The 56546-nt window shown below is 64.7% G+C and carries 52 protein-coding genes, 1 tRNA gene, 1 pseudogene and 1 riboswitch (2 of these 55 cut by a window edge); of the genes and pseudogenes, 32 read left to right on the top strand and 22 right to left on the bottom strand.

Annotated elements, in window-relative coordinates; all coding sequences use genetic code 11:
• A protein-coding gene (locus tag RAD10_RS04765) for an adenylate/guanylate cyclase domain-containing protein (protein ID WP_461616511.1) crosses the window boundary here: on the bottom strand, window positions 1-22 show its beginning. The gene continues 1073 nt to the left of window position 1, outside the view; only the first 22 of its 1095 coding nucleotides appear in the window; the start codon lies at window positions 20-22; its stop codon lies off the left edge, out of view.
• 101 nt (window positions 23-123) lie between these two features.
• Between RAD10_RS04765 and RAD10_RS04760 the strand changes: the two genes are divergently transcribed.
• On the top strand, window positions 124-579 hold the full coding sequence (locus RAD10_RS04760) for an SRPBCC family protein (protein WP_028139325.1): 456 nt from the start codon (window positions 124-126) through the stop codon (window positions 577-579).
• Between the two features lie 111 nt (window positions 580-690).
• On the opposite strand, the gene RAD10_RS04755 is transcribed toward RAD10_RS04760, so the two are convergent.
• Complete coding sequence (locus tag RAD10_RS04755) at window positions 691-1860, bottom strand: DNA topoisomerase IB (protein WP_461616510.1); 1170 nt, start codon at window positions 1858-1860, stop codon at window positions 691-693.
• A gap of 402 nt (window positions 1861-2262) precedes the next feature.
• Between RAD10_RS04755 and acs the strand changes: the two genes are divergently transcribed.
• On the top strand, window positions 2263-4209 hold the full coding sequence (gene acs, locus RAD10_RS04750) for an acetate--CoA ligase (RefSeq protein WP_461616509.1): 1947 nt from the start codon (window positions 2263-2265) through the stop codon (window positions 4207-4209).
• A gap of 436 nt (window positions 4210-4645) precedes the next feature.
• A complete protein-coding gene (locus RAD10_RS04745) occupies window positions 4646-5161 on the top strand; it encodes a L,D-transpeptidase (protein ID WP_461616508.1) in 516 nt (171 codons plus the stop codon).
• 56 nt (window positions 5162-5217) lie between these two features.
• On the opposite strand, the gene RAD10_RS04740 is transcribed toward RAD10_RS04745, so the two are convergent.
• On the bottom strand, window positions 5218-5808 hold the full coding sequence (locus RAD10_RS04740) for a thermonuclease family protein (RefSeq protein WP_461616507.1): 591 nt from the start codon (window positions 5806-5808) through the stop codon (window positions 5218-5220).
• Between the two features lie 43 nt (window positions 5809-5851).
• Window positions 5852-6052 carry a DUF1674 domain-containing protein gene (locus RAD10_RS04735; RefSeq protein WP_461616506.1) on the bottom strand — a complete coding sequence of 67 codons (201 nt, stop codon included), beginning with the start codon at window positions 6050-6052 and terminating at the stop codon, window positions 5852-5854.
• 189 nt (window positions 6053-6241) lie between these two features.
• Between RAD10_RS04735 and RAD10_RS04730 the strand changes: the two genes are divergently transcribed.
• The 3 genes from RAD10_RS04730 (at window position 6242) to purH (ending at window position 11222) form a co-directional block, all read left to right on the top strand.
• Entirely contained in the window at window positions 6242-7588 is a 1347-nt protein-coding gene (locus RAD10_RS04730) for an RsmB/NOP family class I SAM-dependent RNA methyltransferase (protein WP_461616505.1), read from the top strand.
• 157 nt (window positions 7589-7745) lie between these two features.
• Entirely contained in the window at window positions 7746-9464 is a 1719-nt protein-coding gene (locus RAD10_RS04725) for a heparinase II/III family protein (RefSeq protein WP_461616504.1), read from the top strand.
• Between the two features lie 58 nt (window positions 9465-9522).
• A riboswitch (ZMP/ZTP riboswitch) is annotated at window positions 9523-9604 on the top strand.
• Window positions 9605-9629: 25 nt separating this feature from the next.
• Entirely contained in the window at window positions 9630-11222 is a 1593-nt protein-coding gene (gene purH / locus RAD10_RS04720; RefSeq protein WP_461616503.1) for a bifunctional phosphoribosylaminoimidazolecarboxamide formyltransferase/IMP cyclohydrolase, read from the top strand.
• Window positions 11223-11431: 209 nt separating this feature from the next.
• Here purH and RAD10_RS04715 read toward each other — a convergent pair whose 3' ends face one another.
• Complete coding sequence (locus RAD10_RS04715; protein WP_461616502.1) at window positions 11432-12817, bottom strand: MFS transporter; 1386 nt, start codon at window positions 12815-12817, stop codon at window positions 11432-11434.
• Window positions 12818-12917: 100 nt separating this feature from the next.
• Between RAD10_RS04715 and ggt the strand changes: the two genes are divergently transcribed.
• Together ggt and RAD10_RS04705 are read left to right on the top strand one after the other, a co-directional pair.
• A complete protein-coding gene (gene ggt, locus RAD10_RS04710) occupies window positions 12918-14669 on the top strand; it encodes a gamma-glutamyltransferase (RefSeq protein WP_461616501.1) in 1752 nt (583 codons plus the stop codon).
• Window positions 14669-14905: pseudogene (locus RAD10_RS04705) on the top strand (MFS transporter); the annotation flags it as partial. The gene ggt and the pseudogene RAD10_RS04705, both read left to right, overlap by 1 nt.
• A gap of 125 nt (window positions 14906-15030) precedes the next feature.
• Here RAD10_RS04705 and RAD10_RS04700 read toward each other — a convergent pair.
• Complete coding sequence (locus RAD10_RS04700; protein ID WP_461616500.1) at window positions 15031-15696, bottom strand: glutathione S-transferase family protein; 666 nt, start codon at window positions 15694-15696, stop codon at window positions 15031-15033.
• 166 nt (window positions 15697-15862) lie between these two features.
• Here RAD10_RS04700 and RAD10_RS04695 point away from each other — a divergent pair, with 166 nt between their 5' ends.
• The 4 genes from RAD10_RS04695 to panE all read left to right on the top strand — a co-directional run bounded on the left by RAD10_RS04695 (window position 15863) and on the right by panE (window position 19628).
• Entirely contained in the window at window positions 15863-16459 is a 597-nt protein-coding gene (locus RAD10_RS04695) for a DUF2239 family protein (RefSeq protein WP_461616499.1), read from the top strand.
• 86 nt (window positions 16460-16545) lie between these two features.
• A complete protein-coding gene (locus tag RAD10_RS04690) occupies window positions 16546-17895 on the top strand; it encodes an MATE family efflux transporter (protein WP_461616498.1) in 1350 nt (449 codons plus the stop codon).
• Window positions 17896-17997: 102 nt separating this feature from the next.
• Window positions 17998-18606, top strand: coding sequence for a 2-hydroxychromene-2-carboxylate isomerase (locus tag RAD10_RS04685; RefSeq protein WP_461616497.1), 609 nt, complete (start codon window positions 17998-18000; stop codon window positions 18604-18606).
• A 98-nt stretch (window positions 18607-18704) separates the two neighbouring features.
• Window positions 18705-19628 carry a 2-dehydropantoate 2-reductase gene (gene panE, locus RAD10_RS04680; protein ID WP_461616496.1) on the top strand — a complete coding sequence of 308 codons (924 nt, stop codon included), beginning with the start codon at window positions 18705-18707 and terminating at the stop codon, window positions 19626-19628.
• Window positions 19629-19710: 82 nt separating this feature from the next.
• Here panE and RAD10_RS04675 read toward each other — a convergent pair whose 3' ends face one another.
• The 4 genes from RAD10_RS04675 to RAD10_RS04660 form a co-directional block, all read right to left on the bottom strand.
• Window positions 19711-20304 carry a c-type cytochrome gene (locus RAD10_RS04675; protein WP_461616495.1) on the bottom strand — a complete coding sequence of 198 codons (594 nt, stop codon included), beginning with the start codon at window positions 20302-20304 and terminating at the stop codon, window positions 19711-19713.
• 207 nt (window positions 20305-20511) lie between these two features.
• Complete coding sequence (locus RAD10_RS04670) at window positions 20512-21792, bottom strand: PQQ-dependent sugar dehydrogenase (protein ID WP_461616494.1); 1281 nt, start codon at window positions 21790-21792, stop codon at window positions 20512-20514.
• Between the two features lie 367 nt (window positions 21793-22159).
• The gene (locus RAD10_RS04665) at window positions 22160-23146 is read right to left on the bottom strand and encodes an NAD-dependent epimerase/dehydratase family protein (protein WP_461616493.1); all 987 of its coding nucleotides are present in this window, start codon (window positions 23144-23146) and stop codon (window positions 22160-22162) included.
• Window positions 23147-23222: 76 nt separating this feature from the next.
• A tRNA-Gly gene (locus RAD10_RS04660) sits at window positions 23223-23297 on the bottom strand.
• Between the two features lie 274 nt (window positions 23298-23571).
• Here RAD10_RS04660 and trxA point away from each other — a divergent pair.
• Together trxA and RAD10_RS04650 are read left to right on the top strand one after the other, a co-directional pair.
• A complete protein-coding gene (gene trxA / locus RAD10_RS04655; protein WP_165637721.1) occupies window positions 23572-24495 on the top strand; it encodes a thioredoxin in 924 nt (307 codons plus the stop codon).
• A 35-nt stretch (window positions 24496-24530) separates the two neighbouring features.
• The gene (locus tag RAD10_RS04650) at window positions 24531-25208 is read left to right on the top strand and encodes an LON peptidase substrate-binding domain-containing protein (RefSeq protein ID WP_461616492.1); all 678 of its coding nucleotides are present in this window, start codon (window positions 24531-24533) and stop codon (window positions 25206-25208) included.
• 12 nt (window positions 25209-25220) lie between these two features.
• On the opposite strand, the gene RAD10_RS04645 is transcribed toward RAD10_RS04650, so the two are convergent.
• The 4 genes from RAD10_RS04645 to RAD10_RS04630 all read right to left on the bottom strand — a co-directional run bounded on the left by RAD10_RS04645 (window position 25221) and on the right by RAD10_RS04630 (window position 29420).
• Window positions 25221-27734, bottom strand: coding sequence for an EAL domain-containing protein (locus tag RAD10_RS04645; protein WP_461616491.1), 2514 nt, complete (start codon window positions 27732-27734; stop codon window positions 25221-25223).
• 222 nt (window positions 27735-27956) lie between these two features.
• Window positions 27957-28550 carry a cytochrome b/b6 domain-containing protein gene (locus tag RAD10_RS04640; protein ID WP_461616490.1) on the bottom strand — a complete coding sequence of 198 codons (594 nt, stop codon included), beginning with the start codon at window positions 28548-28550 and terminating at the stop codon, window positions 27957-27959.
• Between the two features lie 48 nt (window positions 28551-28598).
• Window positions 28599-28877, bottom strand: coding sequence for a PepSY domain-containing protein (locus tag RAD10_RS04635; RefSeq protein ID WP_018323571.1), 279 nt, complete (start codon window positions 28875-28877; stop codon window positions 28599-28601).
• A gap of 192 nt (window positions 28878-29069) precedes the next feature.
• Window positions 29070-29420, bottom strand: a complete 351-nt coding sequence (locus RAD10_RS04630; protein WP_461616489.1) for a hypothetical protein — start codon at window positions 29418-29420, stop codon at window positions 29070-29072.
• A gap of 105 nt (window positions 29421-29525) precedes the next feature.
• Between RAD10_RS04630 and RAD10_RS04625 the strand changes: the two genes are divergently transcribed.
• Together RAD10_RS04625 and RAD10_RS04620 are read left to right on the top strand one after the other, a co-directional pair.
• On the top strand, window positions 29526-30056 hold the full coding sequence (locus tag RAD10_RS04625; RefSeq protein ID WP_461616488.1) for a TetR/AcrR family transcriptional regulator: 531 nt from the start codon (window positions 29526-29528) through the stop codon (window positions 30054-30056).
• 125 nt (window positions 30057-30181) lie between these two features.
• The gene (locus RAD10_RS04620) at window positions 30182-30379 is read left to right on the top strand and encodes a Trm112 family protein (protein ID WP_028139353.1); all 198 of its coding nucleotides are present in this window, start codon (window positions 30182-30184) and stop codon (window positions 30377-30379) included.
• A 66-nt stretch (window positions 30380-30445) separates the two neighbouring features.
• On the opposite strand, the gene RAD10_RS04615 is transcribed toward RAD10_RS04620, so the two are convergent.
• Window positions 30446-31666, bottom strand: a complete 1221-nt coding sequence (locus tag RAD10_RS04615) for a ubiquinone biosynthesis hydroxylase (RefSeq protein WP_461616487.1) — start codon at window positions 31664-31666, stop codon at window positions 30446-30448.
• 138 nt (window positions 31667-31804) lie between these two features.
• Here RAD10_RS04615 and tesB point away from each other — a divergent pair, with 138 nt between their 5' ends.
• Window positions 31805-32668 carry an acyl-CoA thioesterase II gene (gene tesB, locus RAD10_RS04610; RefSeq protein ID WP_461616486.1) on the top strand — a complete coding sequence of 288 codons (864 nt, stop codon included), beginning with the start codon at window positions 31805-31807 and terminating at the stop codon, window positions 32666-32668.
• 35 nt (window positions 32669-32703) lie between these two features.
• Here the strand turns inward: tesB and RAD10_RS04605 are convergent, their stop codons facing one another.
• Complete coding sequence (locus RAD10_RS04605; protein ID WP_461616485.1) at window positions 32704-33600, bottom strand: DUF4339 domain-containing protein; 897 nt, start codon at window positions 33598-33600, stop codon at window positions 32704-32706.
• Between the two features lie 236 nt (window positions 33601-33836).
• Here RAD10_RS04605 and RAD10_RS04600 point away from each other — a divergent pair, with 236 nt between their 5' ends.
• The 9 genes from RAD10_RS04600 (at window position 33837) to xth (ending at window position 44205) form a co-directional block, all read left to right on the top strand.
• Complete coding sequence (locus RAD10_RS04600) at window positions 33837-34175, top strand: P-II family nitrogen regulator (RefSeq protein WP_018323564.1); 339 nt, start codon at window positions 33837-33839, stop codon at window positions 34173-34175.
• Between the two features lie 129 nt (window positions 34176-34304).
• Window positions 34305-35606, top strand: a complete 1302-nt coding sequence (locus tag RAD10_RS04595) for an ammonium transporter (RefSeq protein WP_461616484.1) — start codon at window positions 34305-34307, stop codon at window positions 35604-35606.
• A gap of 310 nt (window positions 35607-35916) precedes the next feature.
• Complete coding sequence (locus RAD10_RS04590; protein ID WP_008142813.1) at window positions 35917-36255, top strand: P-II family nitrogen regulator; 339 nt, start codon at window positions 35917-35919, stop codon at window positions 36253-36255.
• A 38-nt stretch (window positions 36256-36293) separates the two neighbouring features.
• Complete coding sequence (locus RAD10_RS04585; protein ID WP_461616483.1) at window positions 36294-37742, top strand: ammonium transporter; 1449 nt, start codon at window positions 36294-36296, stop codon at window positions 37740-37742.
• A gap of 219 nt (window positions 37743-37961) precedes the next feature.
• Entirely contained in the window at window positions 37962-38366 is a 405-nt protein-coding gene (locus RAD10_RS04580; protein WP_461616482.1) for a GFA family protein, read from the top strand.
• Between the two features lie 261 nt (window positions 38367-38627).
• On the top strand, window positions 38628-39842 hold the full coding sequence (locus RAD10_RS04575) for an aminotransferase class I/II-fold pyridoxal phosphate-dependent enzyme (protein ID WP_461616481.1): 1215 nt from the start codon (window positions 38628-38630) through the stop codon (window positions 39840-39842).
• A gap of 9 nt (window positions 39843-39851) precedes the next feature.
• Window positions 39852-42329, top strand: a complete 2478-nt coding sequence (locus RAD10_RS04570; protein WP_461616480.1) for a DNA translocase FtsK — start codon at window positions 39852-39854, stop codon at window positions 42327-42329.
• Between the two features lie 151 nt (window positions 42330-42480).
• Window positions 42481-43236, top strand: a complete 756-nt coding sequence (locus RAD10_RS04565; protein WP_461616479.1) for an outer membrane lipoprotein carrier protein LolA — start codon at window positions 42481-42483, stop codon at window positions 43234-43236.
• A 153-nt stretch (window positions 43237-43389) separates the two neighbouring features.
• Window positions 43390-44205, top strand: coding sequence for an exodeoxyribonuclease III (gene xth / locus RAD10_RS04560; protein ID WP_461616478.1), 816 nt, complete (start codon window positions 43390-43392; stop codon window positions 44203-44205).
• Window positions 44206-44250: 45 nt separating this feature from the next.
• On the opposite strand, the gene RAD10_RS04555 is transcribed toward xth, so the two are convergent.
• Complete coding sequence (locus tag RAD10_RS04555) at window positions 44251-44694, bottom strand: cyclic nucleotide-binding domain-containing protein (RefSeq protein WP_461616477.1); 444 nt, start codon at window positions 44692-44694, stop codon at window positions 44251-44253.
• Between the two features lie 58 nt (window positions 44695-44752).
• Window positions 44753-45439, bottom strand: a complete 687-nt coding sequence (locus RAD10_RS04550; RefSeq protein WP_007598630.1) for a response regulator transcription factor — start codon at window positions 45437-45439, stop codon at window positions 44753-44755.
• Between the two features lie 179 nt (window positions 45440-45618).
• Here RAD10_RS04550 and RAD10_RS04545 point away from each other — a divergent pair, with 179 nt between their 5' ends.
• Together RAD10_RS04545 and RAD10_RS04540 are read left to right on the top strand one after the other, a co-directional pair.
• Window positions 45619-46212, top strand: a complete 594-nt coding sequence (locus RAD10_RS04545) for a L,D-transpeptidase family protein (RefSeq protein ID WP_461616476.1) — start codon at window positions 45619-45621, stop codon at window positions 46210-46212.
• Window positions 46213-46218: 6 nt separating this feature from the next.
• Window positions 46219-47004 (top strand): 2-keto-4-pentenoate hydratase, encoded by a 786-nt coding sequence (locus RAD10_RS04540; protein WP_461616475.1) that lies wholly within the window; start codon window positions 46219-46221, stop codon window positions 47002-47004.
• A 79-nt stretch (window positions 47005-47083) separates the two neighbouring features.
• Here RAD10_RS04540 and RAD10_RS04535 read toward each other — a convergent pair whose 3' ends face one another.
• On the bottom strand, window positions 47084-47773 hold the full coding sequence (locus RAD10_RS04535) for a YggS family pyridoxal phosphate-dependent enzyme (protein WP_028139366.1): 690 nt from the start codon (window positions 47771-47773) through the stop codon (window positions 47084-47086).
• A gap of 108 nt (window positions 47774-47881) precedes the next feature.
• Here RAD10_RS04535 and RAD10_RS04530 point away from each other — a divergent pair, with 108 nt between their 5' ends.
• On the top strand, window positions 47882-49579 hold the full coding sequence (locus RAD10_RS04530; protein ID WP_461616474.1) for a diguanylate cyclase domain-containing protein: 1698 nt from the start codon (window positions 47882-47884) through the stop codon (window positions 49577-49579).
• Between the two features lie 45 nt (window positions 49580-49624).
• Here the strand turns inward: RAD10_RS04530 and RAD10_RS04525 are convergent, their stop codons facing one another.
• Window positions 49625-50671 carry a GGDEF domain-containing protein gene (locus tag RAD10_RS04525; protein WP_461616587.1) on the bottom strand — a complete coding sequence of 349 codons (1047 nt, stop codon included), beginning with the start codon at window positions 50669-50671 and terminating at the stop codon, window positions 49625-49627.
• Window positions 50672-50862: 191 nt separating this feature from the next.
• Between RAD10_RS04525 and leuS the strand changes: the two genes are divergently transcribed.
• The 3 genes from leuS (at window position 50863) to holA (ending at window position 55186) form a co-directional block, all read left to right on the top strand.
• On the top strand, window positions 50863-53487 hold the full coding sequence (leuS, locus tag RAD10_RS04520; RefSeq protein WP_461616473.1) for a leucine--tRNA ligase: 2625 nt from the start codon (window positions 50863-50865) through the stop codon (window positions 53485-53487).
• Window positions 53474-54025, top strand: coding sequence for an LPS assembly lipoprotein LptE (lptE, locus tag RAD10_RS04515; protein WP_018323549.1), 552 nt, complete (start codon window positions 53474-53476; stop codon window positions 54023-54025). Before leuS ends, lptE begins: the two co-directional genes overlap by 14 nt.
• Window positions 54026-54157: 132 nt before the next feature.
• Complete coding sequence (gene holA, locus RAD10_RS04510) at window positions 54158-55186, top strand: DNA polymerase III subunit delta (RefSeq protein WP_461616472.1); 1029 nt, start codon at window positions 54158-54160, stop codon at window positions 55184-55186.
• Between the two features lie 149 nt (window positions 55187-55335).
• Here holA and RAD10_RS04505 read toward each other — a convergent pair whose 3' ends face one another.
• A complete protein-coding gene (locus RAD10_RS04505; protein ID WP_461616471.1) occupies window positions 55336-56223 on the bottom strand; it encodes a ParB/RepB/Spo0J family partition protein in 888 nt (295 codons plus the stop codon).
• Between the two features lie 148 nt (window positions 56224-56371).
• A protein-coding gene (locus tag RAD10_RS04500; protein WP_461616470.1) for a ParA family protein crosses the window boundary here: on the bottom strand, window positions 56372-56546 show its end. It continues 692 nt past the right edge of the window; 175 of the gene's 867 nt are visible here — the last part of the coding sequence; its start codon lies off the right edge, out of view; it ends in the stop codon at window positions 56372-56374.

Genomic DNA, 56546 nt, shown 5'->3' with positions numbered 1-56546 from the left:
CGAGGGTCGGGGAGAGCTGCATGGCTCGATCATGGCGAAGGCAGGCGGCCTTTGTCACGGGCAATCCTTGACGCGCCGCTTTGGCGCCGCCATGTGCCAATGGCAGCGAAGGGATGATCGCCGATGACCGAACCGTTCATAGTGCGACGCGAGACCCAGATCGCCGCACCGCGCGCCACCGTTTTCGCCTATCTGACCGACCCCGAGAAAATCCTGAGCTGGATGGGCTCCGATGCGACCACGGAGCCGCATCCCGGCGGGCTTTATCTGCTCAAGGGCATCGGCCCCCGCAGCGGCGTCGCCCGCGGCGCCTTCCGCGAGGTCGTGCCGGTGCATCGTCTGGCCTACACGTTCGGATGGGAAGGCGGCCAGGAAGTACCGCCCGGCTCGAGCCTGATCGAGATCGACCTGATCGAGCGCGACGGCGGCACGCTACTGCGCATGACCCATAGCGGCCTCCCGAGCGAAGCGCAGGCCGCCGCGCACGCGACGGGGTGGGCGCATTATATGGAACGGCTCACGACCGCAGCCGCAGGCGGCGATCCCGGTCCCGACAACGGCGTCTCGCCCAAGTCGTAGCTCTCGTAGGGTGGGCAAAGCGCAGCGTGCCCACCATTCTATGCGATTAGCGAGAGGTGGTGGGCACGGCGCTTCGCGCCTTTGCCCACCCTACGGCAGCGCGACGCGGCGCTACACCGCGGCGGTCGCCACCACCTGCGCCAGAAGCTGCTCGCGCCGCGCCTGCGAGCGCTGGCCCTTCATGGTCGCGGCGAAGCGCTCGAGGATGCCGTCCTCGAACGCGGTGACGATGGTGTCGTGGACGTAGCTCTTGCGGCAGATCGCCGGCGTGTTGGAGAGCTTGTCGGCCGCGGCGCGGATCGCGTCCAGCACCTGCTTCTTGCGGCCGCGCTGGCTGGTCGCCGGCGTGATCCGCGACAGGGATTCCACGACGACGGCAGAGGCCATCAGCGTACGGAAATCCTTCAGCGAGATCTTGATGCCGGCGATCTCGCGCAAGAACGCGTTCACCTGCGTGGTGTTGACCGCGCGCACGATGCCGTAGGCATCGCGATACTGGAACATGCGCTTGCCGGGGACGCCCTGCAAAATGCCGATGGCGCGCACCAGCTTGGCCGCGTCGCACTCCTTGCGCACCGCCTTGCCGCCCTTCGCCTTGAAGGTCAGCACGAAGCAATCGTCCTCCAGCGTGACGTTGGACTTCAGCAGCGTGGTCGCACCGCGGGTGCCGTTGAGACGGGCATAGGATTCATTGCCGGGGCGGATCGCGGTGCGCGCGATCAGCTCGATCACGGCCGAGAGCGCGAATTCACGCGTCGGCTCGTCGCCCGACAGGAACGCCGAGACCTTGCGCCGGATCTTTGGCAGCGCGCCGACGAGCTTTTCTAGGCGATGCGCCTTGCGGTGCTCGCGGACCTTCTCCCAATCGGCGTGGTAGCGATATTGCAGCCGGCCCGCGGCATCGCGTCCCACGGCCTGGAGATGCGAGCTCGGATCGGACGAATAGCGCACCTCGCGATAGGCCGGCGGCACCGCCATGGCGTGCAGCCGGCGGATGGTGCGGGCGTCGCGGATATGAGCACCGTTGGGACGGACGAAGGAATAGCCTTTGCCGCGCCGGATGCGGCGGATGGTCAGCTCGTTCTGGTCACCGAGCCGCAGGCCGAGCTCCTTGGCGAGCGCCTCGACCGTCGCCGCGGGCGCCGTGTCGAACGCCTTTTTCGGGCTCGGACGCCTGAAAGGGCCCGGTTTCGGCCATTGTCCGAGGGCTTTGGCCAGCGCAATGGCCGCAGGATCGGCTGAAGCGGGCCGTATCGTCCCGAGATTCTGCTGATCCATCATAGCCTTATGCCTTAGCCCTGTCTGTTACCGGTCAATGCCGCTGTTCTGATTTTTGTTCCGAAGGGTCTCTTTGGACCCGGGTTGGCCATTTAGGGTGTTCCGAACCGTATTGCGAGTCCCGAATCAGTGAGAGGTGGTTTCTAAATACCTCTGCTGATGCATGAGGGCTCTGCGCCGGCCCGTTCCGCGGATCTCGGTAAAGACCCCCGAAAGCCGCCCGCCGGCTTGTTTCAGATCTGCGACAGTCGCAGCAGGTGGCCTTGATCCTCCGCATGGCCGGCCGCCCGCCGAAGGTCCAGCTTGTGCTCCTTGTCGGGCCCGGTTAGCCCGACGCATAATCAGTCAATGATCAAGTCGGCTCGCCGGTCGCCAGCGTTCGGCCTGCCGTATGTGGAGGGAAGCATGTCCGAGAAGATCTACGACGTCCCGGCGGAGTGGGCGAAGCGCGCCTGGGTCGACCAGGCCAAGTACAAGGAAATGTACGCGCGCTCGATCTCGGACCCGAACGCCTTCTGGGCGGAGCAGGCCAAGCGCATCGACTGGATGCACGCGCCGACGAAAATCGAGAATGTCTCCTTCGCCCCCGGCAACATCTCGATCAAATGGTTCGAGGACGGCATCCTCAACGTCGCCTACAACTGCATCGACCGCCATCTCGCCAAGCGCGGCAACCAGACCGCGATCATCTGGGAAGGCGACGATCCCTCGCAGTCCAAGCACATCACCTACAAGGAGCTGCACGACGAGGTCTGCCGGATGGCCAACATCCTGCGCACCCGCAACGTCAAGAAGGGCGACCGCGTCACCATCTACCTGCCGATGATTCCGGAAGCGGCCTATGCGATGCTCGCCTGCGCGCGCATCGGCGCGATCCACTCCGTGGTGTTCGCGGGCTTCTCGCCGGACAGCCTCGCCCAGCGCATCAATGACTGCCAGTCCAAGGTGATCATCACCGCGGACGAGGGCCTGCGCGGCGGCAAGAAGGTGCCGCTGAAGGCCAATGTCGACGCCGCGCTCGCCAAGGCCGACGGCGTCGACTGGGTCGTCGTGGCCAAGCGCACCGGCGGCAAGATCGACATGAACCCGACGCGCGACCTCTGGTATCACGAAGCGGCGGCAATGGTGACGACGGAATGCCCGGTCGAGCACATGCACGCCGAGGACCCGCTCTTCATCCTCTACACCTCAGGCTCGACCGGCCAGCCCAAGGGCGTGCTTCACACCTCCGCCGGCTATCTCGTGTTCGCCTCGATGACGCATCAATACGTCTTCGACTATCACGACGGCGACATCTACTGGTGCACCGCCGACGTCGGCTGGGTCACCGGCCACAGCTACATTCTCTATGGGCCGCTCGCCAATGGCGCGACCACGCTGATGTTCGAAGGCGTGCCCAATTACCCGGATAATTCGCGATTCTGGAACGTCATCGACAAGCACAAGGTCAACATCTTCTACACCGCACCGACCGCGATCCGCGCGCTGATGCAGTCGGGCGACGAGCCGGTGAAGAAGACATCGCGCGCCTCGCTCCGCCTGCTCGGCTCGGTCGGCGAGCCCATCAATCCGGAAGCGTGGGAGTGGTATCACCGCGTCGTCGGCGACGACCGCTGCCCGATCGTCGACACCTGGTGGCAGACCGAGACCGGCGGCATCCTGATCACGCCGCTGCCGGGCGCGACCAAGCTCAAGCCGGGCTCGGCGACGCAGCCGTTCTTCGGCGTGGTGCCTGAGATCGTCGATGCCGACGGCAAGGTGCTGGACGGCGAGACCTCGGGCAATCTCTGCCTGACGCGGTCCTGGCCCGGCCAGATGCGCACGGTCTACGGCGATCACGCCCGCTTCGAGCAGACCTATTTCTCGACCTACAAGGGCAAGTACTTCACCGGCGACGGCTGCCGCCGCGATGCCGACGGCTATTACTGGATCACCGGCCGCGTCGATGACGTCATCAACGTCTCCGGCCATCGCATGGGCACCGCGGAGGTCGAGAGCGCGCTGGTCGCACATGAGAAGGTGTCAGAGGCCGCGGTCGTCGGCTTCCCGCACGACATCAAGGGCCAGGGCATCTACGCCTATGTCACCTTGATGGCCGGCGTGCAGCCGACCGAGGACCTGCGCAAGGAGCTCGTCACCTGGGTGCGCAAGGAGATCGGCCCGATCGCATCCCCGGATCAAATCCAGTTCGCGCCGGGTCTGCCTAAGACCCGCTCGGGCAAGATCATGCGCCGCATCCTGCGCAAGATCGCCGAGGACGAACCGGGCAGCCTGGGCGATACCTCGACCCTGGCCGATCCCGCCGTGGTCGATGATCTCGTCAAGAACCGGCAGAACCGGAAGCCGGCGTAAACGAGCTCTCGTGCCCCGGACGCAGCGCAGCGCGCACTTCGCGGTGCGCTGCTGAGCCGGGGCCCATCGAGCCGCGCACGAAGAGAAGAACTGGGTCCCGGCTCTGCGGAGCAGCGCTCCGCGCTGCGCCTTGTCCGGGACACGAGACTGCCTTTCGCACCGAGGCCCCGAAATAACAGCCGTTCACAGCCTCACGGACTTGTCAGGGCGTGTGCCGGTGCGGCCGCATCTTTCCCGCCGAGTGTTGTTTTCAGGTCATTTACTTTATTTCGAACATTTCCTTTGTTCCCCCTGCTGGCTGGCCCTTGGCGGCCGTGCGTGGAAACCAACCGGTTAACAGGCGCGGTTAAGAATGTCCCCTGACAAGGACGTGGCAAGCTGGCGATTGCCGGTTCCGCGTAATTTTGGATGATCCGTTCGGGCTAGGGGAAATTCGATGTCGATAAGGATTGCTGTGGCGCTCGCCGCCACCATCGGGGCAGGGGTCTTGATGTCGACCGCGGCGCAGGCCCGGCCGGAAATGGTTGGGGCGCATGTGGCCGACTATTCGCCGGGCACGATCGTGGTCAAAACCAGCGAGCGGCGGCTCTATCTCATCCTCGATAACGGCCACGCCGTGCGCTACCCGGTCGGCGTCGGCAAGTCGGGGAAGCAGTGGGCCGGCACCACCCGCATCGACGGCAAGTACCGCAATCCGGCCTGGTCTCCGCCCGCCGAGGTGAAGCGCGACAAGCCGAGCATCCCTGACGTCATTCCCGGCGGCTCGCCGCGCAACCCGATGGGCGTCGCGGCGATGACGCTGGCCGGCGGCGAATACGCCATCCATGGCACCAACGTGCCGGGCTCGATCGGCGGCTTCGTCTCCTATGGCTGCATCCGCATGCTCAACGACGACATCACCGATCTCTACGGCCGCGTCTCGGTCGGCACGACGGTGGTCGTGACGCGCTGATTGCCGGGATCAAGGCAAGACAAGAAAAGGCCGCGTCCCTGGACGCGGCCTTTTTGTTACCAGAAGCGCCAGCTGCGCGCGCACCAGCCGTCGCGATGGCCGCCATTGTAGCTTCGCGCAAAGCCGCCGGCGAGCAATGCCGCCGAAACGCTCGCAGTCCGCCGGGTCGCGACGTCGGCGAGAACGCGGCCGTATTTGTCGGGGCCGAGATTGGTGATCGTCACGCCGCCCTGGCCGAGCAGATCGCGCAATGCGCGGGCCGCGGCTTCCGCCTTGTCCTGCTCCTCCCGGCAGGACGCTTTCATCTCGGGCGCGTCGATGCCGCGCAACCGAACCCGCACGACGAGATAACGGCCGCCGCGCTGACGAACGCGCGCGAGAAAGGTGTCGCCGTCGATGGTGCGAATGACGTCGACCGGCTCGCGAACATCGGGATGGCCCGCCTGCTCGAGAACGATCTCGGCGTTCCGCGTGCGGTCGCCATCGGCGGCAGGAACAAGCCAGCCCATTCCATGGCGGAAGGTGAGCACAACGGCCAGCGCGATGCCCACCACGAACATCCACGGCAATAATCCGGAGAAGCGCCGGCCGAACGGCGAGCCGCTGTATGACGTCCGATATGGATGGCTGGGGTCAAAGCGCGACATCGCGCGACGCTATGGCTGAGTCGGCCGAGCCTGCAAGAGCGACTCAGAAGTCGGAAGCAATGCCCTTGCGCTCCCAGTCGCCGTAACGGGTGGGCTCAGGCCCCTTTGGTCCCTGCAACTCCTTGGGCGCGGCTTCCGCATGCGCCTTCGTCGCGGCCTGCCGGCGCGCCTCGGCTTCGGCCAGCGCGCGCTTGGCTGCCGGCGTGAGCTGCTTGCGGTCGGAAACGGGAGACAGGTCACTCATCGCCAGGCTTTCTAGCGCAGGACGAGCCGCAACGCGATGTCCAATAACGCATTCCTGAAATCGGCCCGGAAGGGCTGAAAAAGCCGGAAGCGATTCTTACATTTGGCATATTCGCGTGCCAGAGATTGGGTTCTCAAGGCATGCGCCCATTGCGGCGGAACTGCCGCTCGCTCAGAACCTTGCTTCCGCATGCCATCTCAACGTTTCGCCCCTCCGTCCGAAGTGCCCGGTCTCGCGGCGCGACGGATTGCCGCCGACATCGTCGACGGCGTGCTGCACAAGCACCGTACGCTCGACGACCAACTCGACGGCAGCGGCGCCCATCCCGGACTGAAGACGCTGGCCGACCGCGACCGCGCGCTGATGCGGCGCCTGGTCGCCACGGTGCTGCGCCGGCTCGGCACGCTCGGCCATGTGCTGTCCCGCCTGCTCGACAAGGGCATCCCCTCCGATGCGCCGCGCGCGCAGAGCGCGCTCCTGATCGGCGCGGCGCAGATCCTCTGGATGGACGTACCGGATCACGCGGCCGTCGACCTCTCCGTTCGCCTGGTGCAATCCGACCGGCGCGCCGCGCGCTATGCCGGCCTCGTCAATGCCGTGCTGCGCCGCTGCGCGCGCGAGGGCACGGCGCTGGTCGAGGAGGTTGCCGCGCAATCGCTGGATCTGCCGCCATGGCTGCTCGCGCGCTGGAGCGCGCACTATGGCGAAGCGACCGCGAGGGAGATGGCACTGGCACTCGGCCACGAGCCTTCGCTCGATCTCACGGTGAAGTCCGATGCCGCGCAATGGGCGAGCCGCCTGCACGGCGAGACGCTTCCGACCGGAACGGTGCGGATGCTGCTGCACGGCTCGGTGACCATGCTGCCCGGCTTCGCCGAGGGACAATGGTGGGTGCAGGACGCCGCCGCCGCGCTGCCGGCCCTGCTGTTCGGCGACGTCAAGGGCAAGTCCATTGCCGATCTCTGCGCCGCCCCCGGCGGCAAGACCGCGCAACTGGCGCATGCCGGCGCGCAGGTCACGGCGATCGACCGCTCGCCGGCCCGGGTGACGCGACTGCGTGAAAATCTGGCGCGGCTGTCGCTCCAGGCCGAGACCGTCGTCGCTGACGCCGTGGAATGGGCCGGCCCCGCCGATGGCTTCGACGGTATTTTGATCGATGCGCCCTGCACCTCAACCGGCACGATCCGCCGTCATCCCGACGTGGCGTGGCTGCGGCAGGAATCCGATGTCACCGCCATGACTGTGCTCCAGCAGCGGCTGCTGCGAAAATCGGTATCGTTGCTCAAGCCGGGCGGCACGCTGGTCTACTGTACCTGCTCGCTGGAACTCGAAGAGGGCGAGCAGGCCGTGGCGACGCTGCTGGCGAGCGAGCCTGCGCTTCGCCGCGTCCCGATCGAGGCCGCGGAGGTCGCGGGCCTCGACGAAATCATCACAGGGGACGGCGATCTGCGCACCCTGCCCAGCCATCTGCCGAACGCCGATCCAAAGCTCGGCGGGCTCGACGGATTTTTCGCGACCCGGCTCGTTAAATCCTGATTTTGCACCGGATTTTGCGACCGCGACGCTGATTCGCACACGTTCAAGGTGGTGTCAGACGTCCGATTTTGGGATTAATAGGGATTCGTCGGAATCCTCTCCCCCTTCAAGGCAAAGCGTGTCGGTCGCTCAACGCAGACGTATCTCGACGCTGGTCATGAACCGCTTCGCGCGGAACATGCTCGCGCGCGCGAGCGGCGGTTCCGTTGCGCTGTCGCGGGTCTGGCCCGGCCGCACCGATCGGCTGATCATCGCGCCGCACGATCTGCGCACCGCGGATGCGACTCGCGCCGCCGAAATCTATGCCGGCCGCTTCGTCTTCGCCGGCAAAATCGTCAATTGCCACGGCCGTTCGATCTTCGATCTCGAGCCGCCGTCGGAGGATTGGGAGGTCGCGCTGCTCGGCTTCGGCTGGCTGCGCCATTTGCGCGCCGCCGACACTGCGCTGACACGGGCGAATGCGCGCGCGCTGATCGAGGACTGGATCGCCAACCCCGCCAACAAGCGCCGCCCGGTCGCGCGACGTGCCGACGTGCTGGCCCGGCGCGTGATCTCGCTGCTGTCGCAGGCGCCGTTGGTGCTCAACGAGACCGACAACAAGTTCTACCGCCGTTACCTGCGCGCCCTCGCGCGCGAGATCCGCTTCCTGCGCTACACCATGGTCAACATTCCCGACGGGGTGCCGAAGCTCCAGGTGCTGATGGCGCTGTGCTATGCGGCCTTGTGCCTTGCCAACCAGGCGGGCCAAATCCGCAGCGCATCGAAGAAGCTGTCGGACGAATTGCAGCGGCAGATCCTGCCCGACGGCGGACACATCTCGCGCAATCCGGGGGCGCTGATTGAGCTCCTGATCGACCTGCTGCCGCTGCGGCAGACGTTTGCTGCGCGCAACATCGCGCCGCCACCGGCGCTGCTCAACGCGATCGACCGCATGATGCCGATGCTGCGCTTCTTCCGCCACGGCGACGGAAATTTCGCGCTGTTCAACGGCATGAGCGCGACATCGTCCGACCTGCTCGCAACGCTGCTCGCCTATGACGACACCCACGGCGCGCCGATGGCGAACATGCCGCATACCGGCTTTCAGCGCCTCGATGCCGGCCAGACCACTGTGATCATCGACACCGGCCCGCCGCCGCCAGCCGGCGTCAGCCACGACGCCCATGCAGGCTGCCTGTCGTTCGAACTGTCTTCCGGCATCAGCCGCATCGTCACCAATTGCGGCATGCCGACCACAGGCCGCGACAATTGGCGGCCGTTCGCCCGTGGCACCGCGGCGCATTCGACGCTGACCTATCACGACACCTCCTCGTGCCAGTTCGTCGAGATGTCGGCGATGAAGCGGCTCCTGCACGGCTCGCCTGTTACCAGCGGGCCCGTCGAGGTCGAGAGCTATCGCGAGATCGTGCAGAACGGCACGCTGCTCACGACCTCGCATGACGGCTATCTTTCCAAGTTCGGCGCGATCCACCGCCGCGTGCTGATGATCGCCAATGACGGCGCGCGCATCGACGGCGAGGACACGCTGTCGCCGCCGCAGGGCGGACGCTTCAAGGGCGCAGACGCTGACTTTGCGCTGCGCTTCCATCTGCATCCGGCAGTGAAGGCGAGCCGGCTGTCGGATGCGCGCGGCGTCATGCTGGTGCTGCCGAACCGCGACGTCTGGACCTTCGAGGCGCTCGACGACAAGGTCGACCTCGAGGACAGCGTGTTCCTGGCCGGCAATGACGGGCCGCGCCGCACCGCCCAGATCGTGATCCGGCAGGACGCGCGGCAGGCGCCCTCGATCCGCTGGAGCTTTATCCGCTCCACGGCATCGCCGACCGTCACCAATGCCCGCCGCAACGCCCGGCGCGAACCGGAACTTCCGCTGTAAACGCGCGGATTCGGCCCCATCTGATCGTTGTGAAGCACGCCGAAAACTGCTATCGAGCCCTCGCTCGCGCGACTGGCGACCTTGGATGGAGCACCATCGGGAAGCGCGGGACATAGAAGCCGCGCGCCTGGGCATAGACACTCCTTAAGACAGAGGATCTTGCTCATGACTGACCATCCCCGCCGCGTCACCCGCGCGCTTCTTTCCGTCTCCGACAAAACCGGCCTGATCGAATTCGCAAAGGCGCTCGCCGCCCATGATGTCGAGCTGGTCTCGACCGGCGGCACTGCGAAAGCGATCGCCGCGGCCGGCCTCAAGGTGAAGGACGTCTCCGACCTCACCGGCTTCCCCGAGATGATGGACGGCCGCGTCAAGACCTTGCATCCGAAGGTGCATGGCGGCCTGCTCGCGATCCGCGACAATAAGGAGCACGCGGACGCGATGAAGGCGCACGGCATCGCGCCGATCGATCTTCTCGTCGTCAATCTCTATCCGTTCGAGGCGACCGTCGACAAAGGCGCCGGCTTCGAGGATTGCATCGAGAACATCGACATTGGCGGCCCCGCGATGATCCGCGCCGCCGCCAAGAACCATGACGACGTCGCCGTCGTGGTCGAGGCAGATGACTACAAGGCGGTGCTCGACGAGCTTGCCGCCAACAAGGGCGCGACCACGCTGAAACTGCGCCGGCGGCTTGCCGCGAAGGCCTATGCGCGCACCGGCGCCTACGACGCCGCGATCTCGAACTGGTTCAATCGCCAGCTCGAGATTGACGCGCCCGACTTCCGCGCCTTCGGCGGCAAGTTGATCCAGTCGCTGCGCTACGGCGAGAACCCGCACCAGATCGCGGCGTTCTACGCGACGCCCGACAAGCGCCCGGGCGTCTCCACCGCGCGACAGCTCCAGGGCAAGGAGCTCTCCTACAACAACATCAACGACACCGATGCGGCCTATGAATGCATCGGCGAGTTCGACGCCAAGCGCACCGCGGCCTGCGTCATCGTCAAGCACGCCAACCCCTGCGGCGTCGCGGAGGGATCAAACCTCGTCGACGCCTATCGCAAGGCGCTGGCCTGCGATTCCACCTCGGCCTTCGGCGGCATCATCGCGATGAATCGTCCGCTGGACGCAGATACGGCCCGCGAGATCACAAAGATCTTCACCGAGGTGATCATCGCGCCCGACGCCACCGAGGAGGCGATCGCCATCATCGGCGGCAAGAAGAACCTGCGGCTGCTGCTCGCCGGCAGCCTGCCCGATCCGCGCGCGCCCGGCCTCACCGCCAAGACGGTCGCCGGCGGCCTGCTGGTGCAGAGCCGCGACAACGCCGTGGTCGACGACATGACCTTCAAGATCGTGACCAAGCGCGCGCCGACCGACGCTGAAATGCGCGACCTCAAGTTTGCATTCCGGGTCGCAAAACACGTCAAGTCGAACACGATCATCTACGCCAAGGATCTCGCCACCGTCGGCATCGGCGCCGGCCAGATGAGCCGCGTCGATTCAGCCCGCATCGCCGCGCGCAAGGCGCAGGATGCGGCGAACGAGCTGAAGCTCGCCGAGCCGCTGACCAAGGGCTCGGTGGTGGCGTCGGATGCGTTCTTCCCCTTCGCCGACGGCATGCTCGCATGCATCGAGGCCGGCGCCACCGCTGTAGTGCAGCCCGGCGGCTCGATGCGCGACGACGAGGTGATCAAAGCCGCCGACGAGCACGGCATCGCCATGGTGTTCACGGGCACGCGGCATTTCCGGCACTGAGCCGCGGTTGTCGTCCCGGACAAGCGCAGCTCCGGGCAACGCGTAGCGTTGTCGAGAGCAGAGCGCCGATCCGGGACCTCCGCGCGAGCGCTTGCGCTCGTCGCGATTACCACAGGGAGAAGCTTGGTCCGCGGTATTGGCCGCGTCGCGCCAACGAGAGATCACGCGGTATGGGTCCCTGCGTTCGCAGGGACGACGGCGAGAGTTAGCTAGTCTTTCACCCGCATCAACAGCCCCAGCCCCGCGACGAAGAACACCACCAGCACGGCCATGCCGGCCTTCTGGCTTGCAGTCACCGCCGTGATCATGCCGATCAGCAACGGTCCGATGAAGGACGTCACCTTCCCCGTCAGCGCGAACAGGCCGAAATACTGCGCGATGCGGTCCTTCGGTGCGAGGTGGATCAGCAGCGTGCGTGAGGCCGCCTGGAGTGGACCACCGGCCGCGCCAATGAGGCAGCCCAGCACGAGATAGGCGCGCTCGGCCGCGCTCGAGAACAAGGGAGCGTCTGCTTGCGGCGGCGCGACCTTGATGAACAAAACACTGTCCTTGTCGACCAGGAGAATTGCCGCCACGGACAACAGCAGCACGAGCAAGCTGCCGGCGATGACGCGCTTCGGCCCGAGACGATCATCCAGCTTGCCGCCGAACCACGCGCCAAATGCGCCGGCAATCGCGAGCATGATGCCGAAGGTGCCGATCTGGATGGTGTGCCAGCCGAAGGTGCCCGCGGCATAGATGCCGCCAAAGGCGAACAGCGACACCAGACCATCCGTGTAGATCATATTGGCGAGCAGAAATGCCGCCAGCGATCTCTGTTGCGGCAAGCCTCTGATCGATTGCCTCAGCTCCCACAGCCCCTCGCGCAACGCCTGGCGCACCGGGCGCTTCGCCGGATAATCCGGCGTGAACAGGAACAGCGGCGTCACGAAGACGATGAACCACAGCCCGGTCAGCGGGCCCACGATGCGATCGCCCTGATGGCTGACCGGATCGAGCCCGAACAGCGGCGTGAAGCCCAGCAATGTGCGGCCGGTCTGCGGGTTGGCCGCGAGGAAGCCGAGCACGATGATCAGGCTGACGATCCCGCCGACATAGCCGGTGGCCCAGCCGGTGCCGGAGAGCCGTCCGATGCGCTCCGGCGGCACCAGCGTCGGCATCATCGCGTTGTTGAAGAGGGTGGCGAATTCCGCGCCGACGCTGGCGAGCGCGACTGCGGTGAGCAGGGGCGGAATGATGGAGGGATCGCCGGGCTTGCCGATCCACAGCGTGCAGGATGCCGCCACCAGCAGCGCACCGAATCCCGCGATCCACGGCTTCCGGCGGCCCGAGGCGTCCGCGATGGCCCCCAGCACCGGCGACATCAACGCGATCGCAAGGCCCGCGGCCGCCATCGCAAATCCCCACAGCGATTGGCCGGTGGCGGGGTTCGGCGCAATGCTGGTGGCGAAATAGGGCGCGAACACGAAGGTCGTGATCAGCGTGAAATAAGGCTGCGCGGCCCAGTCGAAGAAAATCCAGCTGACGACGGCGGCGCGCCGCGGATAGGTCCGCGCCACGCCGGCCATGCGCACATCCGGGGCGATCGTCGTCATCACGCAGTCCTCATCACGAACAGTTTTGCCTCTATTGGGGCAAACCGTATAGCATTGCAGCGAGGCATGTGAACTGGTTCGAAGCCACGGCGGAAGCTTGATGATGTCGTCATATTCGACAAGGCGGACATTTTTCGCCTTCATAGCCGCCCTGGCGTTTGGTCTGTCACCGGCAGCCGCCCAGGATGCGCGACGGGCCTATGTCCCAGCCGCGCCTGACACGGTACGCGCCGTCGCCGCCGAGCACGGCATGGTCGTCGCGCAGGAGAAGATATCTGCGCAGATCGGTGCCGATATCCTGCGGAGCGGCGGCAATGCGGTCGATGCCGCGGTCGCGACCGGCTTTGCAATGGCCGTGACCTATCCGCGTGCCGGCAATATCGGCGGCGGCGGCTTCATGGTGATCCATTCCGCGGACCGCAACGAAGACATCACGATCGATTACCGCGAGACGGCTCCGGCGGCGACCACGCCGCAAATCTTCCTCGGCGCCGACGGCAAGCCCGATATTGCGAAGTCACGGGATTCCGCGCTCGGCGTCGGCGTGCCCGGCACGGTCGCGGGCCTCGCTTTGGCATTGGAGAAATACGGCTCGGGGCAATTCACGCTGGCGCAATTGCTTGCGCCCGCGATCGCGCTCGCCCGCGACGGCTTCGCCGTCGGCGACGATATGGCCGACACGCTGCCTACCTGGCACCGGCGGCTGGCACGCTGGCCCTCCTCGGCGAAAATCTTCTCGCGGCCCGATGGCGCGCCGCTGGGCGAAGGCGACAGGCTGGTGCAGGGCGATCTCGCTGAAACGCTGTCGGCGGTCGCCGCACAGGGGCCACGCGGCTTCTATGAGGGGCCGGTCGCGGAAAAGCTCGCCAAGGCCGTGACGGACGCCGGCGGCATCATGACGCCCGCCGATTTGAAGGCCTATCAGGCCGTGATCCGCGCGCCGGTGCGCGGCACCTATCGCGGCTATGACATCGTGTCGATGCCGCTGCCTTCGTCGGGCGGTGTCGTGCTGGTGGAGACGCTCAACATCCTCGAGGGCTTTCAGCTCGCCGATCTGAAGCAGGGATCGCCGGCATCGCTGCATCTTCTGATCGAGGCGATGAAGCGCGCCTATGCGGATCGCGCGCGCTATCTCGGCGATCCCGCCTTCGTCAACGCACCGATCGAGACGCTCGTCGGGAAGGACTACGCCGCCAAGCTGCGCGCCGGCATCTCCGCCGAACGCGCCACGCCGTCGAAGGAGCTCGTTTCCGCGGCTCCCTCGCCGCGTGAGGGCAGCAACACCACGCATTTCTCCGTCGTCGATTCCAGCGGCAACGCCGTCAGCAACACCTATACGCTGAACTTCAGTTACGGCGTCGGCCTCGTTGCCGACGGCACCGGCGTGCTGCTCAACAACGAGCTCGACGATTTCACCGCCGCAATCGGCGCCTCCAATGCCTACGGTCTCATCGGCTTCGAGGCCAATCTGCCGGGCCCCGGCAAGCGGCCGTTGTCCTCGATGTCACCGACCATCGTGTTGAAGGACGGCAAGCCGGTGTTGGTGACGGGCTCGCCCGGCGGCAGCCGCATCATTTCGAGCGTGCTGCAGGTCATCGTCAACGTGCTCGACTACAAGATGGATGTTGCGGCCGCCGTCGCAGCGCCACGGCTGCATCATCAATGGTTGCCCGATGAAGTCCGTGTCGAGAGCGGCTTTCCCAGCGATGTTCTGGGTAAGCTGAAGGCGATGGGCCACGTCATCGTCGAGCCGATGGGGCAGACGTCGGTCAATTCGATTGTCGTGACACCCAACGGACCGCTCGGCGCGCCCGATCCGCGCACGCGCGGCGCAGAAGCTGCGGGGCAGTAATCGGCGCGTTCCTGACCGAGCTCTATCCGACGTGGCTGCGCGGTTCCGGCCAGGGCTTTTGCTACAATTTCGGCCGCGGGAACGGCGCGCTGTTTCCGTTCCTCGTCGGCGCGCTATCGGCGACGACGTCGCTTGCGAATGCGATCGCGATGTTCGCGGTGGTGGCTTATGCGGTGTTCTTCATCGCCGCGTTTGCACTGCCGGAGACGCGCGGACGCGTGCTCCATGCGGATTGATTTGAATGTCATCCCGGGGCACGCGAAGCGTGAACCCGGGATCTCGCGCCACAATCTCGAGATTCTCAGGTGCGCAATTGCGCACCATAGTTCGCCCTTCGGGCGCCCCGGAATGACGGGACTAACTACCGCCCCACCTGGTACGGCCCGCCCTTTTCCAGCGCTCGGGCATATGCCGGCCGCGCGTGGATGCGCTCGAGAAACGCCATCGCCTTGGGATGGCCCTGCTCGAGCCCGCCGCGCGCTTGCGCCGCTTCCAGCGGAAAGCTCATCTGGATGTCGGCTGCGGTGAACTCGTTGCCGGCGAACCACTCGCTCTTGCCGAGCTCGCCTTCCCAGTAATCCATGTGCTGCTTGAGCTGCGGATTGACCAGCGTGGTGAGCGCCTGGTTCGAGACCTTGCGCACCAGCGGACGAAGCAGCGCGGGCGCACGCTTCGGCATCAGCGTGAACAGGAGCTTCAGCAGCAGCGGCTGCATCGCGGACCCTTCGGCATAATGCAGCCAATAGGTGAAGCGCAGCCGCTCCGGCGTGTTCGGCGGCGGGATCAGCCGGCCGTTGCCGTAGGTCGCGATGAGATATTCGATGATCGCGCCGGACTCGGCGATGGCGTTGCCGTTGTCGGTGATGACGGGCGACTTGCCGAGCGGATGAATGGCGCGCAGCTCCTTCGGCGCGCGCATGTCCGGCTGGCGCTGATAGCGCACGATCTCATAGGGCACGCCCAACTCTTCGAGCAGCCACAGCACGCGCTGCGAACGGGAATTGTTGAGGTGGTGAACGGTCAGCATCGGCGAGGTCCCCAAGGCAAGGCGTGGTGGCTAGACATGGTCGGTCTATGGCGCCGTTCGTGCCAGCCCGGGATCACAATGTCGAGCCATCGGTGCGGATATTTTCACCCGGGTATATTGACGGCAACAATTTACCCGGATATTAAATGGCCCCAACGTCGTCAAAATGGCAATGATTCCAATGCAGAAGATTTTTACCGCCTTCCAGGGGCAGCGCCGACTGGTGTCGGGGCCGGCAGGCGAGGTCGCGCTGGTCGTCAAGCGGGTGGCGCAACGGCCGGACGAGCCCATCATCATCTTCGAAGACGGCACGGGCCGATCAATCGACTTCGATCTGCGCGGCGGGGATCGCGAGGTGCTGGCGCGGTTGGCGAAGCTCGTGTCGCCGCCGGTCGAGGAGAGCACGCCACCGAGCGAGCCGCGCGGGCGCGGGCGGCCGAAGCTCGGCGTGGTCGCGCGCGAGGTGACGCTGCTGCCGCGGCACTGGGAGTGGCTCGGCACGCAGCCGGGCGGCGCCTCGGTCGCGCTGCGCAAGCTCGTCGATGAGGCCAGGCGCGCAAGCGGCGACAAGGACCGCGAGCGGCAGGCGCGCGAGGCGGCCTATCACTTCATGTCGACCATGGCGGGCAACCTGCCGCAGTTCGAGGAAGCCTCGCGCGCGCTGTTTGCCGATGACCGGCGACGCTTCACCGGGCTGATCGCGGACTGGCCTGTCGATATCCGCGACCACATCGTCAAGCTCGCCTACAGCGACCGCGCTTAAGGCGCGCGCCCTCTCACGTTCCCATCGACGGCCGAGCCGCGCATTGCGCGGCAACGGCTTCGCACGCCCTGATGAAAGGCCAATCCATGTCTGCCCCCAAGCCGCTCTGGACAACATTCCTCCGCTTCCTCACACCCCTGATGCTGAGCAACGCGCTGCAATCGCTGTTCGGCACCGTCAGCAACGTCTATCTCGGCCAGATGATCGGCATCGACGCGCTCGCGGCGGCCTCAGCGTTCTTCCCGGTGATGTTCTTCCTGTTCGCCTTCGTCATGGGGCTGAGCACCGGCGCGACCGTGCTGATCGGCCAGGCCTTTGGCGCAGGCGAGCACGGCCGGATCAAGAGCGTCGTAGGCACGACGCTCGCGGTCGGCCTTCTGCTTTCAATCTCAGTGGCGCTGACCGGCGGGCTCTTCAGCCGTCCGCTGATGATGGCGCTCGCCACGCCCGCGGACATTCTCGACCAGGCCAGCGCCTATGCGCGCATCATGCTGCTGACGATGCCGCTCGGCTTCGTCTTCCTGCTCATGACGGCGATGATTCGCGGCGTCGGCGATGCGCTGACGCCGCTGCTGGCGCTGGCGTTGTCGACCGCGATCGGGCTGATCCTGACGCCGATGTTGATCCGTGGGTCGTTCGGACTGCCGGCGGCCGGCATCACCAGTCCGGCATGGGCGGCTGCGATCTCGAACGCGCTCACGCTGATCGTGCTGGCATTCTATCTGCTGCGGAAGAAGCACGCGCTCGCGCCGGATGCGGCGCTGCTGGGTCACCTGCGGCTCAACGGCGCCATGCTCGGAAAAATCCTCGGCATCGGATTGCCGAGCGCTATCGGCATGGTGGTGATGGCGATCGCAGAGCTGGCTCTGCTCGGCCTCGTCAACCGCTTCGGATCGGAGGCCACTGCGGCCTATGGCGCCGTCAACCAGGTGATGGGCTACACCCAGTTCACGGCGATATCGATTTCGATCGCGGTCTCGATCCTCGGCGCGCAGGCCGTCGGCAGCAGCGACAGAGCCCGGCTCGTCGGCATCGTGCGGACCGGGCTCGCTTTCAACCTCGTTCTGACCGGCGGGCTCGTGGCACTGATCTATCTCGCGCCGCGCGCGATCCTCGGCATCTTCATCACCGATGCCGCCGTGCTCGATCTGGCGAAAGGCCTGCTCAATATCGCCCTGTGGAGCTCGGTGCCGTTTGGCCTCGCCACAGTGTTCTCAGGTGCCATGCGTGCGGCCGGGGTCGCGTTGACGCCGATGCTGCTGTCGATCTTCGCGATCATCGCGATCGAGCTGCCGGCCGCGGTGATCCTGAGCCACACGATCGGCCTTCCGGGCGTGTGGGCCGCCTATCCCATCGTGTTCTGCGCCATGTTCGCCTTGCAGATGGGCTATTACCTCATGGTCTGGCGCAAGCGGGCGATCCGGCGGCTGGTCTGATTCCCAGAGTATTATGCTCATCATTAAACGGTGGACCCGCAGGGCACGCTGCGTCACAATACGGGAAAAGCTAGATCAAAAAATTAGGTCACGGAGTACGATTTGACCCGCACAGCCCCGCAATTCCTGTTCGATTTCGGCAGCCCGAATGCCTATCTCAGCCACCTCGCGATCCCCGCGATCGAGCAGCGCATCGGCGTCAAGTTCGAATATGTGCCGATCCTGCTCGGTGGCATCTTCAAGTCGACCAACAACAAGTCGCCGGCCGAGACGCTCGCGGGCATCAAGAACAAGCGTGAATTCCATCAGGTCGAGACCGAGCGCTTCATCAAGCGCTTCCATGTCCAGCCCTATGTCTGGAATCCGCATTTCCCCATCAACACGCTGAACCTGATGCGCACGGCGATTGCCGCACAGCTCGAGGGCGTATTCGAAAAATACGTCGAGGCGGCCTTTCACCACATGTGGCGCGAGCCGAAGAAGATGGACGATCCCGAGATCGCGGCGAAGGCGCTGGCCTCATCCGGGCTCGACGCCCAGAAGCTGTTCGCCCGCAGCCAGGAACCCGAGGTGAAGGGCAGGCTGATCAAGAACACCGAGGAAGCGGTCGCCCGCGGCGCGTTCGGCTCGCCGACCTTCTTCGTCGGCAACGAGATGTTCTTCGGCAAGGAGCAGCTGCGCGAGGTCGAGGAGATGGTGTCAGGAAAGTGAAGCGCGCGAATGGCGAGTAGCGAATAGCGAGTGGAAATCGTGCTCACTATTCGCTACTCACTATTCGCCATTCGCCAAGAAAAGAACGGAGCTCTCCCATGCGTATCCTCGTGGTCGGCGCCGGCGCCATCGGCGGCTATTTTGGTGGCAGGCTGTTGCAGGCCGGCCGCGACGTCACCTTCCTGGTCCGGCCGCGCCGCGCCGGCGAGCTCGCAAGCGCCGGCCTCATCATCAAGAGCCCGAATGGCGATGTGACCTTGAAGAATCCGCCGACCGTGCAAGCCGACGCTCTCAAGGACAAGTTCGACGTCGTGCTCTTGAGCTGCAAGGCGTTCGATCTCGACGACGCCATCAAATCGTTTGCGCCGGCGGTCGGACCTGATACGGCGATCATCCCGATGTTGAACGGCATGAAGCATCTCGATATCCTCGATGCCAAATTCGGCAAGGAGCGCGTGCTCGGCGGTCTCTGCGCCATCGCCGCGACCTTGAACGAGCAGCGCGAGGTGGTGCAGCTCCAACCGATGCAGTCGCTGAACTACGGCGAGCGCGACGGCAAGCTTTCAGATCGCGTCAAGGCGATCGACGAGGCCTTCAAGAGCGGCATCACCGGCGCCGCGGCCAGCCAGAACATCATGCAGGACATGTGGGAGAAGTGGGTGTTCCTGTCCTCGCTCGCGGCCTCCACCAGCCTGATGCGCACCTCTGTCGGCAACATCCTCGCCGCGCCCGGCGGCCGCGACTTCCTGCTCGGCATGCTGGACGAGACCAGCGCGATCGCCACCGCGTCGGGCTATACGCCGGGCGGGCCGTTCTTCGAGCGGGTGAAGGGCAACCTCACCGCCGAGGGCTCGCCGATGACGGCCTCGATGTTCCGCGACATCAAGGCCGGCCTGCCGGTCGAAGCCGATCATGTCATCGGTGATCTCATCGCACGCGCCGATGCCGCCAAGGTGCCGGTGCCCAAGCTGCGCATCGCCTACACGCATTTGAAGGCGTATGAGAAGCAGCGGGCGGGGTAGGCAGCCTCGTGTTCCACTGTCGTCACGGACAAGCGCAGCGCAGATCCGGGACGACAGCGGAGCTTGTGGCAACGGCTCCGCACTATTTCAAATGCGCGAGATAGTGCGAGACGGCGGTGATTTCCTCGTCGCTCATGTGATAGGCGACATCGGCCATTGCGGCGACGCCGCCGCCGACGCGCTGGCCCGCTTTGTAGTCGCGCAACGCCTTGACCAGATATTCCTCGCGCTGGCCAGCCAGTCGCGCCACCCCCTTGGTGCCGGCGAAGCTGTCCGTATGGCATGAGGCGCAGCGGCGGCCGGCGGCAACTTGCGCGCCCTTTTTCGACAGGTCCGGGTCGCTGTCCTCCGGTCCCTTCGGCGGCGTCAGTTGCGAGAAATAAGCGCCGAGATTGCGGATGTCCTCATTGGTGATCTCCTCGACGATCGGCTGCATCTGGTCGTTCTTGCGCGAGCCCGCGCGGAAAAACACGAGCTGCCACTGGATGAACTGATCAGGCTGGCCAGCCAGCGAGGGGATATTCTCCGTCTGCGAAATGCCGTTCTCGCCGTGACAGCCGGAGCAGACGGCAGCCTTCTCCTTGATCGCGGCATTGTCCGCAGCCTGAGCCGGGGCGAATGCGAGCGCTGCAAGCGAAAGCGCGCCGATGGCGTACGAAGAAAACTGGCGGCGCATCGAGGGAATTCCGATCTATCTGGATCATTCCGGGGCGTGCGGAGCACGAGCTAAGATGCGCAATTGCGCATCGGAGAATCCATAACCCCGATTCGTGGTTATGAGTTCCGGACTTGCGCTGGCGCGCAATCAGGAACGACAACGTGGCTCTGAAATGAAAGAGGCTGCGGCACCGTCCGGCCACCGCAGCCTCTTATCGTGTGCGCGCTACTTCTTGCTGTAGCTGATGCGGTAGATCGCGCCGGCCCAGTCGTCGGCGACGAGGATCGATCCGTCCTTCGCGAGGATGATGTCGTCAGGACGGCCGAGATAGCCCTGGTCGCCCTCGATCCAGCCGGAGGCGAACACCTCCTGCTTGGGATTCTTGCCATCAGGCCCGACAATCACGCGCATGATGCGGCCGCCCTGGTACTTGTGGCGATTCCAGGAGCCGTGCTCGGCGATCAGGATGTTGTTCTTGTACTCGGCGGGGAACTGGTCGCCGGTATAGAACTTCATGCCGAGCGGAGCGACATGCGCGCCGAGGTTCAGCACGGGCGGCGTGAACTCGGAGCACTTGTGGCCCATCGCGAACTTGTCGTCCGGCAGATTGCCCTGGTGGCAGTAGGGATAGCCGAAATGCTCGCCCATTTTGTTGATCATGTTCAGCTTGTCTGAGGGCAGATCGTCGCTGATCCAGTCGCGGGCATTCTCGGTGAACCAGAATTTGCCGGTGCGCGGATCGACGTCGCCGCCGACCGAGTTGCGGACACCGAGCGCGTAGATCTCGGCGTTGCCGGTCTTGGGATCGACGCGCCGGATCTGCGAGACGCTGGTCGGTGGGATGCCGACGTTGAAGGGCGGTCCGAACGGAATGTAGAACCAGCCTTCCTTGTCGACCGCGATGTACTTCCAGCCATGCGCGGCATAGGACGGCATGTCGTCATAGACGACCTTGCCGTCGCCGAGCTTGTCGAGATTGGCCTCCGCATTGTCGTAGCGGATCAGCTTGTCGACCGCGATGACGTAGAGCGCGCCGTCCTTGAAGGCGAGACCGGTGGGCATGTTCAGGCCCTTGAGGACGGTCTTGACCTCCTTCTTCCCGTTGTTGTCCTTGATGGCATAGACGTTGCCGAGGCCGAACGAGCCGACGAACAGCGTGCCCTTGTCACCCCAGGCCATCTGCCGCGCGGCCAGCACGCCGGAGGCGTAGACCTCGATCTTGAAGCCTGCCGGCAGCTTGATCTTCTTGACGATGTTGGCGAGCTCGGCATCGGAAGCGCCGGTCGGCGGACCCGACGGCGGCGCGAGGCCCTTCTGCGCCTCGGTCTCGTCGCCGAGGAACCAGTCATCGGGCGGATGGGTCCAGAACTCCTTGGTGCCGGATTCGTATTTCTTCAGCGCCCGGTTCTTGTCCTGCTGCTGCGCATTGCCAGCGTTGGTCCCCGCGAGAAAGGCAACCGCTGCAAGCGCCAGAACGGATTGAAAGACGGATCGATGGAACTTCATCGCGTCACTCCCCTAAGGCAGCCGTCAGGGCTGCGCATTATTTTATTTTGCTAGTCGAGAGGCGAAGTTTTAGGTCCGTCGGGACGACAGACGCAAAAAGGTTAGCACATCTGCGAACGGTGAGAAGCCGGCCGCGTGGGCCGCCGTTACGCTCCGGAAAAATTGAGACGGAATGTCAACGAACGAACGCCGCTCTCGCTGCAGCGCGGAATCAATTGGAGCGCCGATCGTTTCGCCGGCGGCAGGAGGGGGTGGTTATACAAAAACGCGAAAACAACCCCATGCACAGTAGAACGGCTCAAGCGGCTCGCTCCCGGCGAGACCGGACAGACATCTGACGCGTCGAGCAAAATAGCAAATCCGGCGCCTACGAGGCGACCGGGTAGGGCCCGTCGTCGAACACCGTGTCATGATAGCCCTTCGAGCCGATCTCGCGTGCCAGCGGGCTGCGGAAATCGCGCTCAGTGCGCAGGCTGTCCAACACATGCGCGAAGTCGAATTCCGGCCGCCAGCCCAGCTCGCGCCGCGCGCGCTGGTTGACATAGACGCGGTCGATCTCGGGGAGGAGGTTCCAGCCTCGCGCCGCATACAGCAGCGCGCAATCCGAATAGAGCTCGCGCACGACACCGGCGGCATCGCGCGCGAGCGCAGTGAGATGGCGCGGCTCGAACGGGCTGGTGGCGGAGACGATGTAGCGGGCGAAGCCGATCTTCGGGGCCCGTTCGGCGGCGAGCAGATGCGCGCTCACGGCGTCCGCGATGTCCAGCCGGCGATAGAGCAGCTCGTTGGCCTGCGCGTTCTCCAGCGTGTAAGCCGAGCGCATCACCGGATCGTCATCGTCTTCCGGAAAGAAGCGCGAGGTCCGCAAGACGACGACCGGCAGGGCGCGCTCGCGATAGAACAGCTCGCACAAGGTCTCGGCCATCAGCTTTGTGGTGCCGTAGATGTTCTTCGGCACCGGCGGCAGATCCTCGGTGACCCACACCGCGGCCTCTCCGGCCTCGGGACGGAGCTGCGAGCCGAACGCGCTGGTGGTGCTGGTGAAGACGAAACTGCGCACGCCGGCCGCCGCCCCCGCCTCGAGCAGGTTGAGCGTGCCGGTAACGTTGGTGTCGACGAAGTCCTGCTTGCCGTGGGTTGCCACATGCGGCTTGTGCAGCGTCGCGGTGTGGATCACGGCGGAGACGCCGTCCATCTGCGCCCGGACGAAGCCGGGATCGACGATCGAGCCGACCGCGTCGGTGAAGGGCGATGGCTTCAGATCGATCCCGCGCGCTGGGGAACCGCGAGCTCGGAGGGTCCGGAGGATGGCTTCCCCGAGGTGGCCTGCGCTGCCGGTGACCAGAATTGTCATTGCGAACCCAGGACAGCCGCGAGCGGCGTGGCGAACCACGTTTCCGTCCGGATCGGCTGGATGCTTTGGAGAAAATTGGAGCGGGCGAAGGGGCTCGAACCCTCGACCCCGACCTTGGCAAGGTCGTGCTCTACCACTGAGCTACACCCGCATCCTGTGTCGGTCGCGTGACGCGCCGGCAACGGCTGTCGTATGCCAAAACCGGGAGGGGAATGCAACAGCTACCGGCGATCTAGATTCGGTTCTTGGGGCCCCATATGGAGCCTGAATGCGACGAAATGGCCCGAAAGTGCCCCGGAACTGGCGAATCGTCCTCGGTGGATTGAAATTCGGCCGTCGCGGCCCAATTTAGGAGCCGACAGCGAGCATAAGGTGTGGCGGCGTGCTAAAGACCCGCCATTCCGGACATAGACGAGGGGATCCCCGTGACGATCATCGACCAGGGTAACGGAGCGGCGGGCCCGGCTGCGGCCGATCTGATCAAGGACACCACCACCCAGACCTTCGTGAAGGACGTCATCGAGGAATCGAAGCGCCAGCCGGTGCTGATCGATTTCTGGGCGGAGTGGTGCGGCCCCTGCAAGCAACTCACCCCTCTGCTCGAAAAGGCCGTCAAGGCGGCCAAGGGCAAGGTCAAGCTGGTCAAGATGAACATCGACCAGCACCCGGCGATCCCGGGCCAGATGGGCATCCAGTCGATCCCGGCCGTGATCGCCTTCGTCAACGGCCAGCCGGCCGACGGCTTCATGGGCGCGGTACCCGAGAGCCAGCTCAACGCCTTCATCGAAAAGCTCACCAAGGGCGTGACCGCCCCGGGCGAGCCCAATATCGCCGAGATCCTGCAGGAGGCCGAAGCGGTGCTCGCCGAGGGCGATGCGGCGGCGGCAGCGCAGATCTACGCCGAGGTGCTCCAGCATGATGCCACCAACATCGCGGCGCTCGCGGGCCTCGCAAAATGCTATGCCGTCTCCGGCGCGATGGAGCAGGCCAAGCAGACGCTCGCCATGGTGCCGGAATCCAAGCGCAACGACCCCGCGGTAAAGGCCGTGCAGACCGCGATCGATCTCGCCGAGCAGGCGCAATCGCTCGGGCCGGTCGCCGAGCTGGAACAGAAAGTCGCCGCAAACCCGCTCGATCATCAGGCCCGATTCGACCTTGCGACCGCGCTCAACGCGCAAGGCAACCGTGCGGCTGCTACCGAGCAGCTGCTCGCGATCGTCAAGCGCGACCGCAAATGGAACGACGACGGCGCCCGCAAGCAGCTGGTGCAGTTCTTCGAGGCCTGGGGCGGCACGGATGATGCAACCGTCGAGGGACGCAAGCGCTTGTCGACGATCCTGTTTTCGTAGGCGCGGTTGACCAAGTCAGCGGGGACCGGGACCAGATGCCGATCAACATCGAATATCGCGGACCCGCCGACCTCCCGGAGATCATTCCGGTGTTTCCGCTGCCGGGCGCGCTGCTGCTGCCCCGCGGCCAGATGCCGCTCAACATCTTCGAGCCGCGCTACCTCTCGATGGTCGATGATTGCTTCCGCGACGGCCATCGCCTGATCGGCATGATCCAGCCTGATGTCGCGCACTCGCCGAAGAATTCCGACAAGCCGACCCTGTTCCGCGTCGGCTGCGTCGGCCGCATCACCCAGCTCGCCGAATCCGGCGACGGCCGCTACATCCTCGAGCTCACCGGCGTCTCGCGCTTCAAGGTGGTCGAGGAGCTCGAGGTGCTCACCGCCTACCGGCAGTGCAAGGTGGATTTTTTCGCCTTCGTCGACGACTTCACCGCGCGCATGGGCGAGGACGAGGTCGACCGCGAGGCGCTGCTGGCCGTGCTGGCGGACTTCCTGAAGGCCAATAATCTCAAGGTCGACTGGGAAGGCGTCGAAAGCGCGCCTAACGAAGCCCTCGTCAACGCGCTGGCGATGATGTCGCCCTATGGCCCCGCGGAGAAGCAGGCCATGCTGGAAGCGCCTGACTTGAAGACCCGCGCCGAGATTCTGATCGCGGTGACGGAGATGGACCTCGCCAAGAAGCGCACCAGCGGCGATCCTCCGCTGCAGTGAGGACGCGGGTGCTCACGCAGCGCAGACGGCTGCCTTGTCACCTCGCTTGTCACCTCGCCTCAGCATTTTCGCAATGGCGGATGCAGGCGTCGGCCGACCGAAGTAGTAGCCTTGCGTTTCGACGCACCCCTCTTCACGGAGGACGTCCAGTTGCTCCTTCGTTTCGACGCCTTCGGCGGTGGTCGTCTTGCCGAGGCTGACTGCGAAGCGAACGACTGCTCGCGCGAGATGGTGCGCGTCTGCCCTTGCGCTGGACAGTTCGTTGACGAAGCTGCGGTCGACCTTGATCTTGTCGAACGGGAATCTTTGCAGAAAGCTCAGCGATGAATAGCCGGTGCCGAAGTCGTCCAGTGCGATTCGCACGCCGAGCTCGCGCAATTGACCAAGTGCTGCGAATACAGCTTCGCTGTCATGCATGATCACCGTCTCGGTGACCTCGAGCTCGAGCCGGTGTGGCGAAACTCCCGAACTCGCCAGTGCATCGACAATGACCGGGACAAGCTCCTTGCTCCTGAATTGAGCGGGAGACAGGTTGATCGCGATCTTGAGGTGGGCAGGCCATTTGGCGGCTTCCGCACAGGCCGTCCTCAAGATCCATTCTCCCAGCGGCACGATCAAGCCGGCCTCCTCCGCGAGCGGTATGAATTCGCCGGGCAAGACCAGGCCACGCCGCGGGTGATGCCAGCGCAGCAAGGCTTCGAAGCCGCGGATCTCGCCGGTCGCGGTATTGACGAATGGCTGGTAGTGCAGCTCGAATTCGCGGCCAGCAAGCGCATCCCGCATGTCGCGCTCCAGGTTGCGTCGCGCATGCATGAGCTGGTCGAGTTCAGGCTCGAAGAAGCGGAATGCGCCACGTCCACCACTCTTGGCCGAGTAGAGGGCGAGATCCGCACTCTTCATCAGCACGTCGGAATCATTGCCATCGCGCGGCGCGATGGCAATGCCGATGCTGGTGCCCACCGTGACCCGGTGATCGCCGAGATCAAAGGGTTCGCAAAGCGCCTTCCTGATGTTCTCGGCGAGGGTGGCGGCCTCGACGGCCGGGTTGGTCACGTAGTCGATCACGGCGAACTCGTCGCCGCCCAGTCGAGCGATCAGCGCGGTTTCCGTGGTGCACTCGCGCAGACGCGCAGAAACGGCGCGCAGCAGGGAATCGCCTGCCGGATGTCCGAGCGTGTCGTTGACTTCCTTGAAGCGATCGAGGTCGAGCATGAGCACGGCCAGATCGACGCCGCCGCTACGCGTAACCGCAATGGCGTGCTCCATCCGCTCCCTGAGCAGCACGCGATTTGGCAGATCGGTCAACGCATCGTGTTGCGCCATATGCGCGATCCTGGCCTCGGACCGGCGTTGCTCGGTGACATCAAGATGCGTGGCCACCCACCCGCCGCCGGCCATCGGCTGTCGCGTCACGCAGATCAACCGACCATCCGCGAACTCGTCGATTCTGCTCGAGACCGCATCGAACGGCAACGCGGCCAATTTCGACAGGAACTGCTCGGCTGCGCCCTCGCTGGTGTCGCTCTTGAGAATGCCGGTCACGACGCGATGCCTGATGATGTCGGCGTGCGGGGTCCCCGTTCTCAGCAGTTCCGGCGGCAGCTGATAGAGCAGGGCATAGCGTTCGTTGCAGACCACAAGTCGCCTCTCCGCATCGAACATGCAGAGAGCCTCGACCATGTTGTTGATGGCCGTATCCAGCCTGAGCTTCTGGTCCTGGATCTCCTGTTGCGAATCTTCCACTTGCTGCCTGGCGCGCGAAAGTTCACTGATGATTTCCTCGAATCTGCTGGTTCTGGTCGCAAGGCGGCGATCCGCCAGCACGCCGACGAAGCTCATCCCGAGCACCGATAGGGCCACACCCGCGATTGCCACGGCAAGGAAGCTCGGCGAAAGCGACAATGTGTCGTTTGCCAGTGTCGGGTCTGGGACGATCTGCACGGCCCCCATGGCCGTGAAATGATGCGACACGATGGCGAGCGTCAGCAGCAGCGCCGCGGCGAAGGTCCCCGACTTGCTCTTGTGGCCCAAGGCAACCGCGAGCGCGACGTAGCCCAGGACCATGCCGAGGACGATCGAGATGAACACCAGCCCCGGCGACCAGGTGACACGACCCGGCACCTCGAGGGCCCACATGCCGATGTAGTGCATGCTTGCAATGCCGGCGCCGATGATGCCGCCACCGGCAGCTGCGCGCCAACGGCCGGAATTGTTGACGGCAACGCCAAACCCGCCTGAGGTCAGGATCATCGCCGCAGCGAGCGACAGCGCTGTCAGCACGAGGCCGTAACCGGTCGGGACGCCGGGCTCGTAGGCGAGCATTGCGACAAAATGCGTTGCCCAGATTCCGTAGCCGATGGCCGCGCCGGCAATCGCAATCCAGATCAGCCGCGCCCAGGCTCGCGAGGCGATCGCCCGATGAAAGATGCTGACGGCCACAATGCTTGCAACGAAGCACACCAAGCCAGCGAGCATGACAAGCCGCCAGTCGTGCTCAGCCGTGAGGCAGGTAAAAACGCGGAACATTCAATATCGCTCCCTCGTCAATACTACCGAGAATTGATCCGATCGGGCTTTGTCCGCGTTAATTTTCTACAATGCCCAGTTGCATGCCTATCGCGAGGTAAATGCTTCGCGGCAAATGGCGCCAGTTCACGTAATTATGCGGGTTAGGATAGATCTAGTCCCGTGAAACTACGCGGTTGAGCGAGCCCGTGATTGCATCCGTTGGAACTGAACTGGTCCTGCCTAGTGATGGCCGCGGATGCGCTTGCGCCCCGTGATCATCGCGCGGATCAGGTTCTCGCGCTGGAGAAGCGCCATCAGCACCACGCCCACGACGTGGAGCACGACCAGGACGATGACTGCGTCCGATGAATAGTGGTGAGTGTCTTCGACCCACCAGACGCCGAAGAAGGTGGTGGTGACCGACATCGCGCCCGTGATCGTCGAGACGGCGAGCGCGGCCAGCAGCGCCACCAGCATCAACGTGCCGGCGGGATTGAGCCCGATATAGCGGCCGGTGATGCCGCGGCGCAGATTCCAGAGATAACTTGGCGCCGCCCGAAGCCTCACTCTGATCATGCGAAAGCGCGAATAGCGGCTTCCCCAAAAGCCCCAGGCCAATCGAAAGGCGAGGAGTCCGAGCACCGCATAGCCGACGATGCGGTGAGTTCGGTCATAGACGGTGGGCGTGAACCACGCGGCCAGAACGCTAGCCGCGAGTGCCCAGTGCCAGAGGCGCAGCGGGAGGTCCCAGACCGCGACCGTCCGCGAAGCGGTTCGATCCGGGGGGGTCCGGTCGGACACCCCGCGCGCTTTTGGCATCGCTTCTTCGATCAAGCGAAGACCATCCTCAAGCCTTGTTTTGCGCGGATCAATTCGCGCGGTTTACTTGGCGATCGTGTGCTTCAGGCTGAGATCTTCGGGGCTGTAGAACAGCTCGTAAAGCTTGCCTTCCTTGACGCCATAGACCTCATAGCAGGAGCCTTCGATCTTGGAGCGCCGCACCTCGTAGCCCAGCGCCTTGGCCTTGGCTTCGGCCTCGCTGGCCGGCTTCCATGACGCCTTGTCGAGCTTGGTGCAGTCCTTGAATCCGTCGGCCATGGCCGCCGACCCCATGCCCATTCCAACCGTCAGTGCAATGGCAACAACACGAATGACCTTCACGAACGTCTCCTCCTCTGTCGTGCGCGCTACGCGAGCCGCGAGCGGGACCGAAGGAAGCAAAGGAGGAGGTGAAGTCAATCGGGTTCGAGCATGGATCGCTTTAGATAAGTTCTAACATCCGCCAAAAGCTGAGTGCTCCCCGTGCGCAGTGCGGATTTGGCGCGCCTCTGCGGCCTTACGCCTCACGCGCAGCTAGTAGCCCGCAACCGCCAGTACGACGACCGCGCTGAGCATCATCCAGCCGAAGTGCCGGCCGCGCGTAGCCCATGCGTTGGCGAGAGCGGAGAAGCCGAACACACAGGCCATGGTGGCGACGATCCAGTGCCGCGCCGGCTCCGAGCCCATCCAGGGCGCCGAGATCAGGAGGACGCCACCGCCAATCCAGGCAACGGTCGAGGCCTGCCAGACCAGGCGGATCAGGGTGCGCAGCCGTTCCGGCTCGATGCGGGCCCGGACGAACACCTTGGCCTCGCCGAGGTAACCGTGGATGAGGGCCACGGCAATGGTCAGGACGCCGGCGCACTGGAGCAAGAGATCACGCATCGTCATGGCTCCCGAAGAGTCGTCCATACATCTGTGTATGGTGAAATAGGCGCTGGTCCGCGGCCTGTCAATACACTAGTGTATGGTCTGATCCCGGAAACTGACATGACCGAACAGCTCTCCGCCGACGACTGGATCAAGGAAGGTCTCAAGGCGCTCGCCAAAAGCGGCTTCACCGCGCTCAAGGCCGATCCGTTGGCAAAATCCATGGGCGTGTCGCGCGGCAGCTTCTATTGGCATTTCGCCGATCTCGGCGCGTTCCAGGCCGCCGTGCTGAAGCGCTGGCGCGAGATCGCGGCCGAGCAGATTATCGCCGATGTCGAGGCCGCCAGCGACGAACCGCTCAAGGCGCTGCTGCGGAGGTCGTTCGGCGCACGGCTCGAGCTCGAACGCGCGGTGCGCAATTGGGCGGCCTTCGATGCGGCCGCGCAAGGGGCCGTGCGGGCGATCGACCGCCGCCGGCTCGACTATATCGAGGGGTTGCTGGAAAAACGCGGGCTCACCCCCGCAACCGCGCAGGCCCGGGCGCAGATCCTGTATTGGACATTCCTCGGCTTCGCCCTGTCAGGCGCGCCGGTGCCGGCAGCACGGCTGCAGGCCCTGCTCGACGAGGTCTTGACGATGGTCTTCGCGTAGATTTCCTATCTTGACGCGTTTTCTTTGCGCGAACCGGTAACCTACTGCGCTGGAAAACGCTTTGGCAGCCGCGATGGGCGGGCGCGGATTTCTGTGCTAGAGGCAACCGATTGCCGGAGACTCCAATGAACGCGTCCACCGAACGTCCCGAAGCCAGTGTCGATCCCAAATTGCTGGAGATTCTCGTCTGCCCGCTGACCAAGGGCCCGCTGGAGTTCGATTCTGCAAAGCAGGAACTGATCTCGCGCAGCGCCAAGCTGGCTTATCCGATCCGTGACGGCATCCCGATCATGCTGCCGGAAGAGGCGCGCAAGATTGATTGAGGCGGCGAGTAAGGAATGGCGAGTAGCGAATGGATCCACTCGCCATTCGCTGCTCACCATTCGCCCTTACAGCGCCTCGCCCTTCAACAACCGCGGCACCTCGCCCGTGAGCCCGGCGGCCTGGCGGATGAAGAGGTTCTTCAGCGGCGGGGCGCGGTCGACGAGGCCGAGGCCGATGTCGCGGACGGTGCGCAGCAGCGTCGACTGGTTGGAGAACAGGAAGTTCAGCGAGTTGGTGGCAACGCCCATCGCCATGGTGTCGAAACGGCGCCAGCGCTGATAGCGCTCGAGCACGTCGGCGGCGCCGAGGTCCATGCCGAGCCGCGCGGCATCGACCACGACTTCGGCCAGCGCGGCGACATCCTTCAGGCCCATGTTGAGGCCCTGGCCCGCAATGGGGTGGATGACATGGGCGGCATCGCCGACCAGCGCGAGGCGGGTGGCGATGAACGAGCGCGCCACGAAATAGGACAGCGGAAACGCGCGCGGCTTGTCGAGCGCCTTCACCTCGCCGAGATGCAGGCCGAAACGCTGCTCGAGCTCGGCGTGAAACTCTTCGTCGCTGAGAGCAATGATGCGCGCGGCCTCAGCTCGGCGCTCGGTCCATACCAGCGACGAGCGTTTTCCCGAGAGCGGCAGAATCGCGAACGGGCCCGCCGGCAGAAAATGTTCTTCGGCGCGGCCCTCGTGATCGCGCTCATGGCCGACCGTGACGACGATGCCGGACTGGTCATACTCCCAGCCATGGGTGGCGATGCCGGCGCGCTCGCGCAGCTTTGACCTTGCGCCATCGGCGGCAACCAGCAGGCTGGCTGCGATGACGCTGCCGTCCCCGAGCGTCACGTCGATGCCCTCGGCGCGCGCATCGTAGGATGCGACCGTGGTGGCGCGCAGATCGATGCCCTCGGCCTCTGCACGCACCACCAGCGCATCGATCAGGCGGCGGTTCTCGACCATATGCGCAAAGGGCTCGCCCGGCGCGACATCGCCGACAAAATTGAGGAAGACCGGACGAGTGGCGTCTTCCAGTTTCGAGTCTGTGACGACCATGTCGAGGATCGGCTGCGCCTCGCTCCTGACGTCGTCCCAGGCGCCGATCGCCTCGAACAGGCGGCGGCAGGCGGCCACGATCGCGGTGGCGCGGGGGTCGCGGCTCGGCCGCGTGGCGAGCGCGGGATCGGCGACGATGACGGGAATCTCGGGCCCGAGCCCCTGTCGCAGCGCCAGGGCCAGCGCAAGCCCTGCAAACGCGCCGCCACCAATGACAATGCTACCCTGTACCGACATACCCAAATTCCCGGTCAAATCCTGGTCTTGCTAGCAGACTTGAGGTGGGCGAAACAGTGCGGTGAAACAAGGGCGGAACGGTCCCATTGTGTCATTCCGGACCATCCGCCCCGGAACGACGGCGAGAAAGCTCACTCCATGTCCAAAAGCCTGATCGACCTCATTTCGATCCTCGACCTCGAGCAGCTCGAGGTGAATCTGTTCCGGGGCAACAGCCCGAAGACCAGCTGGCAGCGGGTGTTCGGCGGCCAGGTGATCGGGCAGGCGATGGTCGCGGCCTGCCGCACGGTCGAGGGCCGGCTGCCGCATTCGCTGCACTGCTATTTCGTCCTCCCGGGCGATCCGCAGATCCCGATCATCTACCAGGTCGAACGCCTGCGCGACGGCAAGAGCTATTCGACCCGCCGCGTCACCGCGATCCAGCACGGCAACGCGATCTTCTCGATCATGGTGTCGTTCCACGCCGAAGAGGAGAGTGCGTTCGACCATCAGGACAAGATGCCCGACGTGCCACCGCCGGAGAAGCTCACGGCGGAGGAGGTGGCGAAGCAGCCGATGTTCAAGGAGATGCCGGAGTTCATCCGGCGCTACTATGAATCCGACCGTCCGATCGAGCTGCGCCCGGTCGAGCTCGGTCGCTATTTCGGTCAGAAGATTGACGACGGCCGCATTCACGTCTGGATCAAGACCGCCGCGAAGCTGCCCGACGATCCAGCGCTGCACATGTGCGCGCTCGCCTACGCCTCGGACTTCTCGCTGCTGGACGCGATCATGGCACGCTATGGCCGCACGCTTTTCGACAAGCGCATGATGCCGGCCAGCCTCGACCATGCGATGTGGTTTCACCGCCCGTTCCGCGCCGACGAATGGCTGCTCTACGCACAGGATTCGCCGAGCGCGCGCGGCGGCCGCGGCCTGACCCGCGGCTCGATCTTCAAGCCGGACGGAACGCTGGTCGCCTCCGTCGCGCAGGAAGGCTCCGTGCGCGAACGGAAGGCCTAGCTATAAGCGCGGGATCTCGCGCTCATAGCTCCAGGTCATGCCGCCTGCGATCCGCGCGGAGCGAGCACGGTCTGCGACGCGAACCAGTTCATGATCCAGCGATACACCCACGGGATCGGGATGATCAGGCTGCACAGGATCGCAGCGACGATGCCGCGCCAGAGGATATCGAGACCAGAGCCCTTGAACACGATCTCGCGCCGCGTGCCCTCGATGCTGCGGCAGAACCAGCGCATCTGGGCTGCAGCGACCCAGGCCCAGCCGATGATGGTGATGATGGAAATCGCAAACAGCAGATTCCAGCCGATATAGGCCCAGACCGAACCGGTGAAGCTCAAGCCCAAAGGCTGCCCGTTGGAGGCAAGGTTCGCGATCAGCCATTTGATCAGGAGCCAGTAGAGCACGATCTGGACGATGAAGAGCAGATTGCTCAGCAACTGGCTGCCGACGAAGCCGAGCACGATCGCCAGAACGATGAAGCCGAAAAACCAGGGCACCAGCGTCATCGCGCTGCCGGTGAAGCTGAGATTGGGGCGCCCGGGGACCTTGATGCAGGGCACGATCCATTTCGTGTACCAGACGAACAGCCACGGCACCGGGATGATGAAGCACGAGCCGATCGCGAGCAGGAGCGTGCGCCAGGTGAACTCGAGGACGCCGAAATCGACCGCCAGCGATCCCGCCACTCCGCCTCCGCCGCCGGCATAGCCACCGGAGCTCATCATGGGCGGGCCGCCTGCCGGGATCATCGGCGGCGCGCCGCCGCCCCCGACCAGGCCGGGGATTTCGGCGGCCTTTTGCCAGCCGGCCATGCCCTCGGTCCACACCAGCGTATCCGGGCGCACGACGCCCTGGGCGACGAGATCGCGGAATTGCCCTTCCGGAAAGGGCCCCTGCTGCTTGCCCTCGGATGCGTAGAACCAACTCGCCATGAAGCGTCCCCTCAAAATACTTATGTACCGCTTGGCAGGCGCGGGTTCACCGCATTCATGCCAAAAATGCATTGTGAAGGATGAACGGATGCCCTGTACAGAGGCGGCCGTTCATAAGCTCAAACGTTTTTCCGCTTCAGTCTGCAACTTTTTTATGCCATTTGCCCGGAAAGATGCCAGATTGACGCTGCGCCGGGGACATACGGCGCGGCGCATCCCGAAGAATAGGCCTGACCATGAAACTCGTCGTCGCGATCATCAAACCCTTCAAGCTCGATGAGGTCCGCCAGGCCCTGACGGCGATCGGCGTCCACGGCATGACCGTGACCGAGGTGAAGGGTTATGGCCGGCAGAAGGGCCACACCGAGATCTATCGCGGCGCCGAATATGTCGTGAACTTCCTGCCGAAGCTGCGCATCGAGATCGCGGTCGCCTCCGACGTCGCCGACAAGGCGGTCGCCGTGATCACCTCGACCGCGCGCACCGGGCAGATCGGCGACGGCAAGATCTTCGTCACGCCGATCGACCACGCGCTGCGCATCCGCACCGGCGAAACCGACAGCGACGCGCTCTAGATTTTGTTTTGACGCGTTTTCCTCACGCGATCCGGTATCCGCTTCGCTCGAAAACGCTCTGATCTTCTTCGATCGCACCGGGCAACGACGCCACAATGTGCGACGCCAATTGATGCCGGGGGGAACGACATGGCGGGATATTTGCGCCGCGCAGCTGCCATGGCTGCGCCGATCGGACTTGTGTCGATCATGGCTTCGCCGGCACGCGCCGCGGCCTCCGAGATCAACACCGCCGATACCGCCTGGATGATCGTCGCCACCGCGCTGGTGCTGATGATGACGATCCCGGGACTCGCGCTGTTCTATTCCGGCATGGTGCGCAAGAAGAACGTGCTCGCCACCATGGCGCAGAGCCTCGCCGCGGTGACTTTGATCTCCATTCTCTGGGTCGCGTTCGGCTATTCGCTGTGCTTCGTCGGCGACGGCCCGTGGATCGGCACGCTCGACCGCTGGTTTCTCGCCGGCATGACCATGGACAGCGTCAACCCGGCCGCGAAGACCATCCCGGAATCGCTGTTCATGCTGTACCAGATGACGTTTGCCATCATCACGGTGGCGCTGGTCGCCGGCTCGGTCGCCGACCGGATGCGGTTCTCCGCCTATCTCCTGTTCTCCGTCGCCTGGTTCATCTTCGTCTACATTCCGCTGGCGCATTGGGTGTGGGGCGGCGGCTTCCTCAACAGCATGGGCGTGCTGGATTTCGCCGGCGGCCTCGTCGTGCATCTGTCGGCCGGCACCGCCGGCCTCGTCGCCGCCAAGGTGATGGGGCGCCGTCACGGCTACGGCAGCGAAAATCTCTCGCCGTTCGATCTCTCCCTTGCAGTGATGGGCACCGGCCTGTTGTGGGTCGGCTGGTTCGGCTTCAACGGCGGCTCGGCGGGCGCGGCCAATTCGCGCGCGGTGATGGCGATCATCGCGACCCATCTTGCCGCCTGCTCCGGCGCGTTGACCTGGGGCGCGATCGAATGGTCGACACGGCGCAAGCCCTCCGTGCTCGGCATGATCTCCGGCGCGGTGGCCGGGCTCGGCACCATCACGCCGGCCTCCGGATTCGTCGCGCCCTGGCACGGCATCGTCATCGGCATCATTGCGGGTGCGGTTTGCTACTGGGCCTGCACCTGGCTGAAGCACCGCTTCAACTATGACGATTCGCTCGACGTGTTCGGCGTCCACGGCATCGGCGGCCTGACCGGGACCCTGCTCGCCGGCGTGTTCGCGACCAGCGCCATCGGCGGCACCGCCGGCCTGCTGGAGGGCCACCCGCAGCAGCTCCTGATCCAGTTTTATGGCGTCGCCGTCACCTTCGTCTGGTCGGCCGGCGTGAGCTTCATCCTGCTCAAGCTGGTTGGCCTGTTCGTGCCCCTGCGCGTATCCCGTGAGCACGAGCTTGAGGGGCTGGATATTTCGCAGCACGGCGAAGCCCTGCAATAAGCGACGACGCTACTTAATTACCTCTACACTGCCCGACGCATGAGCAATATTGTGTCGGCAGCCTGTCATGCTCGCATTTTGGGCAGGCATGACCACGTTTTGGGCGCGACGGAATAGCGCACTGCACCGCAATACGCGTTCATCGCGAAAACACCCGTTTTCATAGCCCGTTAGGCAACGCGCCCGATCTGGCACGGCATTTGATTCTAAGGGTCCAGGCTGTGCCCGCGTAGTGAACTTTCTCCCTCGTGGCGAACCAGTCGAGAACGCCCGGCCACGTCCGGACCGGGCCCAAGCGGGGATAGGACCCATGAAAATTGTTATGGCGATTATCAAGCCATTCAAGCTGGAAGAAGTCCGTGACGCCCTGACCGCCATCGGCGTTCACGGTCTCACGGTGACGGAAGTCAAGGGATATGGCCGCCAGAAGGGCCATACGGAAATCTATCGCGGCGCCGAATATGCCGTGAGCTTCCTGCCCAAGATCAAGATCGAGGTCGCTGTCGCCTCCGACCAGGTCGACAAGACCATCGACGCCATCACGTCCGCCGCGAAAACCGGACAGATCGGCGACGGCAAGATCTTCGTCATCAACCTCGACCACGCGGTGCGCATCCGCACCGGCGAGGCCGATGCCGCGGCCCTTTGATTTCGCGCTCAACCTTTATCCAATCAGGAGTGAATAATATGACGTTCAAGCGTCCCTATGGCGCGGGATTGGCGGCTCTCGCAGTCGGCCTGTTCGCTGCGACCGCAGCCTACGCCGAGCCAACGGTCAACAAGGGAGACAACGCCTGGATGCTGACATCGACAGTGCTGGTGCTGTTGATGACGATCCCCGGCCTCGCGCTGTTCTACGGCGGTCTCGTCCGCTCCAAGAACATGCTCTCCGTCCTGATGCAGGTGTTCTACACCGTCTGCGTCGTCACCGTGATCTGGGCCGTGTACGGCTACAGCCTCACCTTCACCGGCGGTTCCGACTTCATCGGCGGCTTCTCCAAGGCCTTCATGATGGGCGTCACCACCGATACGAAGGCCGCGACCTTCTCGGTCGACGCCAACATCTCGGAGCTCATCTATGTGTGCTTCCAGATGACCTTCGCGGCGATCACGCCCGCCCTCATCGTCGGCGCCTTCGCCGAGCGCATGAAGTTCTCGGCGATCGCCCTGTTCATCCCGCTCTGGGTCACGCTGATTTACTTCCCGATCGCGCACATGGTCTGGTACTGGCAGGGTCCGGACCTGATCCAGGATGCGGCCAAGGCGCTCGCTGCTGCCACTGATGCGGCCGCGAAGACCGCGGCGCAGGCCAAGCTCGACGAGATTAATGCCGACGCCGGCTGGATCTTCAAGAAGGGCGCGATCGACTTCGCGGGCGGCACCGTGGTGCACATCAACGCCGGCATCGCAGGCCTCATCGGCGCTCTCCTGATCGGCAAGCGCGTCGGCTACGGCAAGGAGCTGATGGCCCCGCACTCGCTGACCATGTCGATGATCGGCGCCTCGCTGCTCTGGGTCGGCTGGTTCGGCTTCAACGCCGGCTCCAACCTCGAAGCCAACGGCGGCGCCGCCCTTGCCATGACCAACTCCTTCGTCGCCACCGCAGCCGCCGCGCTGTCGTGGATGTTCGCGGAGTGGATCATCAAGGGTCATCCGTCGGTGCTCGGCGTCATCTCCGGCGCTGTCGCGGGCCTCGTGGCCGTCACCCCTGCGGCCGGCTACTCCGGCGTCATGGGCGCGATTGTCCTCGGCCTCATCGTCGGCGTAGTCTGCCTGTTCTTCTGCACCGTCGTGAAGAACGCGCTCGGCTACGATGACAGCCTCGACGTGTTCGGCGTGCACTGCGTCGGCGGCATCGTCGGCGCCATCGGCACCGGCATCCTCGTCAACCCCGCCCTCGGTGGCGCTGGCGTCATGGACTACACCGCGATCCCGCCGAAGGTCGGCGACTACGACTTCGCGGCGCAGATGATGTCCCAGATCTGGGGCGTCGGCACCACGCTGGTGTGGTCGGGCATCGGTTCGGCGATCCTCTACAAGGTCGTCGACGTGATCGTTGGGCTGCGGACCAATGTCGAGAGCGAGCGTGAAGGCCTCGACATCACCGAGCACACCGAGCGCGCCTACAACATGTAAGTCTCCTCCCGGGCGTGGTCTCCTCGGAGACCACGTCCAGAACTACGGTTCGGGCACATACCCGGCAATGCCCTGACCGTTGAGGGGCTCCAGCGCAAGCTGGAGCCCCTTTCTTTTGGGCAGGGTGCTTTTTGATTTCACAGCCAAGAAAAGGATTGCCATTCCGCACCGGCGGCGCAGAAATATCGACCACAAGAAACAATAATCGGGGAGGTCGTCATGCGTTTGGAAGGCGGATGCTATTGCGGCGAAGTGCGTTACAAAGCCGAAGGTGATCCGATGATGCAGGCCCAGTGTCATTGCCGCGAGTGCCAGTACATCTCGGGCGGCGCACCCAACACCTTCATCGCGATGCCGGCGGCCGGCTTCAGCTACATCCTGGGGCAGCCCAAGCAGTTCACCCGCAAGGATCTCGAACGTGCCGTCACGCGCGAATTCTGCGCCGAGTGCGGCACCCATCTGGTGACCAGGGCTCCGGGCCTTCCGGCGGCGATCCTGAAAGTCGGCACGCTGGACGAGCCAAAGCAGTTCCATCCGCAGATGGCGATCTACACCTGCGACATGCAGGAGTTTCATGCGATCCCGGCGGGGATGAAGACATTCGAGAAGCTGCCGGGGCGCTGAGGCCATGATGACGGTGCGCTCCCTCCCCAGCATGCGGGGGAGGGTTGGGGAGAGGGTGTCTCCACAGCGGGGTTCCGCGAGAGGTGCGAGCCCTCACCCGCCGCGCATCCCGTTGTTATCCGGCCTCATTATTCCTGCTCTGGACGGAGGCGGCGGCCGATGGTTAATCGCGTCTTAACCTCGCCCTATCTATGGTGAACTGAACCGCTTCCCGCCGGGGCCTTCGCGCGACCGGCTGTTCCGAGAGTGCTGGCGCCCAGAATGGTCATGACCGCTTCATCCCGTGCGCCACAGGCCAGTGGAAGCTCCGATACCGGGCGCTCGCCCTTCGTCCGGCTGAACGAGCTGCTGGCGCCGCATCAACCCGGCAAGCCCTTGATTTCGCTCGCGGTCGGCGAACCGCAGCATCCGGTGCCTGATTTCGTCGGCCCGGTGCTGGCCAAGCACATCGCCGATTTCGGCCGCTACCCGATGAACCAGGGCACCGACCCGTTCCGCCAGGCCGCGAGCGCCTGGCTGTCGTCGCGCTTCAAGCTGCCGCGACCGCTCGACCCCAAGAGCGAGATGCTCGTCCTCAATGGCAGCCGCGAGGGGCTGTTCCTCGCCGCGATCGCGGCCGTTCGCTATGTCGGCCCACGCCCCGGCAAACCCGCGATCCTGATGCCGAACCCGTTCTATCCGGTCTACGGCGCCGGCGCGGGTGCCGCAGCTTGCGAGCCGGTCTACCTGCCGACCACCGTCGAGAACGGCTTCCTGCCTGACCTCGATGCCATCGACGAGGCGACGCTCGCACGCACGGTGGCGTTCTATCTGGCCTCGCCGGCCAATCCGCAGGGCTCCGTCGCCAAGCCCGACTATTTCAAGCGGTTGAAGCAACTCGCCGATCGCTACGGCTTCATGATCCTCAGCGACGAATGCTATTCGGAGATCTACACCCGCGAAGCACCGGGCAGTGCGCTCGAATGCGCCGGCCCCGATTTCACCCGCGTGGCTGCGTTCCAGTCACTGTCGAAGCGCTCGAACCTGCCGGGCCTGCGCGTCGGCTTCGCCGCCGGCGACAAGAAATTCATCGGCATGTTCCTGGAGCTGCGCAACATCGCGGCGCCGCAGGTGCCGGTGCCGCTCCAGCATGTCGCAACCTTTGCCTATGGCGACGAGGCGCATGTCGAGGAGAACCGCCGGCTCTACCGGATCAAGTTCGATCTCGCCGACCAGATCATCGGCAATCGTTACGGCTATCGCCGGCCCGACGCCGGCTTCTGCGTCTGGCTCAACACGTCCGAGATCGGCGACGACGTGTCCGTGTGTCTGAAATTGTTCAAGGAAGCAGGCGTGCGCGTGGTGCCCGGCAGCTTTTTGGCGCGGCAACAGCCTGACGGCTTCAATCCCGGTGCAGGCTACATTCGCCTGGCGCTGGTGCAGGATGGCGAGACCACGGCGCAGGCGTTGCACCGGCTGGTCGAGACTCTGGGTTAGGCGGGGCCCATGAGCATGTCGGCAATCGAACGTGTCATTCCACTGGTCGGCCATCTGCCGCCCTCGATCCGCGAGGGACTGGCGCGGCGCGTGCGCGAGCTCACCGGCTTCGGCCTGATCGCGTTGTCGGGCGTTGCCTCGGCCGCGCTGATGACCTGGTCGGTGCAGGACCCCAGCCTGAGCCATGCGACCTCCAGGCCAATCCGCAACATTCTCGGTTATGCCGGCGCGATCGGCGCCGACCTTGCGATGCAGATCCTCGGGCTCGGCGCCATCATGCTGGTCCTGACCGTCGCGGTCTGGGGCTGGCGCATGATGACCCACCGCCCGTTCGACCGCGAGGCGCTGCGGCTCGGCTCCTGGATTCTCTGCACGGTGATCGCGGCAGGCTTCGTCAGCTGCTGGCCGCATGGCGGCGCATGGCCGCTGCCGACCGGCCTCGGCGGCGTGGTCGGCGATGCGCTCGTGCGCGCGCCCGCCGTGATTTTCGGGCCGGCCGGCACGATCTATCGCGTGGTTCTGGGCACGATCCTGTTCGCCGCGATGGCCGCGACCTTCCTGATCGCATGCGGTCTTGGCGCCCGCGAGCACGACGACGAGCTGGCGGAGATCGAGGATGACGATAAGCCACTCGACGAGGACGAGGAGAACGATCGGGGCTCGGTGTCGCTGGGCTGGCTGTTCCATGCACTGATGAGCACGAAGGCGCGGCTGATCTGGCTGTGTGGTGCTGCTTACCGCTCGCTGGTCTCGAGCGGACCGAAAACCAAGGCCGTGGCATTCAGCCGCCAGGAGCCGAATCTCGGCGGCGGCCGCGCCGCGCCCTCGATCTCACCGCAATCCGAGGACGAGGACTACGAGGATCAGCACGAGGAAGAGGAAGAAGACGAGGAGGAAGAGGAGGAGCCCGCCGCGCGCGCCCCGCGCAAGAAGGCTGCCCCGAAAGCCGCCGCGAAGAAATCCTCCGACAAGTTCGAGCTTCCGTCCGTCTCCGTGCTGGCCGCGCCGAAGGCCGGCGATCGCCAGCCGCTCAGCAAGGCCGAGCTGGAAGCCAATTCGCGTTCACTCGAAGGCGTGCTGCAGGACTTTGGCGTGCGCGGCGAAATCGTGAAGGCCAATCCGGGCCCCGTGGTCACGCTGTACGAGCTGGAGCCGGCGCCCGGCATCAAATCGTCGCGCGTGATCGGACTTGCCGACGACATCGCCCGCTCGATGAGCGCGCTGTCGGCGCGCGTCGCCGTCGTGCCCGGCCGCAACGCCATCGGCATCGAGCTGCCGAACGCGCACCGCGAAAAGGTCTATTTGCGCGAGCTGCTGATCGCCAAGGAAGCCACCGAGACGGTGGCGAAGCTGCCGCTCTGCCTCGGCAAGACCATCGGCGGCGATCCTGTGATCATCGACCTCGCGCGCACGCCGCACATGCTGATCGCCGGCACCACCGGCTCCGGCAAATCGGTCGCCATCAACACCATGATCCTCAGCCTGGTCTACCGGCTGCGTCCGGACCAGTGCCGCCTGATCATGGTCGATCCGAAGATGCTCGAACTCTCCGTCTATGACGGCATTCCCCATCTGCTCACGCCCGTCGTGACCGACCCGAAGAAGGCGGTGGTCGCGCTGAAATGGGCCGTGCGCGAGATGGAAGAGCGCTACAAGAACATGGCCAAGCTCGGTGTGCGCAACATCGACGGCTACAACACGCGCCTGCTCGAATTGAAGGCCAAGGGCGAAGAGCCGACGCGCACGGTGCATACCGGCTTCGACAAGGAGACCGGCAAGGCGATCTACGAGGAAGAGAAGCTCTCGCTCGACCCGCTGCCCTACATCGTCATCATCGTCGACGAAATGGCCGACCTGATGATGGTCGCCGGCAAGGACATCGAAGGCGCGGTGCAGCGCCTCGCGCAGATGGCGCGCGCCGCCGGCCTGCACGTGATCCTCGCGACGCAGCGTCCGTCGGTCGACGTCATCACCGGCACCATCAAGGCGAACTTCCCGACCCGCATCGCCTTCCAGGTCACGTCCAAGATCGACAGCCGCACCATTTTGGGCGAGATGGGCGCCGAGCAACTGCTCGGCCAGGGCGACATGCTCTACATGGCCGGCGGCGGCCGCATCAGCCGTGTGCACGGACCTTTTGCCTCCGACGAGGAAGTCGAGAAGGTGGTGCGTCACCTCAAGACGCAGGGCCAGCCGGAATATCTCGAGGCCGTCACGGCCGAAGAGCCCACGGAGGACGAGGACGGTGCGGTGTTCGACGCCACCGGCATGGGCGGCGATGGCGGCGGCGACCTCTTCCAGCAGGCCGTTGCGATCGTCAAACGCGACCGCAAGGCCTCGACCAGCTACATCCAGCGCCGCCTGCAGATCGGCTATAACCGCGCCGCATCCTTGATGGAGCGCATGGAACTGGAAGGCATCGTCGGACCCGCCAACCACGCCGGCAAGCGCGAGATTCTGGTCGAGGAAGAAGACAGCCATATGTGAGGCAGCCGCCTCCAGACATCATTTCACGCGAAATCGTTATCTGCTTTTGCCCGAAATCACGCTAAAAGACGCCCAGCCACGTTAGGACGACGCGTTGATCAGACACCCGGACATTCGATTCGCTGCCACCATTGCTGCGCGAAGCGCGCGCGTGGCCGGCGTGCTTCTCGTCACCGCCTCGATGGTGACGGCGTCCTCGTTCGCGCAGAACGTCCCGGTGCCGAAACCCGCGCCGAAGGGCCGCGACGGCGGAGCGTCCGCCGGCGGGCCCGCTGTCACCGGCGCGACCCAGACGCCGCCAAACCCGGTGATCCCGGATCCGCGCCGCAACGTGCCGACCAGTATCTTCCAGACCTTCGATGCCAACCAGAAGGCGCAGGCCGCCAAGGTCAGTGCCTATCTGTCGTCGCTGTCGACGCTGGTCGGGAATTTCGTCCAGGTCGGCCCCGACGGCAGCAAGACGCAGGGCGATTTCTACATCCAGAAACCTGGCAAGGTGCGCTTCGAATATGACGCGCCAAGCCCGATCGACATCGTCGCAGACGGATCCTCGCTCGTGGTGCGCGACCGCAAGCTCGCGACCCAGGACGTCTATCCGCTGTCGCAGACGCCGCTGCGCTTCCTGCTGTCGGATCGCATCGACCTGATGAAGGACACCAATGTCGTTGGCGTCTCGGCCGACGACGTCTTCGTCAGCGTCACCATCGAGGAGAAGCAGGCACTGGTCGGCACCAGCCGCCTGCTGCTGATGTTCGGCGCCAAGGACGGCCAGTTGAAGCAGTGGACCGTCACCGATCCGCAGGGCTACGACACCACGATCGCGGTCTACAATCTGGACTCGAGCAAGAAGCTCGATCCCGGCATGTTCAAGATCGATTTCACAAATTACGGCCCGGCACCGGGATAGGTCTCGTAGGGTGGGTTAGCGCAGCGTAACCCACCACTTCTGCTACCGCGGTGAAAGACCGTGGTGGGTTACGCCTTCGGCTAACCCACCCTACGAGAGCTCGCTGTGGACAAGCATTTTCCCCGCACCAATCCATGCTAAGACGCATTTCCCATGCGTTTTTCCCTGACAACCTGGAACATCAATTCGGTGCGACTGCGCATCGATCTGGTCGCGAAATTCCTCAAGAGCGCGCGGCCGGACGTGCTGTGCCTGCAGGAGACCAAGTGCATCGACGATGCCTTTCCGCTGAAGCGGTTCAAGCGGCTCGGCTATGAGCACGTCGCGCTGAACGGGCAGAAGGGCTATCACGGCGTCGCTATCGTCTCGAAGATTCCGTTCGAATCGACGGACATCCGCACCTTCTGCGACAAGCTGGATTCGCGTCACATCTCGGTATCGTTCGGCGAGAAGGCCAGTATCGCAAAGCCGCTGGTCGTGCATAATTTCTATGTGCCCGCCGGCGGCGACATTCCCGATCCCGCGCTGAACGAGAAGTTCGACCACAAGCTTCGCTTCCTCGACGAGATGAAGGCGTGCGAGCCGCTGCATCCGCGTGGGGAGGATCGTCACATCCTGGTCGGCGATCTCAACGTCGCCCCGCACGAGAACGACGTGTGGTCGCACAAGCAGCTTCTGAAGGTGGTCTCGCACACGCCGATCGAAACCGAAAAGCTGCAGGCCGCGCTGGCCGCCGGCGAATGGGTCGACGTCGCCCGCGAGCGGATTCCGATGTCGGAAAAAGTCTACACATGGTGGAGCTACCGCTCCCCCGACTGGACCGTCGGCGATCGCGGCCGCAGGCTCGACCACATCTGGGTCTCGCGCGCGCTAAAGGACGCGGTCAGCGATTTCAGGATTCTTCGCGATGCGCGGAGCTGGGAGCGACCGTCGGACCACGTGCCTGTCACGGTGACGCTGGAGGTTTGAGGTCCCGTAGCCCGGATTGCGCTTCGCTTCATCCGGGCTACGACGTCAGTTCGTCAGCTTCGCACCCGCCATCAGGATATCGCTGGCAATCTGGCTGGAGCGGACCGCGAACTCGTCGCGCAGGCGAACCGCCGCGGCGGGGTCGCTTTCGAGCACGCGCTGGAACAGGCTGCGCGCGACGCGGATGACGGAGGAATGCTCCAGCGCGATCGCGCTCGACGGCCGCTTCATCGGCACCACCAGCGCGAGCTCGCCGATCAACGCGCCGGGGCCAGCGATCATCTCGGCGCCGGCGCCGTCATCGACCCGAAAGGCGCCGCGCTGGACCACGAAGCCGGCATCGGCGTCGTCGCCAAGATTGAACAGGGTGTCGCCGCGGACGAAGTTACGCTGCTCGGAGCCGATCGCCAGCATGCGCAACGAGGCGTCTCCCAACAGGCGCAATGTCGGGACACGCTCGAGAAGCGCTACGTCGTCGTCGATTGACATTCAGATCCGAGGCTCAAAGGCGTGCAATCTAAAACGATTCGCACGCCCTTCGAGCGTATCACGGCACCAGCTTGTAGCCACCGGCTTCCGTGACCAGGATTTCCGGGTTGGCGGCGTCCTTCTCGATCTTCTGGCGGAGGCGGTAGATGTGGGTTTCCAGCGTGTGGGTGGTGACGCCGGAATTATAGCCCCAGACCTCCTGGAGCAGGGTCTCGCGCGAAACCGGCATCTGGCCGGCGCGGTAGAGGAAGCGGAGGATGGCGGTCTCCTTCTCCGTCAGCCGCACCTTGCGCGCATTGGCGGCGGTGAGCATCTTGGAGCCGGGCCGGAAGGAGTAGGGGCCGACCGAGAACACCGCGTCCTCGCTGGCCTCGTGCTGGCGCAGCTGGGCGCGGATGCGGGCCAGCAGGACGGCGAAACGAAAGGGCTTTGCCACGTAGTCGTTGGCGCCGGATTCGAGCCCCAAAATCGTATCGGAATCGGTGTCGTGCCCGGTCAACATGATGATCGGAGCCTTGAAGCCGCCCTTGCGCAAGGAGCGGACCACTTCGCGGCCGTCGGTGTCGGGCAGGCCAACGTCCATCAGGACGAGATCGGGAGCATTGGCCTTGGCCGCACTCGCGCCTTTGGCGCCGGTATCGACCGCGGAGGCTTCGAATTCCTCGTGTAGCGATAATTGCTCCACCAACGTGTCGCGCAGATCGGTATCGTCATCCACGATCAGGATCTTGCGGGCATTGGCCATAGGGGGTCATCCTTTTGGGGTCCGGCTCGGCGCGCATCCATGCTGCACCCAGCCGTGAGGGGAAGTTTAGGGGTCGCCGTTATTATTGTTGTTCGTGTTGAAGTAGTGGGCTGTTACCGATTCACAAGCCGGAAGCACTCTAACTCAGAATAGCAGGCCGGTTTGATGAATGTCCTGTAATGAATTCGACATCGCACGTTCACATGAAAAATAAAGCAGCTTCAGTTGGTTACGCCAAGAATCGAAGCGCCGGACCGCTCTCTGTGATCCGCGTTAAGCCTGCGGCCGGTAATCCGCGCCGAGGCTGGCTGACGGCGGGATCGCTGACCATACCGGTCGCGCTGGGGCGGGGTGGCATCCTGGCCAACAAGCGCGAGGGCGACGGCGGCACCCCCAGGGGCAGCTTCCGTCCCACGCGCTTATGGTGGCGGGGCGACCGGCACAGCCGTCCGCAGAGCTTCCTGCCGGCCCGGATCATCACCGGAGAGGACGCCTGGTGCGAGGACCCCAGGGATCGCCATTACAACCAGGGAATTCGGCTCGACGAAGGGCAGGGCGGCGACCGGCTCAAGCGGGCCGACCATCTCTATGACTTCATCATCGAAATCGACCACAACACGCGACCGCGGGTCGCCGGCCGCGGCAGCGCAGTATTCTTGCACCTGGCCCGCGACAATTTCGGCCCGACCGCGGGCTGCGTCTCCATGACGAAATCTGCGATGCTGCAATTGCTGCGGCGATTGGGGCCACGAACAAGAATCATCATCGGGTGAGGATGCATGCTCGACAGGGATCAGATCGCGGCCGCCTCGCGCGTGCTCGTTCAACATTGGCGCGACGGCACCAAGCTAGAGGTGCTGGAGCCGCGGTTGCGGCCACAGAGCCGCACGGAGGGCTACGCCATCCAGGCCGGGCTCGAAACACTGTCGCACGGGACATTGTTCGGCTGGAAGATCGCGGCCACGAGCGTATCAGGACAGAAGCACATCAACGTCACCGGACCGCTGGCCGGACGCATCATGAGCGACACAGTGATCGCCGATGGCGGGACTGCGTCGATGAAGGGCAACGAGATGCGCGTCGGCGAGCCTGAATTCGCCTTCCGCATGGGACGCGATCTGCCGCCGCGTGCAACGCCCTACAGCGTCGATGAGGTGCTCGCCGCCGTCGACACCTTCCATCCTGCGATCGAGATTCCCGATTCCCGCTTTGCCGATTTCGCCAGAGCGGGCGAGGCGCAGCTGATCGCCGACAATGCCTGCGCGCATCTGTTCGTGCTGGGCGCGGCGACGACTGCGAACTGGCGTGCGATGGATCTCGTTGAGGAGCGGCCCCAGATCACGCTGCGCGGCGAGCGCTATGTCGGCCACGGCAAGAACGTGCTCGGCGATCCCCGCGTAGCGCTCGCCTGGCTCGCCAATGAGCTGCGCGGCCTTGGACTGACCTTGCGGGCAGGGCAGGTGGTGACCACAGGCACGTGCCATCCGCCGCTGCCGATCCAGGCCGGCGATCATCTCGCGGCGGACTTTGGCGTGCTCGGGAAGGTGTCAGTGGGGTTTGTGTAACTACCGCCGTCATTGCGAGCGAAGCGAAGCAATGACGAATTCGAGAGCCGTTGCAGGGCGAGGCCGTCGCTAACGGCTCCTATCTATGCCCGAAGATCGCACTCCCCACGCGCACATGGGTGGCACCCAGCATGATGGCATTGGCGAAATCCGCGCTCATGCCCATCGAGAGATTGGTCAATCCATTACGCGCGGCGATCTTGGCGGTCAGCGCGAAATGCGCCGCCGGCGGCTCGTCGACCGGCGGGATGCACATCAATCCGGAGATCGTCAGCCCATAGGTGTCGCGGCAGCTGGCGAGGAAGGCGTCGGCCTCGCCGGGGGCGATGCCGGCCTTCTGTGGCTCCTCGCCGGTGTTGATCTGGACGAAGAGTTGCGGGTGCTTGTTCTGGGATTCGATTTCCTTGGCTAACGCCTGGCAAATGCTCGGACGGTCGACCGAATGGATCGCGTCGAACAGCGCGACCGCCTCTTTCGCCTTGTTGGATTGCAGCGGTCCGATCAGATGCAGCGCGATGCCCGAGTAAACAGACGTTAACGCAGGCCACTTGCCTTTGGCCTCCTGCACCCGATTCTCGCCGAATACGCGCTGTCCGGCGTCGATAACCGGGGTAATTGCATCCGCGGCGAAAGTCTTGGACACCGCGATCAGCGTCACGGAGGCGCGATCGCGTCGCGCATCCTTGCAGGCGCGGGCGATTTCGGCTTCGACCGCGGCGAGCGCGTTTGGTGAATGGCCGGTTACCGGCGCGGCGTTGGCTTCTGTCATGACGTCGCTTGGCTGTGATCCTGACCGAGGTAAGTCCAATTTTACCGAGTTCAAGAAAGAGTTTTTGAACCCTTCGCTTTACCTTGGCCGACGGGGTGGGTAGCGAAGATGGCAAGAATCAGTCTCAACCGCAAACGAGCGAAACTCAAGCAGGTTCTCGGAATCCGAGCGCGGCTTGCATTGCTCGCGGTGATTCTGGTGGCGCCCTTGATGCTCGAGCGCATCCGTTCGCTCGAAGATACCCGCACCCGGCAGATCGCGCAGGCCACGGTTGAATTCACCACCGTGGCGCGGCACAGCGCCGATGCGCAGCGCGAGGTGATCTCGTCGGTCGAGACCATCCTGAAATCCGAGGCCTTCATCCGCGCCTCTGCCGGCGGCGTCAGCAAGAGCTGCGACGTGCTGCGCGCGAGCCTGCCGTCGAACCTGCCCTGGATCCGCACGCTTTTGATCGCGGGCGCAGACGGGCGCATCCAGTGCGCGACGAACAATATGTATGTCGGCCTCGACCTGAGCGACCGGCCCTACTTTCAGCAGGCCCAAACGAGCGGCCGCTTCGTGCTGAGCGATTTCATCCTGTCGCGGCCGATAGCAGCACCGACGGTGATGGCGGCTTATCCCGTATCGGCCTTCAGCGGCGTGTCCGATGCCGTCGTCCTCGCCACGGTCAATCTCGACTGGATGTCGAAGGTCATGAGCAATCTGGGCGGCCGCGCCGGCATCACCGCCGTGCTGGTCGACAGCGCAGGCACCGTGCTGGCCGCTCCGGCCGATCAGCACAGCGCAGTCGGCCGTCCGCTCGACAACATGCCGCTGATGTCGGCGATCGCCGACAGGGCGCTGCGTTCCGACCAGGACGAAGGCTCACTGTCTTTCCTCGCCGCCGACGGCTCGCGCCGCGCGGTCAGCTACATCCGCATCTCCGGCACCAACGCCCGCCTGATCGCCAGCATCGACGAAGACAAGGTGTCCGCGGCGGTCAACCGCGACATCCGCACCGCCTATCTCCAGCTCGCTTTCGTCGTTGTGTTCGTCCTGCTCGGCGCGCTGATCGCCGCCGAAAAGCTCGTCATCAAGCCGATCGAGATGCTCGTCGACATGGCCAAGCGTCTCGGCGAGGGCGATCTGTCGGCCCGCGCGGCGCGCAATCGCCTGCCGGCCGAGTTCGTGCCGCTCGCCCGCGCGTTCAACGCGATGGCGGCACAGTTGAGCCAGCGCGAGCGCGAGCTGATCGCGAGCAACGACCGGCTGACGGTAATGGCCTCGATCGACATGCTGTCGGGGCTCGCCAACCGTCGCGGCTTCCAGAGCCGGCTCGACTTCGAGTGGATGCGCGCGCAGCAATATGGCAGCGACCTCGCGCTTCTGATGATCGACGTCGACCATTTCAAGCTGTTCAACGACACCTATGGCCATCTCGAAGGCGATTCCTGCCTGACCAGGCTCGGCGAGTCGCTGTCCGGCATCGCCGCCGACACGATGGGCTTTGCGGCGCGCTATGGCGGCGAGGAATTCTGCCTGCTGCTGCCGAACACCGATTTGAACCGCGCCGTGGAAATCGGCGAGCTGGCCCGCGCGGCCGTGCTGAAGCTGTGCCTGCCGCACATCACCTCAGCCCACATGATCGTCACCGTCTCGATCGGCGTTGCCGCGACGAAGCCGAACGAGGCCTTGCGTCCCGGCGACCTGATCGAAGCCGCCGACGCCGCGCTCTACGCCGCAAAACACCGCGGTCGCAACAATGTCGTCGAGCACGGCGTGCAGGCGATCGAGACCGGCGCCGCCGAAATGATGATGGCGGGCTGATCGTCAGCCAAGACCGACGTCGTCGTCTCCACGCCCCGCAACAGGCTACCCCGCAGTCCCCAAGTGATCGAGCTCGGTCTCCGTCACCACGCGATTGCGGCCGTTGCCCTTGGCGAGATAGAGCGCGCGATCGCAGCGCTCGATGAGATCGGTGATCGCTTCGCCGGCCCGGTACTGCGCCACGCCGATCGACACACTGATGCTGGGCAGAACCTCGCCGGTGGAGCGGCGGGTGATCGTGCACTCCGCGAGCGCGTGCCTGATGCGCTCGGCGATCTCGGCACAGGTGGCGAGATCGGCATCCGGCAGCACCGCAATCAGCTCCTCGCCGCCATAGCGGGCCGGCAGATCCTGCTTGCGAACCTTTTCACGCAGCACCTTCGCCATCAGGCGCAGCACCTGGTCGCCGACGCCGTGGCCGAATTTGTCGTTGAAAGTCTTGAAGTGGTCGATGTCGAGCATCAGCACGCTGAGCGGCTCGCCCCACGCGGCGGTCGCCTGTGCCTTGCGCAGGAATTCGTCGAGCGCCCGCCGGTTTGCGAGTCCCGTCAGCGTGTCGGTCCGGGCGCGCTCCTCGGACCTCGATAGCGAATCGCGGATCACATCGAGCTCGCGGGTCTTTTCCGCAAAGCCTGCTTCCAGCCGTGTCGCCCGTGTGGCGGCCCGCGCCAGCTCGTTCATGAGCTGGGCAACCAGCGCCTTCGGATCGACGCCGGCCTTGCCCTGGTCCGCCACCTCGCTGATGACCTGCATCTGCGAATGATTGTCGGCGATCGCGGTCGCCAGAAACTCCTTCGCGGCCCCCATGAGCGCCTGCAGCCGCTCGGACGTGTCGACCACGGCGGCACTCACCTGGGGTGCGACATAGGTCTTGAACAGGTCCTGATTGGTTCGGGCGTCGAAAGGACGATTGTGGTCGATCAGAAGATCGATCGCGTTGCGCAGATCCTCATGGCCGTCCCCGAAATACAGGAACCAGACGGCAAAATTGGCCGGGGTCGGCGCAATCCGCTGTTCGGCCATGCTCCGCATCGCCCGTCCGGCAATGGACGCGGCATAGTCGTAATCGGGCTCGTCGAAGCTGGAATCCATCGCACTCATGCGGTCTCGTCGGGCCGCAAATTGGCATTGACCCCTTAATCACACCCCAACGCCGACCTTCGTAGTTATGCGGAGGCGCCGGCAAGGTTCCAAACGGCGGCAACCCATTGACCCCCTAAGGACTTCTATGGCCTAGTCCGCCGTCTTGAGACGGCCGAACCCACGAAAACCCCAACGATTCCATGACCTCCGAACGCTATAACGCCCGCGACGCCGAACCGCGCTGGCAACGCCTCTGGGACGAACAGGCGATCTTCGTCTCCAAGAACGACGATTCGCGGCCGAAATATTATGTGCTCGAGATGTTCCCCTACCCGTCCGGGCGCATCCATATCGGCCATGTCCGGAATTATACGCTCGGCGACGTGCTGGCCCGCTTCATGCGCGCCAAGGGGTTCAACGTGCTGCATCCGATGGGCTGGGACGCTTTCGGCCTGCCGGCCGAGAATGCCGCGATCGAGCGCAAGGTCGCACCCAAGGCCTGGACCTACGACAACATCGCCGCGATGAAGAAGCAGCTCCGCTCGATCGGGCTGTCGCTGGACTGGTCACGCGAATTCGCGACCTGCGACCCCAGCTACTACAAGCATCAGCAGAAGATGTTTTTGGACATGCTCGGCGCCGGCCTCGCCGAGCGTGAGAAGCGCAAGCTCAACTGGGATCCGGTCGACATGACCGTGCTCGCCAACGAGCAGGTGATCGACGGCCGCGGTTGGCGTTCCGGCGCTGTTGTCGAACAACGGGAAATGAGCCAGTGGGTCTTCAAGATCACGAAGTACTCGCAAGAGCTGCTGTCCGCGCTCGATGGGCTCGATCGCTGGCCCGACAAGGTGCGGCTGATGCAGCGCAACTGGATCGGCCGCTCGGAAGGGCTGCTGGTTCGCTTCGCGCTGGATCAGGCGACGACGCCCGCCGGCGAGAGTGAGCTGAAGATCTTCACGACGCGCCCGGACACGCTGTTCGGCGCGAAATTCATGGCGATCTCGGCAGATCATCCGCTGGCGCAGGCAGCCGCCGCGAAGAACCCCGAGCTTGCGGAGTTCATTGCGGACATCAAGAAGATCGGCACCGCGCAGTCGATCATCGACACCGCGGAGAAGCAGGGCTTTGACACCGGCATCCGCGCCGTGCACCCGTTCGATCCGAATTGGAAGCTGCCGGTCTATGTCGCCAATTTCGTGCTGATGGAATACGGCACCGGCGCGATCTTCGGCTGCCCGGCGCATGACCAGCGCGACCTCGACTTCGTCAACAAGTACAATCTCGGCAACACGCCGGTGGTGTGCCCCGAGGGCCAGGATCCGAAGTCGTTCGTCATCACCGACACCGCCTATGACGGTGACGGCCGCATGATCAATTCGCGCTTCCTCGACGGCATGACCATCGAGCAGGCCAAGGACGAGGTCGCAAAACGTCTGGAAAGCGAGCTGCGCGGCAACGCGCCGGTCGGCGAGCGCCAGGTGAATTTCCGCCTGCGCGACTGGGGCATTTCGCGCCAGCGCTATTGGGGCTGTCCCATTCCCGTCATCCATTGCCCGAAATGCGATGTGGTGCCGGTACCGGATGCCGATTTGCCGGTGACGCTGCCTGACGATGCGACCTTCGACAAGCCGGGCAACGCGCTCGACCATCACCCGACCTGGAAACACGTCACCTGCCCCAAATGCGGCGGCAAAGCTCAGCGCGAAACCGACACCATGGACACCTTCGTGGATTCGTCCTGGTACTTTGCGCGCTTCACCGATCCCTGGAACGAGACCGCTCCGACGACGCCTGCCGTCGCCAACCGGATGCTGCCGGTCGACCAATATATCGGCGGCGTCGAGCACGCGATCCTGCATCTGCTCTACAGCCGCTTCTTCACCCGCGCGATGAAGGCGACCGGGCACATCGCGCTGGATGAGCCGTTCGCCGGCATGTTCACGCAAGGCATGGTGGTGCACGAGACCTACCAGAAGGCCGACGGCACCTATGTGCAGCCGGCCGAGGTCAAGGTCGAGGTCGGCGGAAATGGGCGCCGCGCAACGCTGTTGACGACGGGCGAAGATATCCAGATCGGCCCGATCGAGAAGATGTCGAAATCGAAGAAAAACACGGTCGATCCCGACGACATCATCGAGACCTACGGCGCCGATGTCGCCCGCTGGTTCATGCTGTCGGATTCCCCGCCCGACCGCGACGTGATCTGGAGCGACGAGCGCGTCCAGGGTGCCTCGCGTTTCGTCCAGCGGCTGTGGCGGCTGGTGAACGATTCCATCGAGCTCGGCAAAGCCGCGCCGGCGGCCCGGCCGGCCAGCTTCGGCCCGGACGCGACTGCCTTGCGCAAGGCCGCCCACGGCGCGCTCGACAAGGTCACCACCGGAATCGAGCGGCTGCACTTCAACGTCTGCCTGGCCCATATCCGCGAATTCGCCAATACCTTCTCGGAGATCCTGCAGCGACCCGGCCAGCCCGCCCCTGATTTGGCTTGGGCGATCCGGGAAGCCAGTCAGATCCTGGTCCAGCTGTTCTCCCCGATGATGCCGCACCTTGCCGAAGAATGCTGGCAGGCTCTGGGCCAGAGCGGGCTGGTTTCCGAGGCCAATTGGCCGCAAATCGAACGCGATTTGCTGGTTGAAGACAGCGTGACCCTCGTGGTCCAGGTCAACGGCAAGAAGCGGGGTGACGTCACAGTTGCAACAGCGGCCCAGAATCCGGAAATCGAGGCTGCCGTTTTGGCTCTCGATGCGGTAAAACTGGCCCTGGACGGCAAGCCCGTCCGCAAGGTGATCATCGTCCCCAAGAGGATCGTAAATGTTGTCGGCTAGGATCCGCATCGCAGCCCGCTTGCTGGCGGTCGCCGCATTGGCGGCGCTGACGGCTGGTTGCTTCCAGCCGATGTATGCCGAGCGTGGCGACGGCACCCCCGGCTTGCGCGAGAAGCTGATGGGGGTCGAGCTCCCGCCGATCGCCAAGCCCAATGCCTCCCGCGAGGCCCGTGTCGGTGTCGAAGTCCGCAATGCTCTCGCCTTCAAGCTCTACGGCACTGCGACGGGAATGCCGCCGACCCATCGGCTGGACATCCGCTTCACCTCCAGCCGTTCTTCGCTGATCGTCAGCGCCACGACGGGATTGCCGACCAGCGAAAACCTCGGCATCGACGCCCAGTACAATCTGATCGAGGTCGCGACCGGCAAGTCGGTGATGACCGGCACCACGTTCTCGCGCGTGTCCTATGACATGCCCGGGTCCTATCAGCGCTTCTCCCGCACCCGCGCCGTCCGCGACGCGGAGGATCGTGCCGCCAACGAGATCGCCGAGAACATCACGACCCGGCTCGCCTCGTTCTTCACCGCTGGCACCTGATTATTCCCGTCATTCGGGGCTCGCGAAGCGAGAACTACGGTGCGCAATTGCGCACCTGAGAATCTCGATTCCCAACCTCTGGATTCCGGGCTCGCGCTTCGCGCGCCCCGGAATGACAAGGTAAAAGGCAACATGGTCGCGCTGCGTGGAAAAGAGATCGACGCCTTCCTCGCCCGCCCCGATGCGGGCCGTCCGATCATCCTGCTCTACGGTCCCGATGCCGGCCTGGTGCGCGAGCGCGCCGATGCGCTGATCGCATCGGCCGTCGATGATCCCAACGATCCGTTCTCGCTGGTCAAGCTCGACGGCGACGAGCTCTCCGCCGAGCCCTCGCGCCTCGTCGACGAAGCCATGACGGTGCCGCTGTTCGGCGGCCGCCGCGCCATCCGCATTCGCGCCGGCTCACGCAGCTTTGCCAGCGGTATCGATACGCTGGCGGAGATGTCGGTGAAGGATTGCCGCGTCGTAATCGAGGCCGGCGAGCTGCGTCCGGAATCGCCGCTGCGCAAGGCCTGCGAGAAGGCCAAGGCCGCGGTGGCGATCGGCTGCTATCCCGACACCGAGCGTGACCTCGCAAAGCTCATGGAAGACGAACTGCGCATCGCCAATTTGCGCATCGCGCAGGACGCCCGCGCCGCGCTGATGTCGTTCCTCGGCGGTGACCGCCAGGCCTCGCGCAACGAGCTGCGCAAGCTGACGCTCTATGCCCACGGCAAGGGCGAGGTCACGCTGGATGACGTGATGGCGGTGGTCGCCGACGCCTCCGAGCTGAAGCTCGACCCGATCGTCGACGGCGCCTTTGCCGGACGGCCCGACATCGTCGAGACCGAATTCGCAAAGGCCATGATCGCCGGCACCTATCCCGGCGTGATCATCTCCGCCGCGCAGCGTCAGGCTGCTTGGCTGCACAAATCCGCGCTCGCGATCGCCGACGGCCAGCCTGCCTCCGCCGTGCTCGACGGCGGCTATCCGCGTCTGCATTTCTCACGAAAGCCCGCGGTCGAAACGGCGCTACGAAATTTCAGCGTGGCGCGGCTCGCCGCCATCATCGAGCAGCTCGCGACCGCCGCGCTCGACACCCGCAAGCAATCCACGCTAGCCGCCGCCATCGCCCAGCGGACATTGATGGCGATCGCCGCGAACGCGAAGCGGCGGGGCTGAGCCTCGCTGTAATCGCCGCGAACGCGGGGATCCATAATCACAGGAAGTGGTTTGGCGAAGACTGCAGTTCGGTACTGCGCCCCCGGTCCGATCGCTAAATCACGCGGTATGGGTCCCCGCGTTCGCAGGGACTACAGCGAGGGCTTGGCCTACAGCGCGCCCTTCGCGAGCCGCTTCATCACCTCGTCGAGCTGATCGAGGTTGCTGTAGCTGATCTGGACCGAGCCGCCGGGGTCGCGGTGATTGACGGTGACCTTGAGACCGAGCGCGTCGCTGACGCGCTTCTCCAGGTCGATCGTATCAGGGTCCTTTTCCTTGCCCCCGGTAGCGCGCGCCTTCTGCGGCTTGCGCTCGGGCACGCCCTCTTCATGCGCGAGCGCTTCGGCCTGGCGGACGTTGAGGCCCTCCTCGACGATGCGCTTGGCGGCCGCGAGCGGATCGGGCACGCCGATCAGCGCGCGGGCGTGGCCGGCGGTCAGCTTACCGGTCGCGATGAAGGCCTGCACCTCGGCCGGCAGCTTCGTCAGCCGCATCATGTTGGCGACGTGGCTGCGGCTCTTGCCGACGACTTTTGCGATGTCGTCCTGGCTGCGTTTGAACTCGTTGGCGAGCGCGTGATAGCCCTGCGCCTCTTCCATCGGGTTGAGGTCCTCGCGCTGCACGTTCTCGACGATCGCGAACTCCAGTGCGTCGCTGTCGCTGATGTCGACCGGAACGATCGGCACCTCGTGCAGGCCGGCCATCTGCGAGGCGCGCCAGCGCCGTTCGCCGGCGATGATCTCAAAGCGGTCCTGTGCGCCCTTCACCGGACGCACCACGATCGGCTGGATCACGCCGTGCTGCCTGATCGACTCGCTGAGCTCCTTCAGCTCGGTGTCCGAAAAGGTGCGGCGCGGATTGCGCGGATTGGCCTTGATGAACTCGATCGGCACCTTGCGCTGCGCGCGCGGCCGATCGACATGCTGGGCCTCGCCGCCGACATCACCGATCAGACTTGCAAGACCCCGGCCCAGTCGCGAACGCGCTTCGTCGGCCATCGCCAGCTCCCTTGGATTCACGGTGCAGCACTCCAGAACTGAATTTCGAATCGTAGGGTGGGTTAGCGAAGCGTAACCCACCTCTTCTGTTTCCGCGGAGATAGACAGTGGTGGGTTACGCCTTCGGTTAACCCACCCTACGCCAGCGTCAATGCGTGACGCGCAGCTCACGCTCGCGCTGGATCACTTCGGTGGCGAGCCGCAGGTAAGCTTCGCTGCCGACGCATTTGAGATCGTAGACCAGCACCGGCTTGCCGTAGGACGGCGCCTCCGAGATGCGCACGTTGCGCGGGATCATGGTCTTGTAGACCTTCTCGCCCATG

This window comes from Bradyrhizobium sp. 23AC (assembly GCF_054863025.1).
This window is presented reverse-complemented; position numbering and strand designations above follow the sequence as displayed.

What these genes read in the sequence shown, in the direction of transcription:
- RAD10_RS04760 (WP_028139325.1), top strand. Translation starts at nt 124, where the DNA reads ATGACCGAACCGTTCATAGTGCGACGCGAGACCCAGATCGCCGCACCG.
- RAD10_RS04755 (WP_461616510.1), bottom strand. Translation starts at nt 1,860, where the DNA reads ATGATGGATCAGCAGAATCTCGGGACGATACGGCCCGCTTCAGCCGAT.
- acs (WP_461616509.1), top strand. Translation starts at nt 2,263, where the DNA reads ATGTCCGAGAAGATCTACGACGTCCCGGCGGAGTGGGCGAAGCGCGCC.
- RAD10_RS04745 (WP_461616508.1), top strand. Translation starts at nt 4,646, where the DNA reads ATGTCGATAAGGATTGCTGTGGCGCTCGCCGCCACCATCGGGGCAGGG.
- RAD10_RS04740 (WP_461616507.1), bottom strand. Translation starts at nt 5,808, where the DNA reads ATGTCGCGCTTTGACCCCAGCCATCCATATCGGACGTCATACAGCGGC.
- RAD10_RS04735 (WP_461616506.1), bottom strand. Translation starts at nt 6,052, where the DNA reads ATGAGTGACCTGTCTCCCGTTTCCGACCGCAAGCAGCTCACGCCGGCA.
- RAD10_RS04730 (WP_461616505.1), top strand. Translation starts at nt 6,242, where the DNA reads ATGCCATCTCAACGTTTCGCCCCTCCGTCCGAAGTGCCCGGTCTCGCG.
- RAD10_RS04725 (WP_461616504.1), top strand. Translation starts at nt 7,746, where the DNA reads ATGAACCGCTTCGCGCGGAACATGCTCGCGCGCGCGAGCGGCGGTTCC.
- purH (WP_461616503.1), top strand. Translation starts at nt 9,630, where the DNA reads ATGACTGACCATCCCCGCCGCGTCACCCGCGCGCTTCTTTCCGTCTCC.
- RAD10_RS04715 (WP_461616502.1), bottom strand. Translation starts at nt 12,817, where the DNA reads ATGACGACGATCGCCCCGGATGTGCGCATGGCCGGCGTGGCGCGGACC.
- ggt (WP_461616501.1), top strand. Translation starts at nt 12,918, where the DNA reads ATGATGTCGTCATATTCGACAAGGCGGACATTTTTCGCCTTCATAGCC.
- RAD10_RS04700 (WP_461616500.1), bottom strand. Translation starts at nt 15,696, where the DNA reads ATGCTGACCGTTCACCACCTCAACAATTCCCGTTCGCAGCGCGTGCTG.
- RAD10_RS04695 (WP_461616499.1), top strand. Translation starts at nt 15,863, where the DNA reads ATGGCAATGATTCCAATGCAGAAGATTTTTACCGCCTTCCAGGGGCAG.
- RAD10_RS04690 (WP_461616498.1), top strand. Translation starts at nt 16,546, where the DNA reads ATGTCTGCCCCCAAGCCGCTCTGGACAACATTCCTCCGCTTCCTCACA.
- panE (WP_461616496.1), top strand. Translation starts at nt 18,705, where the DNA reads ATGCGTATCCTCGTGGTCGGCGCCGGCGCCATCGGCGGCTATTTTGGT.
- RAD10_RS04675 (WP_461616495.1), bottom strand. Translation starts at nt 20,304, where the DNA reads ATGCGCCGCCAGTTTTCTTCGTACGCCATCGGCGCGCTTTCGCTTGCA.
- RAD10_RS04670 (WP_461616494.1), bottom strand. Translation starts at nt 21,792, where the DNA reads ATGAAGTTCCATCGATCCGTCTTTCAATCCGTTCTGGCGCTTGCAGCG.
- RAD10_RS04665 (WP_461616493.1), bottom strand. Translation starts at nt 23,146, where the DNA reads ATGACAATTCTGGTCACCGGCAGCGCAGGCCACCTCGGGGAAGCCATC.
- RAD10_RS04650 (WP_461616492.1), top strand. Translation starts at nt 24,531, where the DNA reads ATGCCGATCAACATCGAATATCGCGGACCCGCCGACCTCCCGGAGATC.
- RAD10_RS04645 (WP_461616491.1), bottom strand. Translation starts at nt 27,734, where the DNA reads ATGTTCCGCGTTTTTACCTGCCTCACGGCTGAGCACGACTGGCGGCTT.
- RAD10_RS04630 (WP_461616489.1), bottom strand. Translation starts at nt 29,420, where the DNA reads ATGCGTGATCTCTTGCTCCAGTGCGCCGGCGTCCTGACCATTGCCGTG.
- RAD10_RS04625 (WP_461616488.1), top strand. Translation starts at nt 29,526, where the DNA reads ATGACCGAACAGCTCTCCGCCGACGACTGGATCAAGGAAGGTCTCAAG.
- RAD10_RS04620 (WP_028139353.1), top strand. Translation starts at nt 30,182, where the DNA reads ATGAACGCGTCCACCGAACGTCCCGAAGCCAGTGTCGATCCCAAATTG.
- RAD10_RS04615 (WP_461616487.1), bottom strand. Translation starts at nt 31,666, where the DNA reads ATGTCGGTACAGGGTAGCATTGTCATTGGTGGCGGCGCGTTTGCAGGG.
- tesB (WP_461616486.1), top strand. Translation starts at nt 31,805, where the DNA reads ATGTCCAAAAGCCTGATCGACCTCATTTCGATCCTCGACCTCGAGCAG.
- RAD10_RS04605 (WP_461616485.1), bottom strand. Translation starts at nt 33,600, where the DNA reads ATGGCGAGTTGGTTCTACGCATCCGAGGGCAAGCAGCAGGGGCCCTTT.
- RAD10_RS04600 (WP_018323564.1), top strand. Translation starts at nt 33,837, where the DNA reads ATGAAACTCGTCGTCGCGATCATCAAACCCTTCAAGCTCGATGAGGTC.
- RAD10_RS04595 (WP_461616484.1), top strand. Translation starts at nt 34,305, where the DNA reads ATGGCGGGATATTTGCGCCGCGCAGCTGCCATGGCTGCGCCGATCGGA.
- RAD10_RS04590 (WP_008142813.1), top strand. Translation starts at nt 35,917, where the DNA reads ATGAAAATTGTTATGGCGATTATCAAGCCATTCAAGCTGGAAGAAGTC.
- RAD10_RS04585 (WP_461616483.1), top strand. Translation starts at nt 36,294, where the DNA reads ATGACGTTCAAGCGTCCCTATGGCGCGGGATTGGCGGCTCTCGCAGTC.
- RAD10_RS04580 (WP_461616482.1), top strand. Translation starts at nt 37,962, where the DNA reads ATGCGTTTGGAAGGCGGATGCTATTGCGGCGAAGTGCGTTACAAAGCC.
- RAD10_RS04575 (WP_461616481.1), top strand. Translation starts at nt 38,628, where the DNA reads ATGGTCATGACCGCTTCATCCCGTGCGCCACAGGCCAGTGGAAGCTCC.
- RAD10_RS04570 (WP_461616480.1), top strand. Translation starts at nt 39,852, where the DNA reads ATGAGCATGTCGGCAATCGAACGTGTCATTCCACTGGTCGGCCATCTG.
- xth (WP_461616478.1), top strand. Translation starts at nt 43,390, where the DNA reads ATGCGTTTTTCCCTGACAACCTGGAACATCAATTCGGTGCGACTGCGC.
- RAD10_RS04555 (WP_461616477.1), bottom strand. Translation starts at nt 44,694, where the DNA reads ATGTCAATCGACGACGACGTAGCGCTTCTCGAGCGTGTCCCGACATTG.
- RAD10_RS04550 (WP_007598630.1), bottom strand. Translation starts at nt 45,439, where the DNA reads ATGGCCAATGCCCGCAAGATCCTGATCGTGGATGACGATACCGATCTG.
- RAD10_RS04545 (WP_461616476.1), top strand. Translation starts at nt 45,619, where the DNA reads ATGAATTCGACATCGCACGTTCACATGAAAAATAAAGCAGCTTCAGTT.
- RAD10_RS04540 (WP_461616475.1), top strand. Translation starts at nt 46,219, where the DNA reads ATGCTCGACAGGGATCAGATCGCGGCCGCCTCGCGCGTGCTCGTTCAA.
- RAD10_RS04535 (WP_028139366.1), bottom strand. Translation starts at nt 47,773, where the DNA reads ATGACAGAAGCCAACGCCGCGCCGGTAACCGGCCATTCACCAAACGCG.
- RAD10_RS04530 (WP_461616474.1), top strand. Translation starts at nt 47,882, where the DNA reads ATGGCAAGAATCAGTCTCAACCGCAAACGAGCGAAACTCAAGCAGGTT.
- RAD10_RS04525 (WP_461616587.1), bottom strand. Translation starts at nt 50,671, where the DNA reads ATGGATTCCAGCTTCGACGAGCCCGATTACGACTATGCCGCGTCCATT.
- leuS (WP_461616473.1), top strand. Translation starts at nt 50,863, where the DNA reads ATGACCTCCGAACGCTATAACGCCCGCGACGCCGAACCGCGCTGGCAA.
- lptE (WP_018323549.1), top strand. Translation starts at nt 53,474, where the DNA reads ATGTTGTCGGCTAGGATCCGCATCGCAGCCCGCTTGCTGGCGGTCGCC.
- holA (WP_461616472.1), top strand. Translation starts at nt 54,158, where the DNA reads ATGGTCGCGCTGCGTGGAAAAGAGATCGACGCCTTCCTCGCCCGCCCC.
- RAD10_RS04505 (WP_461616471.1), bottom strand. Translation starts at nt 56,223, where the DNA reads ATGGCCGACGAAGCGCGTTCGCGACTGGGCCGGGGTCTTGCAAGTCTG.